General features: G+C 38.1%; 52 protein-coding genes. 21 read left to right on the top strand and 31 right to left on the bottom strand.

The window, feature by feature from the left end; genetic code table 11:
* Positions 1-247 precede the first annotated feature (247 nt).
* The gene (locus tag D7V20_RS04330) at positions 248-2,245 is read left to right on the top strand and encodes a PKD domain-containing protein (RefSeq protein ID WP_235831595.1); all 1,998 of its coding nucleotides are present in this window, start codon (positions 248-250) and stop codon (positions 2,243-2,245) included.
* A gap of 350 nt (positions 2,246-2,595) precedes the next feature.
* On the opposite strand, the gene D7V20_RS04325 is transcribed toward D7V20_RS04330, so the two are convergent.
* Both D7V20_RS04325 and serA read right to left on the bottom strand, forming a co-directional pair.
* Complete coding sequence (locus D7V20_RS04325) at positions 2,596-3,465, bottom strand: EamA family transporter (protein ID WP_120383104.1); 870 nt, start codon at positions 3,463-3,465, stop codon at positions 2,596-2,598.
* A gap of 282 nt (positions 3,466-3,747) precedes the next feature.
* Positions 3,748-4,980 (bottom strand): phosphoglycerate dehydrogenase, encoded by a 1,233-nt coding sequence (gene serA, locus D7V20_RS04320; RefSeq protein ID WP_010113404.1) that lies wholly within the window; start codon positions 4,978-4,980, stop codon positions 3,748-3,750.
* A 371-nt stretch (positions 4,981-5,351) separates the two neighbouring features.
* On the opposite strand from serA, the gene D7V20_RS04315 reads away from it, so the two are divergent.
* From D7V20_RS04315 to craA, 6 genes are all read left to right on the top strand, one after another.
* Complete coding sequence (locus tag D7V20_RS04315; protein ID WP_120383103.1) at positions 5,352-6,761, top strand: FAD-binding oxidoreductase; 1,410 nt, start codon at positions 5,352-5,354, stop codon at positions 6,759-6,761.
* A gap of 100 nt (positions 6,762-6,861) precedes the next feature.
* Entirely contained in the window at positions 6,862-7,236 is a 375-nt protein-coding gene (locus D7V20_RS04310; RefSeq protein WP_120383102.1) for a hypothetical protein, read from the top strand.
* Positions 7,237-7,362: 126 nt separating this feature from the next.
* On the top strand, positions 7,363-8,181 hold the full coding sequence (locus tag D7V20_RS19990; protein ID WP_213072503.1) for a hypothetical protein: 819 nt from the start codon (positions 7,363-7,365) through the stop codon (positions 8,179-8,181).
* Between the two features lie 57 nt (positions 8,182-8,238).
* On the top strand, positions 8,239-9,003 hold the full coding sequence (locus D7V20_RS04300) for a nucleotidyltransferase domain-containing protein (protein WP_120383101.1): 765 nt from the start codon (positions 8,239-8,241) through the stop codon (positions 9,001-9,003).
* 30 nt (positions 9,004-9,033) lie between these two features.
* A complete protein-coding gene (locus tag D7V20_RS04295) occupies positions 9,034-9,909 on the top strand; it encodes a pirin family protein (protein WP_120383100.1) in 876 nt (291 codons plus the stop codon).
* A gap of 388 nt (positions 9,910-10,297) precedes the next feature.
* Positions 10,298-11,527 carry a chloramphenicol efflux MFS transporter CraA gene (gene craA, locus D7V20_RS04290; RefSeq protein ID WP_171407758.1) on the top strand — a complete coding sequence of 410 codons (1,230 nt, stop codon included), beginning with the start codon at positions 10,298-10,300 and terminating at the stop codon, positions 11,525-11,527.
* Between the two features lie 123 nt (positions 11,528-11,650).
* Here the strand turns inward: craA and D7V20_RS04285 are convergent, their stop codons facing one another.
* The 5 genes from D7V20_RS04285 to D7V20_RS04265 form a co-directional block, all read right to left on the bottom strand.
* Positions 11,651-11,938: a DUF3817 domain-containing protein gene (locus D7V20_RS04285; RefSeq protein ID WP_120383098.1), complete on the bottom strand. Its 288-nt coding sequence runs from the start codon at positions 11,936-11,938 to the stop codon at positions 11,651-11,653.
* A gap of 121 nt (positions 11,939-12,059) precedes the next feature.
* Positions 12,060-14,210: a YccS family putative transporter gene (gene yccS, locus D7V20_RS04280; RefSeq protein ID WP_120383097.1), complete on the bottom strand. Its 2,151-nt coding sequence runs from the start codon at positions 14,208-14,210 to the stop codon at positions 12,060-12,062.
* 154 nt (positions 14,211-14,364) lie between these two features.
* Positions 14,365-14,919 (bottom strand): superoxide dismutase family protein, encoded by a 555-nt coding sequence (sodC, locus tag D7V20_RS04275; RefSeq protein ID WP_120383096.1) that lies wholly within the window; start codon positions 14,917-14,919, stop codon positions 14,365-14,367.
* A 220-nt stretch (positions 14,920-15,139) separates the two neighbouring features.
* Positions 15,140-16,252 (bottom strand): AI-2E family transporter, encoded by a 1,113-nt coding sequence (locus D7V20_RS04270; RefSeq protein WP_120383095.1) that lies wholly within the window; start codon positions 16,250-16,252, stop codon positions 15,140-15,142.
* Positions 16,253-16,355: 103 nt separating this feature from the next.
* Complete coding sequence (locus D7V20_RS04265; protein WP_120383094.1) at positions 16,356-17,000, bottom strand: ParA family protein; 645 nt, start codon at positions 16,998-17,000, stop codon at positions 16,356-16,358.
* Between the two features lie 128 nt (positions 17,001-17,128).
* Here D7V20_RS04265 and D7V20_RS04260 point away from each other — a divergent pair, with 128 nt between their 5' ends.
* On the top strand, positions 17,129-17,596 hold the full coding sequence (locus D7V20_RS04260; RefSeq protein ID WP_120383093.1) for a Holliday junction resolvase-like protein: 468 nt from the start codon (positions 17,129-17,131) through the stop codon (positions 17,594-17,596).
* Between the two features lie 371 nt (positions 17,597-17,967).
* On the opposite strand, the gene D7V20_RS04255 is transcribed toward D7V20_RS04260, so the two are convergent.
* Positions 17,968-18,603 (bottom strand): class I SAM-dependent methyltransferase, encoded by a 636-nt coding sequence (locus tag D7V20_RS04255; RefSeq protein ID WP_120383092.1) that lies wholly within the window; start codon positions 18,601-18,603, stop codon positions 17,968-17,970.
* Between the two features lie 222 nt (positions 18,604-18,825).
* Here D7V20_RS04255 and D7V20_RS04250 point away from each other — a divergent pair, with 222 nt between their 5' ends.
* Both D7V20_RS04250 and D7V20_RS04245 read left to right on the top strand, forming a co-directional pair.
* On the top strand, positions 18,826-19,395 hold the full coding sequence (locus D7V20_RS04250) for a hypothetical protein (RefSeq protein WP_120383091.1): 570 nt from the start codon (positions 18,826-18,828) through the stop codon (positions 19,393-19,395).
* Positions 19,396-19,482: 87 nt separating this feature from the next.
* Entirely contained in the window at positions 19,483-19,887 is a 405-nt protein-coding gene (locus D7V20_RS04245) for a protease inhibitor I42 family protein (RefSeq protein ID WP_120383090.1), read from the top strand.
* 86 nt (positions 19,888-19,973) lie between these two features.
* Here D7V20_RS04245 and D7V20_RS04240 read toward each other — a convergent pair whose 3' ends face one another.
* Positions 19,974-20,534 (bottom strand): hypothetical protein, encoded by a 561-nt coding sequence (locus D7V20_RS04240; protein ID WP_120383089.1) that lies wholly within the window; start codon positions 20,532-20,534, stop codon positions 19,974-19,976.
* Between the two features lie 31 nt (positions 20,535-20,565).
* Positions 20,566-21,345, bottom strand: a complete 780-nt coding sequence (locus D7V20_RS04235; RefSeq protein ID WP_120383088.1) for a class I SAM-dependent methyltransferase — start codon at positions 21,343-21,345, stop codon at positions 20,566-20,568.
* Positions 21,346-21,465: 120 nt separating this feature from the next.
* Between D7V20_RS04235 and D7V20_RS04230 the strand changes: the two genes are divergently transcribed.
* Positions 21,466-22,728: a hypothetical protein gene (locus D7V20_RS04230; protein ID WP_120383087.1), complete on the top strand. Its 1,263-nt coding sequence runs from the start codon at positions 21,466-21,468 to the stop codon at positions 22,726-22,728.
* Between the two features lie 41 nt (positions 22,729-22,769).
* Here D7V20_RS04230 and D7V20_RS04225 read toward each other — a convergent pair whose 3' ends face one another.
* The gene (locus tag D7V20_RS04225; protein ID WP_235831594.1) at positions 22,770-23,186 is read right to left on the bottom strand and encodes a hypothetical protein; all 417 of its coding nucleotides are present in this window, start codon (positions 23,184-23,186) and stop codon (positions 22,770-22,772) included.
* A gap of 190 nt (positions 23,187-23,376) precedes the next feature.
* Here D7V20_RS04225 and D7V20_RS04220 point away from each other — a divergent pair, with 190 nt between their 5' ends.
* Together D7V20_RS04220 and D7V20_RS04215 are read left to right on the top strand one after the other, a co-directional pair.
* Positions 23,377-24,042, top strand: a complete 666-nt coding sequence (locus D7V20_RS04220) for a TetR/AcrR family transcriptional regulator (protein WP_120383086.1) — start codon at positions 23,377-23,379, stop codon at positions 24,040-24,042.
* Positions 24,043-24,117: 75 nt separating this feature from the next.
* Positions 24,118-25,074: a 2-hydroxyacid dehydrogenase gene (locus D7V20_RS04215; protein WP_120383085.1), complete on the top strand. Its 957-nt coding sequence runs from the start codon at positions 24,118-24,120 to the stop codon at positions 25,072-25,074.
* 97 nt (positions 25,075-25,171) lie between these two features.
* On the opposite strand, the gene D7V20_RS04210 is transcribed toward D7V20_RS04215, so the two are convergent.
* The 8 genes from D7V20_RS04210 to D7V20_RS04175 all read right to left on the bottom strand — a co-directional run bounded on the left by D7V20_RS04210 (position 25,172) and on the right by D7V20_RS04175 (position 33,092).
* A complete protein-coding gene (locus D7V20_RS04210) occupies positions 25,172-25,876 on the bottom strand; it encodes a hypothetical protein (RefSeq protein ID WP_120383084.1) in 705 nt (234 codons plus the stop codon).
* 211 nt (positions 25,877-26,087) lie between these two features.
* On the bottom strand, positions 26,088-27,020 hold the full coding sequence (locus tag D7V20_RS04205; protein WP_120383083.1) for a hypothetical protein: 933 nt from the start codon (positions 27,018-27,020) through the stop codon (positions 26,088-26,090).
* A 382-nt stretch (positions 27,021-27,402) separates the two neighbouring features.
* Positions 27,403-27,786 (bottom strand): hypothetical protein, encoded by a 384-nt coding sequence (locus D7V20_RS04200; protein WP_120383082.1) that lies wholly within the window; start codon positions 27,784-27,786, stop codon positions 27,403-27,405.
* A 114-nt stretch (positions 27,787-27,900) separates the two neighbouring features.
* A complete protein-coding gene (locus D7V20_RS04195; RefSeq protein ID WP_120383081.1) occupies positions 27,901-28,287 on the bottom strand; it encodes a hypothetical protein in 387 nt (128 codons plus the stop codon).
* A gap of 137 nt (positions 28,288-28,424) precedes the next feature.
* Positions 28,425-29,384, bottom strand: a complete 960-nt coding sequence (locus D7V20_RS04190) for a hypothetical protein (RefSeq protein ID WP_120383080.1) — start codon at positions 29,382-29,384, stop codon at positions 28,425-28,427.
* A gap of 66 nt (positions 29,385-29,450) precedes the next feature.
* Positions 29,451-31,520 (bottom strand): glycine--tRNA ligase subunit beta, encoded by a 2,070-nt coding sequence (glyS, locus tag D7V20_RS04185; protein ID WP_120383079.1) that lies wholly within the window; start codon positions 31,518-31,520, stop codon positions 29,451-29,453.
* A complete protein-coding gene (glyQ, locus tag D7V20_RS04180; protein WP_120383078.1) occupies positions 31,520-32,509 on the bottom strand; it encodes a glycine--tRNA ligase subunit alpha in 990 nt (329 codons plus the stop codon). The genes glyS and glyQ overlap by 1 nt, the downstream gene beginning before the upstream one ends.
* Before the next feature lie 160 nt (positions 32,510-32,669).
* Complete coding sequence (locus D7V20_RS04175; RefSeq protein ID WP_120383077.1) at positions 32,670-33,092, bottom strand: hypothetical protein; 423 nt, start codon at positions 33,090-33,092, stop codon at positions 32,670-32,672.
* A gap of 383 nt (positions 33,093-33,475) precedes the next feature.
* Between D7V20_RS04175 and D7V20_RS04165 the strand changes: the two genes are divergently transcribed.
* On the top strand, positions 33,476-34,582 hold the full coding sequence (locus D7V20_RS04165) for an HPP family protein (RefSeq protein WP_407923921.1): 1,107 nt from the start codon (positions 33,476-33,478) through the stop codon (positions 34,580-34,582).
* A gap of 84 nt (positions 34,583-34,666) precedes the next feature.
* Here the strand turns inward: D7V20_RS04165 and D7V20_RS04160 are convergent, their stop codons facing one another.
* The gene (locus D7V20_RS04160) at positions 34,667-34,927 is read right to left on the bottom strand and encodes a PspC domain-containing protein (RefSeq protein WP_120383074.1); all 261 of its coding nucleotides are present in this window, start codon (positions 34,925-34,927) and stop codon (positions 34,667-34,669) included.
* Between the two features lie 358 nt (positions 34,928-35,285).
* Here D7V20_RS04160 and D7V20_RS04155 point away from each other — a divergent pair, with 358 nt between their 5' ends.
* Both D7V20_RS04155 and D7V20_RS04150 read left to right on the top strand, forming a co-directional pair.
* A complete protein-coding gene (locus D7V20_RS04155; protein ID WP_235831593.1) occupies positions 35,286-35,903 on the top strand; it encodes a hypothetical protein in 618 nt (205 codons plus the stop codon).
* 366 nt (positions 35,904-36,269) lie between these two features.
* Positions 36,270-38,150, top strand: a complete 1,881-nt coding sequence (locus tag D7V20_RS04150) for a potassium transporter Kup (RefSeq protein WP_120383072.1) — start codon at positions 36,270-36,272, stop codon at positions 38,148-38,150.
* A 140-nt stretch (positions 38,151-38,290) separates the two neighbouring features.
* Here the strand turns inward: D7V20_RS04150 and D7V20_RS04145 are convergent, their stop codons facing one another.
* Genes D7V20_RS04145 through moaC form a run of 3 tightly spaced genes read right to left on the bottom strand, consistent with a single transcriptional unit; the run spans position 38,291 to position 41,323 of the window.
* Entirely contained in the window at positions 38,291-38,944 is a 654-nt protein-coding gene (locus D7V20_RS04145; protein WP_120383071.1) for a response regulator, read from the bottom strand.
* Positions 38,931-40,826 carry a histidine kinase gene (locus D7V20_RS04140; RefSeq protein WP_171407757.1) on the bottom strand — a complete coding sequence of 632 codons (1,896 nt, stop codon included), beginning with the start codon at positions 40,824-40,826 and terminating at the stop codon, positions 38,931-38,933. The genes D7V20_RS04145 and D7V20_RS04140 overlap by 14 nt, the downstream gene beginning before the upstream one ends.
* 2 nt (positions 40,827-40,828) lie before the next feature.
* Positions 40,829-41,323 (bottom strand): cyclic pyranopterin monophosphate synthase MoaC, encoded by a 495-nt coding sequence (gene moaC, locus D7V20_RS04135; protein WP_120383069.1) that lies wholly within the window; start codon positions 41,321-41,323, stop codon positions 40,829-40,831.
* A 133-nt stretch (positions 41,324-41,456) separates the two neighbouring features.
* Here moaC and D7V20_RS04130 point away from each other — a divergent pair, with 133 nt between their 5' ends.
* From D7V20_RS04130 to mog, 5 genes are read left to right on the top strand one after another with little or no spacing between them, the layout of a single operon-like run.
* Entirely contained in the window at positions 41,457-41,708 is a 252-nt protein-coding gene (locus tag D7V20_RS04130; protein WP_120383068.1) for a MoaD/ThiS family protein, read from the top strand.
* Positions 41,709-41,711: 3 nt separating this feature from the next.
* Positions 41,712-42,179 (top strand): molybdenum cofactor biosynthesis protein MoaE, encoded by a 468-nt coding sequence (locus D7V20_RS04125; RefSeq protein ID WP_120383067.1) that lies wholly within the window; start codon positions 41,712-41,714, stop codon positions 42,177-42,179.
* Positions 42,176-42,757, top strand: a complete 582-nt coding sequence (gene mobA, locus D7V20_RS04120) for a molybdenum cofactor guanylyltransferase (protein ID WP_171407756.1) — start codon at positions 42,176-42,178, stop codon at positions 42,755-42,757. Before D7V20_RS04125 ends, mobA begins: the two co-directional genes overlap by 4 nt.
* An 11-nt stretch (positions 42,758-42,768) precedes the next feature.
* Positions 42,769-43,974 (top strand): molybdopterin molybdotransferase MoeA, encoded by a 1,206-nt coding sequence (locus D7V20_RS04115; protein ID WP_120383065.1) that lies wholly within the window; start codon positions 42,769-42,771, stop codon positions 43,972-43,974.
* Positions 43,975-43,983: 9 nt separating this feature from the next.
* The gene (gene mog, locus D7V20_RS04110) at positions 43,984-44,553 is read left to right on the top strand and encodes a molybdopterin adenylyltransferase (RefSeq protein WP_120383064.1); all 570 of its coding nucleotides are present in this window, start codon (positions 43,984-43,986) and stop codon (positions 44,551-44,553) included.
* 171 nt (positions 44,554-44,724) lie between these two features.
* Here mog and moaA read toward each other — a convergent pair whose 3' ends face one another.
* The 8 genes from moaA to D7V20_RS04070 form a co-directional block, all read right to left on the bottom strand.
* Positions 44,725-45,699, bottom strand: coding sequence for a GTP 3',8-cyclase MoaA (gene moaA / locus D7V20_RS04105; protein ID WP_120383063.1), 975 nt, complete (start codon positions 45,697-45,699; stop codon positions 44,725-44,727).
* A gap of 114 nt (positions 45,700-45,813) precedes the next feature.
* Positions 45,814-46,575: a HesA/MoeB/ThiF family protein gene (locus D7V20_RS04100; protein WP_120383062.1), complete on the bottom strand. Its 762-nt coding sequence runs from the start codon at positions 46,573-46,575 to the stop codon at positions 45,814-45,816.
* A gap of 114 nt (positions 46,576-46,689) precedes the next feature.
* Positions 46,690-47,379: a respiratory nitrate reductase subunit gamma gene (gene narI, locus D7V20_RS04095; RefSeq protein WP_120383061.1), complete on the bottom strand. Its 690-nt coding sequence runs from the start codon at positions 47,377-47,379 to the stop codon at positions 46,690-46,692.
* Complete coding sequence (narJ, locus tag D7V20_RS04090) at positions 47,379-48,041, bottom strand: nitrate reductase molybdenum cofactor assembly chaperone (protein ID WP_120383060.1); 663 nt, start codon at positions 48,039-48,041, stop codon at positions 47,379-47,381. The genes narI and narJ overlap by 1 nt, the downstream gene beginning before the upstream one ends.
* Positions 48,041-49,582 (bottom strand): nitrate reductase subunit beta, encoded by a 1,542-nt coding sequence (gene narH / locus D7V20_RS04085; protein WP_120383059.1) that lies wholly within the window; start codon positions 49,580-49,582, stop codon positions 48,041-48,043. The genes narJ and narH overlap by 1 nt, the downstream gene beginning before the upstream one ends.
* A gap of 20 nt (positions 49,583-49,602) precedes the next feature.
* Positions 49,603-53,304, bottom strand: coding sequence for a nitrate reductase subunit alpha (locus tag D7V20_RS04080; RefSeq protein WP_120383058.1), 3,702 nt, complete (start codon positions 53,302-53,304; stop codon positions 49,603-49,605).
* A 229-nt stretch (positions 53,305-53,533) separates the two neighbouring features.
* Positions 53,534-54,916: a NarK family nitrate/nitrite MFS transporter gene (locus D7V20_RS04075; RefSeq protein ID WP_171407755.1), complete on the bottom strand. Its 1,383-nt coding sequence runs from the start codon at positions 54,914-54,916 to the stop codon at positions 53,534-53,536.
* A gap of 10 nt (positions 54,917-54,926) precedes the next feature.
* Positions 54,927-56,168 carry an MFS transporter gene (locus D7V20_RS04070; protein ID WP_120383056.1) on the bottom strand — a complete coding sequence of 414 codons (1,242 nt, stop codon included), beginning with the start codon at positions 56,166-56,168 and terminating at the stop codon, positions 54,927-54,929.
* Between the last annotated feature and the right edge of the window lie 34 nt (positions 56,169-56,202).

Here is a 56,202-nt window from a genome sequence, read left to right as displayed (position 1 = left end):
TTTATGTTACCTCGTCTTTCTATATCGTAATTTAGTTAAAATCAAAAAATATTGTGTCTTGTGTGATCTAAGTTCAAAATAGGGCTACTGCGTAATACCCATTATTGCAATATACAAAAAAAATAATTCTTTCATCAATTTAAAAGTAAAACAAAATAAATAGCTATTGTTAAGCATATATACACAGTAGAATTAAATTGTGATGCAAGTCACATATAAAATTGTATTGATAATAAGGATATAAATGATGAAAACAGCAAACTATATAAAGTGGTTTCTTTTCGCATTTTTAAGCTTATTTTTAGTTGCTTGTAAGCCTACGGCGAAATTTGAATATAGTCCGACAGCACCTAGTTCGGGTGAAGTGATTAAGTTTGATGCAACTAAAACTACTGTTTATAAAGCAAAAGAAGGTAACGCAATCAGCGTTTATGCATGGGATTTTGGAGATGGTTCTAAAGGAACTGGAAAAACGATTGAGCATATATACACAACAGCGGGTAAATATACGGTTACGTTAAGCGTAACAGATTTGGCAGGTCAATCGAGTTCAACAACTCAGAAAATTACAATAAAACAAGGGACTGTGCAAACTCAAGATGTTGCTGTTTCAGTGCAAAGTATCGATGGTGCAACGATTCCAAATGCAAGCGTAACAATTTTGGGACAAGTAGCCACTACTGATTCAAATGGATTAGCTGCATTAAAAGTGGCGATTCCACAAGGTACACAGCAAATTGTAGCTAAGTTTGAAAAATCAGGTTTCATTACCCAATCTATCGTTTATGAAGTAAAAAATTTAAAAGCAGTTTCAGCAAATCTTTTAGCGATTAAACAAGTTATACCCATTGAAGATATTTCTGTAGCACAAATGATTGAGTCAAGACACCTAGGAGCAACTATTACCATTCCAGCAAATGCATTTGTAAAATCAGATGGTCGTGTTGCAACAGGTGCGGTTACTGTGGAGTTGACACCATGGGATATCACCAATAGTGACTTAAATGCAATGCCTGCAAATGGTGTAGCAAGAGATGCGCAAGGGAATATTGTTCAGTTAATCAGTGCAGGAATGATTACGGCAACATTTAAAGATGCTGATGGACAAAAATTACAACTTGCAGTGGGTAAGACAGCGGATATTCAAATGAATTTACCGTTGAAGCGCATTAACAATCAGGAAATGACGGTTGGTACGCAAATCCCGATGTGGCATTTTGATGAAGTTCAAGGCTTATGGATTGAAGAAGGGATAGGACAAGTTGTTGCCTCAAGTGAGTCTCCTACTGGTCTGGCAGTTCATGCGACAGTGCATCACTTTTCGACATGGAATTGGGATTTTAAATTTGAAAATGCAGGTTCGGTTTTTGTTCAATGTCGACAAAATGGAATAGGTGTTCCTTGTTATGTGACAGCGAAAATTACACTCGATGATGGTTCAGCTTTTACAAAAGTAAATTACTTTCCTGTAGAAGGTTTAACGGTCATTAACATGCCATCCAATGGTTCAATTGAATGGTCTGCAAATGATGAAACTGGCACTATGATCGGTTCCCAAACCTCGGGTACCTCAGGAACAGTGATTATTGAGTTAAGTCCACCAACGACGGATAATTTTGTGAAGTGTATACTTCCAGATGGAGCTGAAATTGCGTGTCATGGCAAAATGAATGGGCAGATTAACTTCACATTGTCAAAGGAAGGAGGTCGAGTAATTTCAGGTATTCAGGATCAAGATAATCAATTGGACTGGGAGGCACAGACTGGATTGATCTACGAAAATAATCAATGGGTTCGTTATAAAGGAACGATTATATCTGGATTGACAGGTAATGTGGCTATTCGTCTAACAGAAAGGGAAGTCATTCAGTCAAATGATATTGTAAGTTTTCCAGTCGTTTGTACAAGTTTTAGCAATGGTTCACCCGTTGTGGATCCTAACGGGAATTGGGAGGTAGACTCTAAATTAATCGGAAAGCCATGCACAGTTACATTGGAAACGATGGATCGTAATAATCAGTATGTTTCTTTATCGTTTGAAGCTATTTATGGCAAACCAATGACCATAGCAGTACCTTCTGACTTTTTGAAAGGGCCTGATCATGGTGATTTTAGTAGAACGCTAACTGGCGTAGTCCAAGTTGATAATGTCACTTATCTGGGACGTGAATGGCTTGATACCACATCTACACCTAACCCAAATGAAATTATCCCAATTTTTCTTTTTGATAATAGTCTGCAATAAATGATCAAAAATACCTTTCATAAACTGAACTTGGAATTTTAGGCAGTTTAATTGGGTATAAGATTGAGTCCTGAATTGAACAGGGCTCAATCTTTTTAATTTCAATTCTTTTATGACTATAGTCATAAATATAATCATGAGTTTAATCAAGTCGTCGCCGAAATTTAGCATATTTGTCATACCATCTAACTTGGCTTTAAGGTTGAGCAGTAATTCTTGACGACTTAGCAGTATTTAAAAACATAAGTAACGCAAATGCAGTATTCATGTCATGGATTAACTTTACTTGTTATCTTTTTTATTTCTTTAAGTGATTTATTTTTAAATATTTATTCAATAAAGGTGATTTGCTACTTATTTTTCATTTTCTGTGTTGTCATGGTACAGCCAATAGAAGCACTAATAATTGTCGCTAAAGCCAACCATTGTGTCCAAAGCAGTTGTTCATTTAAGAAAATAAAACCTGAAAATGCCGCTACAGCAGGCTCTAAACTCATTAGCGTACCGAAGCTCAAAGCCGTTAAATTTCTTAACGCAATCATTTCCAAAGAAAAAGGTAATGCGCTGGCTAATACAGCTAAAGCGATAAAATAGATAAAGTTGGCAGGTTGAAAAACACTTGCGGGCATGCCTGTGAATAGAGCAATCGGCATTAAACACAGCATACCGACAAACATACCTAAACAAACCGTATGGTTACCTGAAATACCTGAAGGCTTTTGTCCTGCAACAATATATAGCGCCCAACATGCACCAGCACCTAATGCTAAAGCAATACCGATGGGGTCTAATCGCTGTACAGTCTGATCGAAAGGAAACAGTAAAACCAATCCTAAAATTGCCAATCCCACCCAAACAAAATCAAACTTTTGCCGCGCATGATACAGTGCAACACTTAATGGACCGATAAACTCAAACGAAACGGCAATACCCAAAGGTAATCGTTCAATCGATAAGTAAAATAGGGCATTCATTCCAGCTAAAGCGATGCCGTAACTGATGATTGCTGTCCATCTCACTTGTTTAAAATTGGCTTGCCAAATTTTGAAAATAACAGCCAAAATTAATGAACCCAGTAAAAGACGCATAGCGGAAATGGTCAATACAGGAAAATGCTCAAAGAGCACTTTAGCAAGCGCACCACTACTTTGAATACTGATCATCGCAATGAAAAGTAAAACTAAAGCTTGAAGATGAGGTGCAACTTTTAAATTTGGCATTCTTTCAGGAGTTTAGCGTAATAGCTTGTAGAAAAATATTGGCAATAGACTTCATTTTATAAAACAATTTTAGTGAAAAGTCATGTGATTTTGACGCTGTTGAGCTTAAGACACTTGCAGTGTTTTGTACAGAAGCCTAAGAGAAGATATTTAAATGGATTATTGATCAATAAAACCGAATTGCACTGAAAAATAATAGCTCTGAATGGCGTTAGCCTTATTGATCACAACCCAATAAAAAAACCACAGGTATATACCTGTGGTTTTTTAAAGCAGAGATGCTTAGAACAATACACGAACGCGGATTGTGCCTTCAACATCGCTCAGCGTATCAAGTGCTTCTTTAGATGCAGTTGCATCAACATCCATCACTAAATAGCCAACATCGCCTTTCGTCATTAAAGACTGACCAGAAATGTTGATACCATGTTCAGCGAATAAGTTGTTGATCTTAGAAAGAACACCTGGCACGTTTTTATGAATGTGCAGTAAACGATGTTTACCTTCAGTCAATGGAAGTGCGATTTCAGGGAAGTTAACAGCAGATAACGTCATGCCTTTATCTGAATAAGCAACAAATTTCTCAGCCACTTCTAAACCAATATTCGCTTGCGCTTCCATGGTAGAACCACCTACGTGAGGCGTTAAGATCACGTTGTCTAAACCACGAAGTGGAGAAACGAATTCTTCACCGTTGGCTTTAGGCTCTTTCGGGAATACGTCTACCGCAGCACCTGCAATGTGACCAGATTTGATCGCATCAGCAAGATCTTCAATGATCACACATGTACCACGTGCAGCATTGATGAAGATCGAACCTTCTTTCATTTTCGCAAACTGTTCTTTAGTAAAGAAATTACGAGTAGAAGGAACATCTGGAACGTGTAAGCTTACAACATCAGCATTGGCAAGAAGTTCATCTAGAGAACCGACTTGACGTGCATTACCCATTGGTAATTTAGTCACTGCATCATAATAAATCACGTGCATACCCAAGCTTTCAGCTAAAACTGAAAGTTGAGAACCGATTGAGCCATAACCTACGATACCGAGTGTTTTACCACGTGTTTCAAACGAACCTACAGCAGATTTGTTCCAGCCACCACGGTGAGTAGAAGCAGATTTAGCTGGTACGCCACGAAGTAAAAGAATCGCTTCAGCAAGTACAAGTTCAGCAACTGAACGTGTATTTGAGTAAGGTGCGTTAAATACAGGAATACCACGAATCATCGCTGCATTTAAATTCACTTGGTTTGTCCCGATACAGAAACAACCCACTGCGATCAATTTATTCGCAGCTTCAAAGATTTCTTCAGTTAATTGTGTACGGGAACGAATACCAATGAAGTGTGCATCTTTAACCGCTTCTTTCAACGCTTCACCCTCAAGCGCAGTTTTACGGGAATCGATATTGGTATATCCAGCAGCATTTAGAGTGTCAATCGCGTTTTGATGAACGCCTTCTAACAACAAGAAACGAATTTTATCTTTAGGTAGTGAAAGATGTTGGCTCATTACGGCTCCGCTACAAAGGCCAAATTTAGTCGCAGTATGATACCATAGACACTGTTCCATAGATATTTCGTTTGTCATAGTAAAGCGGATATTTTATCTACGATTTCTGATAAGCATTATATAAAAATCAAATAGATTGCTAATTTATTGATTTTTATAGTGCTTGAATAATGCTTTGGATATGACGTATGGGTCATGCAATGCAAATCTATGCTTTATCCATCGCTGTCAACTCGGTAAAATACTGCTGAAATCAGCATTATTGATCTTTTTGGTATTGAAAAAATGCTGAAAAATTTTCACTGACTGATTTAAAATTTTGCATGTTGTAGTACCGCAACCTTATTTTCTACTTGCTAGGCCCGCAAAAGATGAATGCTCCAGTAACGATCGCACCTGAATTAATGACCCAATTGACGGAAATTGTCGGTGAAAACCGCATCAAAACCGATGCTGATAGCTTAGAAAATTGGGGTAAAGACCATACTAAGCATTTCGATCCAAATCCGTCAGTGATTGTTTTTCCATCGTCTACTGAACAAGTACAAGCGATAGTTAAACTCGCTAACCAGTTTAATGTTGCGATTACACCATCAGGTGGTCGTACAGGTTTATCTGCGGGTGCTGTGGCTGCCGATGGTGAAATTGTCATTAGTTTTGACAAAATGAATCAAATTTTAGAGTTCTATCCTGCTGACCGTATGGTACGTATTCAAGCAGGCGTGGTGACTGAGCAACTACAAAATTATGCCGAAGAACAAGGCATGTATTATCCAGTTGATTTTGCTTCTTCTGGTTCATCACAAATGGGCGGCAACATTGGTACCAATGCAGGCGGTATTAAAGTTATTAAGTATGGCATGACACGTAACTGGGTGTTGGGTCTGACTGTTGTGACAGGTAAAGGTGATGTTTTGCGTTTAAACAAAGGCATGATTAAAAATGCGACTGGTTATGCGTTGCAACATTTATTTATCGGTGGTGAAGGGACATTAGGTCTAGTGACTGAAGCTGAAATTAAGCTTGAGCGCCAACCGCATGATTTACAAGTCTTGGTATTGGGCGTTCCTGATTTTGATGCGATTATGCCTGTGCTACATGCTTTTCAAAGTAAAATTGATTTGACTGCATTTGAGTTCTTTGGTGAATTGGCGATGCAGAAAGTCTTGGCTCGTGGACATGTCCCACGTCCATTTGAAACAGAATGTCCATTCTATGTATTGCTTGAATTTGAAGCGCCGTATGAACCAATCATTGATGCTGCGATGGAAATCTTTGAGCATTGTATGGAGCAAGGTTGGGTACTTGATGGTGTGATGAGTCAAAGTCTTGAGCAAGTACAGAGTTTATGGCGTTTACGTGAAGATATTTCTGAAACGATTGCACCGTTCACACCGTATAAAAATGATATTTCAGTATTAATCACGCATGTTCCAGCTTTTATTAAAGAAATTGATAGTATTGTTGCTGAAAACTATCCTGATTTTGAAATTTGCTGGTTCGGTCATATTGGTGACGGTAATTTACATTTAAATATTTTAAAACCTGAAAATTTATCTAAAGATGAATTCTTTGCAAAATGTCAGATCGTGAATAAGTATGTATTTGAAACTGTGCAGAAATATGATGGTTCGATTTCAGCGGAGCATGGTGTAGGCATGACGAAAAAGCCTTATCTTGAGTACACACGTACTGCCGAAGAAATTGAATATATGAAAGCGTTGAAAAAAGTGTTCGATCCAAACGGGATTATGAACCCTGGTAAATTGTTTGATTTGTAAAATTTAATCTGTCATAGAAACATAGTTTCAATAGTGTAAAGTGAAAAGGTATTGCATGATATGTGTAATACCTTTTTCTTGTTATAGGGGAATAATAACAATGAATCGTTTGATTTTAACTTCTGCTTTATGTGTAGCAGTATTGTCAGGTTGTGCAACGACACAGAATTTAGTGAATAAAGTGGGCGGTGGTTCTGGAACGCCTTTGGCTCAGGTGTTGGATGAGCGTAGTGACTTGCGTAAAGATTTGTCGACTTTAGAAATTCGTCAGTATTTTAATAGTGTTGAATCGCCAACTGTGGCAGAAGTGAAGTTGACAGAAACAGGTTTGATGGACGATTCTGTGAAGTCGATTCGCACCGTATATCGTTTTAAAAAGGTTGATGGTGATTGGAAGCGTGTCGACACAGAAAAAGAATATCAATGTTTACGTGGTAAAAATACCAAGGCTTTTCAGAAGGCAATGTGTTCTTGATTGATGGAAATAAGATACTGATTGTTTTAACTATTCCAAAAGAGCGGATCTGAGTAATATCAGATTGCTCTTTATTAAAATATAAATTATTGTTTTACATAAAATAATATATAAAGAGCTTTATTTATGTCAATTGATATAGGGGAGTATAGTTTACCTCTAAAGGTTAAGCCTTTAATAAAAAGAGATGGAGATATAATTTTTTGTATAGATGCTAAGCTAGTAAATAATGATGATGAAATAGCATTAGGGTTACAATATATATGTAATAGATATCTCTATGGACAAGGTTACTCAAGATTAATGGGGAAGTTTTTTGAAAATATGGGGCAAAATAGTGGAACTTTAATTCGCCCTTTTACGATTTCCTCAAAATTAATACCTTCAATGATAACTCCTGGTGACATTGATTTATTAATCATTCCTTATGAAAATGATCAACTTTTGGTTTCTAAAACTTTAGCCATAGAACTAAAAGTTATTAGAGCAAAGTTTGTTAAACAACAAAAATCTCCAAATGAGTATGGGTTCTCGCAAGCCAAGGGTTTATTGGAAGCTGGTTTTCCATATGTCGCTGTAATGCATTTAATCATATCTGATGAGAGCCCAACTGATTCTTGGCGTGATGTACTGATAGCTCAGATTGTTAATGCTGAAAGTGGAGAAATAAAAATTTTAGAAACAATAAAAAAAGATATGATGCCAACAAGTTTGATGGAAAGAGCATTTGGTCGTTTAATTAGTAATTGCCCAGATGGGAGAATTGGTTTGCTCTCTACATATTTTGAAAAAAGAAAGTATGACAATTGGCTTCCAAAAGGAAAAGTTGCAAAATTCAACGAAAAATGTTCTAAAGAAATTTTGGATTTGATAGCTGAGTTCTATTATCAAAATTATACAAGTTTTCTAGACACTAGAAAATATCCATATAATGAGGAAGGTTAGGAATTTTTATTAATTTACTGATTTTTAAAGTTAATCAATTTCTAAAAAGTGAACAAAATGAACATTCAACAAGAAATTCAAAACTTATTTAAAGATCGAGATGACTATCCACTGTTTTATATCGAAAGTGGTAGTCGTTTATGGGGTATGGCAAGTCCAGACAGTGACTATGATGTACGTGGTTTTCACCTACCTTCTAAAGCACAATATTATGACTATCGAAAACATCGTGATTTAATTGAAATCATGGATGGTGATTTCGACTTTGTTTCATTTGACCTGAATAAAATGTTTGGGCTTTTGGCGAAAAGTAACCCGACAGTTTTGGAATGGGTGCGTGCGCATATTATTTATTTCAATCAATTTCCTGAATGGGAAAAGTTTAGAGATGGTTTACTGGAACGAATAGACTATAAGGCATTGTATTATCATTATTTATCTCTTGCTAAAAGTGGTATGGATGTGATGCAAACCGCTGATAATTTTACTTATAAAAAAGTGTTTTATTCGATTCGTGGTTTGATGTCAGCAGAATTGGCAACACAGCAAATCATGCCTGAATTGCAGATCACGCAATTATTTGAACAAATCAATGCCAATGATCCATTACGCCATTGGGCAGAAGATTATTTGGAAATTAAAAAACAGCAGAAAGAAAAAGCACAATTGCCTGAAATTGAACAAGCTCAGATTTTAAAATTATTGAATGATAAAATTGAAGCTTTAAATTTACGAGCCATCCAACCGACTAACGATATTGAAAAGTTACAGCGTTATTTAACAGAATATAGTTTTAGCCTTAAACAACATTTTTATGGTTAATACTTTTCTGAGTGAGAGAATAAAAACAGTATGAAAACCCTCGCCTTTATCCACCGAAATGACAGCTTATTTTCTGTTGGGGATTTTCATCCAGTAAAAACCATTTTTTCACACCATGAGTTAGGAAATACGGTCTCACCTTTTTTATTGCTCGATCATTTAGGCCCAGGACTTTTAAAACCGAGCAACTTACGCAAAGGTGTGACAGAGCATCCGCATCGAGGTTTTGAAACTGTCACCATCATGTTTCAAGGTGAGTTGGAACACCGTGATTCTACTGGTGGAGGTGGCATCATTGCGGAAGGTGATGTGCAATGGATGACGGCTGCATCAGGTGTGATACATAAAGAATTGTTTAGTGAGGAATTTTCTAAACAAGGGGGTGCTTTTGAGATTGTACAACTGTGGGTCAATTTGCCTGCAAAAGATAAACTCAAGCCTGCCCGTTATCAAAGCTTAAAAAAAGCGACTATTCCAACAGTACAGTTAGAACATGATGCAGGTTTTGTTCGAGTCATTGCAGGTGAATATCTAGGATTTACAGGGCCAGCCAAAACCCATAGCCCAATTTTGCTGTTAGATATTCATTTAAAAGCAGGGCAAAGCACCGTATTTCCTGCCAAAGTCGGTGACAGTACCTTGATTTTCTTACGTACTGGATGTTTAGAATTTAGTCCTGAAGATGAACTACTCGATGACCAAGCACTTGCAGTGATATCGAGTCATGGTGAACAAGTTGAAATCACAGCACATCGAGAGAGTAAGTTTTTATTCATGAGCGCTGCACCGCTGAATGAACCGATTAATGCCAAAGGCTTTTTTGTAATGAATACTTATGCTGAAATTCTACAAGCCTATGAGGATTTAAAGGCTGGAAAATTTATTCAGCCTGTCGAATCTGATTAAATAAAACCATTCTTCTGGTTCATTTTTGCTTATATGATAATCTTTGTAAATCCTGACTCGTTTTTGTAATTGAACTTTGTTAGAATCTCGCCTTCAGCAAGGTGGGTGTATTTTGCTGAACTTAAAATCTCACAAATATTGTTTTATTATCGCTTTTTATTCATTAACTTAGACATCATTGATTTAGACATCTCGTGAATACGATGTTAATCAGCTTTATTTCAAAGTAAATTCCACAACTTTTTATTTAAAATCTCAGTGCTTGTCATTGGGCTGTCGCTTATCTCCCAAAACAGGGTGTATTGGCATTCTATAAATGAATGTCAATACACCCCAAGTTACAGCCAAACAAGCCAAAAATTATATGTAGAAAACAATGCAAAATTTAATGCAAAAAGAACAGACGACGACCCTCAGTCGTGCCACGCTGATGTTTCCATTGGCATTGGTATTGTTCGAATTTTCAGTCTATATCGGCAATGACTTGGTGCAACCCGCCATGCTTGCGATTACCAAAGACTTTGGTGTAAGCAGTGTTTGGGCGCCATCTTCTATGTCCTTCTATTTATTGGGAGGTGCATGTGTTGCATGGCTCATGGGGCCATTGTCTGATCGACTCGGTCGCAAAAAAGTATTGTTGGCCGGTGTGGCATTCTTTGCAGTCACCTGTTTATTGATTCTATTTACCCATACGATTGAAAGCTTCTTGGCTTTAAGGTTTTTACAAGGCTTTGGTTTATCAGTAATTTCAGCCGTGGGTTATGCCGCGATTCAAGAAACCTTTGAAGAACGTGATGCCATTAAAGTCATGGCATTGATGGCCAATATTTCCTTACTTGCACCGTTATTAGGGCCTGTACTCGGTGCATTTCTCATCGACCATGTGTCATGGCATTGGGGCTTTATTGGGATCGCATTTCTCGCTTTTCTAAGCTGGTTTGGCTTGAAAGCCAAAATGCCAAATCCTAAAGTCAGTATTCCCAAACAACCTTTAAGTTATATCTGGGATGACTATAAACAGGTTTATAAGAATAAGACCTTTATCGGACTGACTCTAGGTTTACCAATGCTCGCCATGCCTTTAATGTTATGGATTGCTTTGTCGCCAGTGATGTTGGTCGAAGAATTAGGATTGAGCAGTGTGCAGTATGGATTGGCGCAATTCCCAGTTTTAGGTGGATTGATTGTTGGTAATATTGTGCTCATCAAAGTGATTGATCGTTATGCCTTGGGTAAAACAGTGCTGATCGGTCTACCACTGATGCTATTGGGTACACTTATTGTGTTTTTAGGCGTGATTTGGCGAGAATACTTTCTATATTGTGTCATTCTTGGGATGACTTTAGTCAGTTTTGGTGAAGGGATTAGCTTCTCCGTACTGTACCGTTTTGCACTGATGTCTTCTGAAATATCGAAAGGTACAGTTGCCGCAGCTGTTTCAGTACTGATGATGTTTACTTTTTTCTTTGTGATTGAGTTGGTGCGTGTGTTGTATGAGCATTTTCATCTATGGGCTTATGCATTGTCATGCTTAACATTGATTGTTCTATGGTTTACCTTCCCACAAGCAACCTTGAAAAAAATTATGCTGGGTAGAAAGGAACGTGGTGAGTTCTAAGTTTTTAGATGCTTGCTTCATTCATATCGCATATTTGCGCTTAAAACAAAGGGAGATGTTTATCTCCCTTTGTTTTATTATCTTATTCTAAAAATAAGACCTTATAAATCATAATATTGCATTTTAATTTTGTGCAAATTTCTTCAATTGATGATCGAAAACAAATGGCCCAAACGGCAAAATGGATGCAATGAGGCCGAGGATAAACATCTTAATTGACCATTTCTGTTTTTCACACACTACAAATAAAACCGCAAGAAATGCAATAAACAGTACGCCGTGTCCCATGCCAACATATTTGACTAAAATCGGATTGCCCCAAATATATTTCATGGGCATAGCAACAAATAGGAGAAGAAGGAAGGAAATACCTTCGAGAAAACCAACAATACGTAAAGATTTAATATTCATGGTTACTATTTAACAATGAGAATGAGTTGCGAGTGTAACGTAATTCGATGAAAAGTTGGACGAAATGATAAAATTGCTGAAGTTGCATAATCTATAAACCCAAATATAAACCAATTTGCAGTTATTTAATTTCAAGTTCAAGCAATGTTGTTTTCAACTTTAACAGCTCTGGCAAGGTTTCCAATAACAAACTGATTTGTTTTAACGCCAGTAATAAATCATCAGATAAATTTTCTTGCTCACTTAACTGTTTAATATCCAATAATTTATGTTGAATCGACACTTCATCTAAAACTACATGGTGCAGTAAAACATCGTTGAGTGTTTGTTTACACCACAGCATTAAATCTAAAATCTGCTGATCATGTACTTGCTGACGATGACTGCCCAAAGCAGACACATAGCTGAGTTGACTGTGGCTATAGACCAAATAGCGAAAAGCATGATGGATTAAATCTTGTTGAGGGTTGGGTTCAGTACTTAAACTTGAAATCATGCTCGACAATTCAATTTGCGCATTATGTGCGAAACGACGAGCTTTGCGATAATCCACACTGTTGTTTTTACCATGTTGATATTGTTCAACAATTGCATCGAAATAGTCCAAAGTGGCTTGTGTACTTTTACGAATATTGTTGGAAATATTGCGAAAGTTCCAATCAGGCCAAATAAAACTCACTGCAAATAGGGCAATTAAACAGCCTAAGATTGTGTCAATAATTCGAGGTAAAATAATGGCATAGCCTGCACCTTTTAAATTAAAGATCAATAAAACCACTAAGGTTGCCATCAGCGTCGCCATGGCATATTTTTTAGAACGTAAATAGAAAAAGCATACCCCAAAAATAATGGTCAATACCAACTGACCTTCTACATTGGGGACAAAATAGAGAATAGGAATACCTAAAACTACCCCTAAAATTGTTCCTAAAGTACGTAATTTTAAGCGGCTTTTGGTTGCAAAATAACTGATTTGGCAGACAAATAAACTGGTGAGTAAAATCCAATAACCATGTTTAGCAAAGGGCAAGAGTGAGATGCTATAGCCCACCGCAAATACAAAGGCAATACGTACCGCATGGCGAAACAATGCAGATTTAGGCGTTAAATGTTGCTTGATTTTAAGCCATAAATCTTGCACACCATGAATATCGTCATCCAACAAATTCAAATTATCATGATGTTGACTATAACTTTGTTGATAGCTGTCTTGTTCGATACTGAGATTAATAAATTGTTGTTGTACATTTTTTAGATTATTTAAAACCAATAATAAATTCTTTACTTCTAAATTATAGGGATTTTGTTGAATCCACGCTTGCATCGATTGTTCTAAGTTTTCTAGGACCGTTGAATTGTCTGGATTGGTTTGAAAACTATGCTGTTTTAAAATGCTTTCAGCGAGTTTTTGACAATTGATGGCTTGTAAACGAACATTTTTTTGAATGCGATAAATTAAATCGGTACGACTAAAATTTTTATGAATATTTTCATAATGTAAGTAATTTGAAGTGACTTGTTCGTGAATGTCTTGTGCTAAGAAATATAAATTCAACCAGTAAATGGTGTTTTTATTGGCACGAGATGCTTTCAAACGTGTCAGTAAAGACGCTTTGGTGATATTTAAAATTTGTACGACAGCACTGTTTTGTAAAGATAAATCATATAAAAGTTGTTCGACATTATCGGTATTGTCAGGGTCAAACAGACGCGCTTTGCTCATTAATAATTGTGCTAATGAATCAAAGCTTTGCGATAAATTATCTTGAACAGCCTGTGTTGGTTTAAGTATATAGAATAGAATTGAAGTCAGACCGTACCACAATGTGCCCATAACGAAATATGTGGGTTGTTGGTACCATTCACTGTATTCACCCAAACCAAACATGGTGTAAATAGACAACAATATTGTACCGAATGAAATCGTTGCATAACGTTGCCCAAGGGCACCCATTAAAATAAAGGCGGCGCTTGAAAGTGATAAATAGATTAAAAATAATAACTTATAAGGATAGAGAAACTCGAGAATGCTACTTACGCTGAAAAATAACACACAAACCAAGACAAGATTACGCAAACGGATGGTCAGTCGATCATCAAAATCTGTCAGTGCTGTTGCAATTGCACCTAAGGTGATTGGGACAATTAAGTATTCAGCATCAAGAACATAAAGCCCCAGTGTTGTTCCAGTCAGAACAATAAAAATTTGTAAGCAATAGATCAGTGTCGAATTGGATTTGAAACTCAGAAACAGATCTTTGAAACTATTCACAGAGATTCTCTAGATTGAAAAACCGATTCATTATAGCTTGACCAATACATAAATGAATGAGCAAATAGGCAGTTTTGAAAATAAAAATGTGGATAAGTCTTTGCTTATCCACATCAAATTAATTGCTGAGTTCTGTTCAATCCACAATCACTGATTAAATAACGCCGCAGGCAATACGGTCACCGCCACCACCCAATGGTTTTGGATGATCTGAATAATTATCTCCCCCTGCATGGATCATAATTGCAAGCCCTTGAACATCTGAAAGTTTAAGGCGAGGGGCAATCACAGTGGTATTGGCATTGCCATTCGAGTCAACATTCAGCACAGGTAAATCACCCATGTGTCCTTCATTTGGTGTGCCATGTCCCGTATGGTTTGGATTGAAATGGCTTCCTGCTGCCAATGCTGCACCCATTTTTCCATCTTTTTCAGCAGGTTCACATGAGCCTTTTTCATGGATATGGAAACCGTGAAAACCTGAAGGTAAGGCTGATAATTTTGAAGTGATGCTTAAACCTTTTGCAGTATCTTGAAAACTAATTGTCCCAATTTTATTGCCAACACCTTGTGCTGATACACTATGAATGTCCACAACCTGTTGTGGTGATTTAGACGATTTGGTGTTGTTTGGATTCGAAGTACAACCCACTGAAATTAAAGCGAACAAAGAACAAAAGATAGACGTTTTAACGAGCTTAGATGACATCTCAGGTATTCTCATCATTTTGAAATTATTGCATCTATTGCAACAAAACTTAGACTACGAAACAATGTGCTTTAAATATCTGATTGTATAAGTTTATTAAATAAGTTTTATTTTATTAAAATAAATTTTTATTAAAACTTACCAATTCATGTGAATTGATAAGTTTTAAAATGAAATAAGCTGCAAACGAGTTGATATTTAAAACATGAAACTTAATGTTTTAAAACGGTTTTGATTCATCATCAATATCATATGCCATGGTTGTTTTAGGCATAGGTTCAGGATCAAGTGTTTCATGTAACCATTCACGCCAGATAGCAAGAAGAATTGCCAAGATCACTGGACCGATAAATAAACCGACCAATCCAAAACTAGCTAATCCCCCTAAAACACCAAACATGATTAATAAGAATGGAATCTTGGTCGCACCTGAAATGACCAATGGACGGATCACATTATCTGCAGTACTGACGATACAAACACCCCATGCCATAACCCCGATCGCTTCCACAGTTTGACCTTGTGAAAATAGCCACAGCGAGATAGCAGTATAGGCAACAGGAGGGCCGAAGGGGATTAATGCCATCAGGAATGTGATGATGGTTAGCACCATTGGATTAGGCACACCTGCCACAAAATAACTCAACCCTGCAAGAAACGCTTGAGCGACAGCTGTTAATCCGACACCATAAACAACAGCACGAGTCGTTTCTGAAATCGTGTCTAAATAATGATGAATACGTGGACCGATCAACATTTCTAAAGCTTTACTGACTTGTCCTAAAATGGTTTGCCCATCACGATAGAAAAAGAACAATGACATGACTGCAAAACACAACTTAATGACATTTCTAGTAATTTCATTGAGAACCAGTTTGCCGTAATTTAAATGCCCCTGAATCCAGGTACCAATGTTTTGGGAAAGACTGGTTGGGTCGGTATTTATTTCACGTACAGTACGGCTAATTTCTTTACCAATAATCGGTAATTCACGAATAAAATCTGGAACAGTTAAGTGACCAGAAGACAATTGTCGTTGTAAATCAAAATAAAGATTTCTGCCTTCATGTTGTAAAATAAAAATCGCAAATGTTAATGGAACGCCAACCACTAACACGACGAGCATAATCATAATAGATGCACTCAGCGTAGGGCGATGTGTTCCGAATATTCTTAAGATGCGTTTATACATTGGCCAAGTCATATAGGCGATAATACAGGCCCATAAAACAGGAACAATAAAGTATTTCAGAATATCATAGCCCAAAAAAATTAGGATAAATAATAAACTAAACAATAAGATACGCTGTATGTTCGAAGAAAATTCTTGCACTAATTACTCTGAATAAAATGCTGAGTTATTCACCCAATATTAACTGAAAAATGTAATGTGGCAAATTCTAAGCGACATTCACATGATCTTTTATAAAAATATTTCAAAACCAATCGCTTGGATCATCGATTAAGGCATCTAAAAGTGGCTGCCATTGCTGTTGAATGGTGATGAAATTTTTTTGAGTTTTATCAAAAATGGTTAAACCGTGCATTGCCAATTGACCGTAGGCACTACGTTCAGAAATCCATGCGACAGGCTTCTGTTCAATTTTATCAAAAAACTGCTGAATATCCTTAGCACTGGCACTGTTTGGTTTCATACGATTTGCAACTAAATGCACAGCAACTTTACCTTTGCGGATCTTCTTAATTTCTTGAATATGTTTGAGAAAACGTTTGGTACTGTCGATATCGAAAAATGAAGGTTGTAATGGGGTAACAACCGCATGACATTCACTAATCAATTGTTCTGCATGCTCACCCGTCAATGCACCTGGTGCATCAATCACTAAATAATCTAAATTTTTAGGTGCATCACCGATCGATTTCTCATGCCGCCAATCTAAACTTTGAATCGGAGCGGCATCTTCAGGACGATGTTTTAACCATTGCATTGCTGATTTTTGTGTGTCGGCATCGGCTAGAGCGACTTTATAGCCTTTTTGGGCAAGTGCAGAAGCCAATGTTATTGCTGTAATTGTTTTACCGCAGCCACCTTTCAAATTTGCAATGAGGATCGTTTTCATGATTAGACAATGATTGGGCAAGTGATTGTTTGCCCTAGCTTAGCATTAATTTGTCATGTGTAGGTTACACATGACAAAAGTCTAGTAGTTGTTTACATTGTGCAGTGTGTTGTTTTTGGAAGAAAAGCATGTCCATTTGGATGGCAATGTTAATTGGTGCATGTATAGGCATCGTTTTAACCACAATTGTGTTGTCGAGTACACGTAACGGCAAAATTAAAGCTGAGTATGAACAATATATTACTGAATTAGAGCTAGAGCATCAGCAGGCATTGGCCAGTGCGCAAAAGCGCAGTGTAAATACCAGTCGTGCCGTGTTAAAAGGCAAGATGGCAGAGCAAATGGCGCCGATCATGCCTGAATTTCGCTATTTACCTAGTGATGCTAAGTTTTTAGGTGATCCTATTGATTATGTTGTCTTTGACGGTTATACCGATTTTCGTGATGGTGATGGGTTGGCTGAAGATATTGAAGTGGTGTTAATTGATATTAAAAGTGGCGGCGCACGGTTGACCAAAGGTCAGCAAGCAATTGCTCAGGCGATTCATGAAGGGCGAGTGCGTTTTGAAACTATTCGAATAGATTTAGATGGGTAGGGTTTTGGTAGGGATGTATTGATTTGAGAAATTCGTTGTCTAAAAAAGTTCACCAGTTTCAGTGCTAGACCGTATTTTATAAGAAAAGTCACTTATTTAACGGTAATGCTGCTCAGTTAAGTCATTTAAATCCTCCGCCTTGCCCCTTCTGGAGTTAAGTTCCTCTCCTTTGATAAAGGAGGGATGAGCAGCACTGCTGCGTAAGGAATCTAAAATTAGTTTAAATTCTCGATAGTCTCTCTCTTTTTCCTTGTGCCATAAATGGTTCAGGCTTAGGGATAGGGACGACTCTTAGATGAATAACGACTAAATTGTGCTTAACTGACGAGCATTATTTATCTAAAAGGGTTTAAATTAATTCAATGTGATGTTCAGACCGTCATTTCAACCTTTTGCGCCCTTGCCATAAACATTCGTCGGCCTACTTTAGGTAGGTCTTCGGCATCAAAATAGTATTTTTCAGAAAATTTGAAATTTGCATTCAATAGCTCAAGCTCAATATTTCGATTGAGATGACAACCATCTGCAATCACTTTTTGTACAGGGGTAAGTACATCCTGTAACTTTTTCAATAACTTATTGTCTTGATATTGTACATGCTCAATCAAATGCAAGATGCCATTCGGTTTTAACACACGATGGATTTCTTGAAGGGCTTTGTCTAATTCAGCAATACTGCACAGCGTCCATGTACTGACAATGCTATCTACTGAATTGTCCGCAAAAGGCAGTTTTTCAGCGCTGGCTTGAATATGTTGTACATGAAAAGGGGCTTCTAAAACACGTTTCTTAGCCAAATCATAAACATCACGATTGGGTTCAAGTGCATAAATTTGTTCAACTTCTTGATAAAAAGGTAGATTGAGCCCTGTCCCAAAACCAATTTCAAGCACATCACCACGAACTTTACTCAGCAATTCTGCACGCCCTTGCATCAAACTCGGTGTTTGCATGACTTGATTGAGTAGATGAGGGAAAACCCGTTGTTGATAAAATTTATAGAGCATATTTTTAGGCTGTTGTTTTGCTATTGTTTTGATTTTAACCAAAGCAGGAATGGAAGATAAGACAAAAATATGACGAAATTTCTGTATTTTGTTACTGAAACTCGATTTTTATTTCATCCAGTCTTGTGAATAATAAACATAAATATTGAACCTATTTTGTGTGATTTGTTCAAGGTTTACATTTAAAGTAACAACTAAAGTAGCAACAGAGAAGGGCATGTGATGACCAAAAAATTTATTTATGCAGCAGCGTTGCTTCTGAGTGCATTTCAGGTCAATGCTTCTCAATCGATTACCTCTCCAAAATATAATATTGCCAATGGTCTAGCTCCTGTAGATCAGTCCCAAAAAATTTCTGTTTTAGAACCATTTCATGGTGAGTTCCGCATTTTAGGTTCCAAAGAATATAGTACGGATGAACAAGCAAAGTTTTCTCCGATTGATTATGCTGTCACACGTGGCTTGTTCACGGCACCTGATATTGCACGTCAAATCTCGATTAATCAGTATGATCGTTATTTAAATTGGCAAATGGCAAAACCACCGATTCCAGCGCAGTATGCGACACAGTTAGTCAGTAATATGCATATTATTCCAGCCAATCCAACGATTGCTAAAGCCATTAAAAAAGTGAAACGTGGCGATTTGGTGCGCTTAAAAGGCGATTTGGTTCAGGTTAACGATAAAAATCTAGTTTGGAAATCTGCCTTGGATTGGAATGGTGTGGGTGATGGTGCATGCAAACTTATTCGGGTTGACTCGATTCAATGGATCGAAAAGCAGAACATCTAAATTTAAATTCTGATTTGAGCCTGATTCAAGAAGATGATAAGGTATGTGCTGAAAAGATAAGCAAATACTGTCAAAAAGAGTGGATAAATGAAAGGTTTAGTGTGTTTTGGCCTCGTTATTTTGAGTATGGCAATGAGCGCTTGTCACGCGCCTTCTAACCCTGTTGTTAAAACACATGAATACACCATAGAGCAAAAGTGCCCCACTTTAAAGAATATGAAAGTCGGTGAGGTGTTGATATTCAATGTTTCTGAAAATCCAAGTACAGGTTATCAGTGGCAATTATTAGAACCTTTAAAAATTTTTAAAACAGAAGAAACTTATTTACAGAATAATAGTGATGAAAAAGCTGTTGGCGCATCGGGAACGAAAACATTCCGTTTTACTGCTGAAAAGCCCGGACAGGACTATATTCAATTGGTTCATGTACGTGCGTGGGAGTCATCTCAACAACCTGATCAAAAATGGTTATGTCGTATACGTGTATCTTAAGCAATAATCGGTTTGTGAATGTGAAAAGTGCCTTGTTGATCAGGCACTTTTTTATTTGTGATGCATAAAAGATGAATGCGCTAAAATTATTTTTTAGGCTGAGTCTCTTTCCAATGTTCAAGCTGATCATCCGCAGTCAGCATATCGCCCATGCCTTTTACCGCATCAGCAGGATTTTTAAGCTCGGCATCGCTAGACTGTTTTTTCGCATCATAGACTTTGGCTTGGTTTTCCCAGTATTGATAATACAAACCTTGAATATAGCGACCTTGTTCGGTCTTTAAATCCAATGCTTTTAACATGATTAATGCAGACTCAATACCATCTCGTTTAAGTTGATGATCAATTTTTGCTGTTAAATGACCATCAATGCTACGTTTCTTTAAATCTGCTTCAAGCGCATTGTTATTCTCAGCCAACTTTTGCTGATATTCTTCCAGTATGGCAATGTCATGTGCATCATTTGGAGTATTTGGAAATGCTTGAATAGGCTTGGTTTTCAGTTGATCCATCACTTCTTGTGACGTATTTTTTGTTTCTGAGTCATTATTTTGTTGTACATCGTTTTTCGGCGTACACGCTGTGGCTAACATAAGTGTAACCAACAATCCAGAGATGAGGATTGGGCGGAAAAATGGATTGGTCATATTATTCACAATATCGCTTTCAAGTGCTGGGTTAAGCTTCTAACTTTTTAAAGTTATATGCATAGGTGACATAAGGAAAGTCAATTTCATCTTGAGGTTGTTTGCCAGTATATTCAAAAATAATCTGTTCAAACTGTTGTTTTAATTTGAGCTGTTCATTTTCAGGCATTGCCGCAATAAAACTGGTAGACAATAGTCGTTTACTCACCACATTTTCTACTGTGCCTGCTTGTACGTGTGAGAAAACTTGAGTGCTTTCCAGTTGGAACAAAAACTGGTTTTCAAAGACCTGCTTCCATTGTCCACTGTGGTAGCGAGGTGTATCTTTTTCAATGGGCAAGAGCACATTGGTCAATGCTTTAACCCAATCGACCTGTTCATCTCGTTGATTCCAAATCAGTCCTAAATGCCCATTGGGCTTTAAGATTTGATGAATTTCATTTAAGGTTTCAATGTTGGAAAACCAATGGAAAGACTGAGCGCATAGAACTGCATCAATACTTGCTGAATTTAGTGGAATTTGGTCACTCTTGGCTTGTATTGTTTGTACTTCAGGATGTACTATTTTCAACTGTTCCAGCATTTCTGTGACAGGTTCGACAGCTGTAATATGTGGCGTAATTTGTTTTAAATAAGTGAGGAATTTTCCAGTACCCGCACCTAAGTCTACAACATTGGAATGGGCGTTAAGTTCTAAATCTTCTTTGAGCCAGTTAACCACCTCTTGTGGATAATCGGGACGCACTTGTTGATAAAGTTCAGCGGCAGAACTGAAACCTTTTTGAGCAGCAGGATGTAAGGAATGTGTCATATTTTGCGCTTTTTAATCTGCTTAGAATCTATAAAATATGACACTTGATGCAATGAATAGGCAAGTCGTCTGTTTATTTAATTTTAGCTAAAATCAGAGAGCTTAAGCTCGGTGTTGCCAATGGATAAGCAAATAATTTTTGAAGATGATCATATTAGAGCGATCTATTTACCTGGCAATTCAAATACTTTAGTTCTCTCATTTGGTGATTTGATCACACGTGCCAAAGGACTGTCGATCAATGCTGAAAAGTCATTGATGAAATATGATTATGCTGTGGTTGGTATTATGCCAAAGCAAAAATCATGGTTTCCTGCTGCGAGTATGGCAGGATTGCTAGAACAGCTACAACCGATCTTAAAGCAATTTAAAAATATTGTCGGCTATGGTGGTTCAATGGGCGGTTATGCGGCCATTAAATACGCTGAACCTTTGCAAATGAATCGTGTCGTGGCAATGGTACCTCAATACTCCATCGATCCTACTGAGGTTGACGATAAACGCTATACCGATTTTTATGATGCTGAACTGAATGCAGAGATGCGGATTCAGGCGCAGGATATCGTTGCAGATTGTGAATATATTATTGTTTATGATCCTTATTTTGAAAATGACAAAGAACACTATTTAAAAATAAAACCCCTAATTCCTCAATTACACACCTTGCATTTACCCTATACAGGGCATGATGCAATCGCTGTTTTAGCCAATTCTGCTTTATTGCATGATTTTATTGAACGTCCTTACGATCAGACTTATTTTTATAAGCAAATTCGTGAGGTGAAGAAAAACAGTAAATTCTACTATCGTAGTGTGATTGCGCATTTGCTTGGAACGCACAATGAGGCACTTGGGAAAATATTGAAAGGGATTGATATTCAACTGGATAGCACTTTTTTTGATGCCAGTTTAAAACAAACCATCACCCGCATATTATTGACCAATAAACGTGTAGATGAACAAGATTTACAAAAACTGGGTATTCAGGTCAATCTTGCTTTTGAAGATAAAAATCAACTCAAAGACTATTATGGAAATATTTTGGTTTTTAATGTGATTACGCAAAAGTTGGAAAGTTATGATCAACAAGTCATTGATGTAAATGGGAAATACATTATTCCATTGCATGTTGAAAATAGCGGCTTGGCACAAGTTGAAATTAAAAAACAAACCTATTTAATCTGTATGAATGACCGCCGTGTGATCAAGCTATTTAAGCAAGACGATGCTTTATCTTTAGATATGAACCCGATTGTCATTCGAAAATGTACGGATTTCTATGTACTTTCTTATAAAGACTTATACATGAGTTGTGATGTACAAGGACAAGTCACATTTGATGATGAAAGTTTAAATGAGTTTTGCCATTTTAAGATTTCTTAAAGTGTTTTTAAACCGATGTTTTTTATTAAAAATATTTGATATTAAACACATCGGTTTAAATAAATTGTTGGGAATAAGGCTTTATAATTTTTAAAGTCTTGTTGAACTTGAGGGTCATCTAACTTCAACACAAGACTTGTACTCAGATCGATATTGATGACATGTAATAATGAACCTTCTTCACCCTTTTTATAGTGATATTTAAATATCTTATGGGTTGCTTTATACAACTTTCCATAACTAAAAAAGTAATGATATAAATGATTTTGATTGGATAAATAGAAACGAGCATCTATACGACAGCCTCGATCTAATTGGATAAGTTTAAAATAATTACCATCATGCGATGAATATTCTTTAATATTTTCAACAGACTGTAATATATTTTCTTTTGCAAAGGTCTGCGTACTGAAATATGTTAGACCAATGGTCAATATCGCGAATGTTAGTTTTTCCATCATTATTTTGAAAGCGTGAAAGTGAAGAATATAGATTTAAAGTCTAAGATTTTGAATTAAAATTAACTATATTTTGAATTTATTTTAAATGAAAAGTTGAATAGTTATTTGCCCTGAATCAATATCAGTTATGATGATGAAGATAAGGACATCATTTTATAATACTTGTCAGCATTCGTAGGATTTTCAAATGCAAAAAAAAATGACTAAAAAAGTAAATGTACCAAAACAAGAACGTACTCAGAAGCGTATGGAAAAAGTGATTGCAACGACGCAAGAGTTACTTCTAGCAGTTGGAATTGAAAAAATTTCTATTCCTGAAATTGCCAATGCATCAGGTGTTCCGCGTACCAGTATTTACCAATTTTTTCCCAGTAAATACGATATTTTACGTCATATTGCATTAATGCATCTAAATGTATTGATTAAACAATTAGGGCAAGCTGCAGTGCGGGTATTAACAGATAGCCCAAAAGTATCAGTTGAGGAAAGTGGTAAATTACTGACAGCCAGTTTAATTCGAACCACGGCTAATTTTTTTAATGAATCTGACGTTGCCAGTTTGATTATTCTCAGTGGGCCATTTACACGACAGGCTTATCTCGAATATCAAGTTGAACTCACAAAGCTTAGTGATGGTGTGCGTAAGGCTTTGGAAATGCTCAAAGTTGAAAGTTATGTACCTCAAAAACCAGATGTATTAACTGTGATTATGGAGTTGATTTTTACCTATATGAAGCATGGTTATTATAATGATAGCTATATTTCTGAAGAGATTATTCAAGAAGCGTATCGAATGGTGGTCGCTTATTTATGGTCACTTAAAAATAATTTACATCCTATTTCCCAAGTTTAATATTTACGGTACTTTTACAATAATTAGAGATAAGTTCGTTAAGTTTTGCATAGATATAGAGAAGTGAGTGAGCAAATGAAGGCTGTATTTTTAGATTATGAATCTTTAGATAAAAATGACTTGGATTTTACCCAATTAAAGACAGCTTTTGATGAACTTATTCTTTATCCCTCAACCACTCCTGAGCAAGTGATTGAACGTGTTCAGGGAGCAGATGTGATAATCACCAATAAAGTGGTGATTGATGCAAAGACGATTGAGCAATCTCCGCAACTGAAGTTAATCCTTATTTCTGCAACAGGCACCAATAATGTCGATTTAGAACAAGCCAAATCCAACGGTGTCGTGGTGTGTAATTGTCAAGGTTATGGCACTTCGGCAGTTGCACAGCATACGATTTCGTTAATGTTGGCATTATCCACATCATTATTGAAATATGATCATGCGGTGAAGCAAGGGCAATGGAGCAAGTCGCCCATTTTCTGTTTACTGGATTTTCCTATTGTTGAATTGTCAGGCAAGACACTGGGTATTCTCGGTTATGGAGAGTTGGGTAAAGCGGTGGCTAAACTTGCAGAAGCTTTTGGTATGAAGATATTGGTAGGCGCATTACCTAAGCGTAGCAGTGATCAAAGTCGTGTAGCATTCGCAGAATTACTTCCTCAGGTCGATTTCCTGAGTTTGCATTGCCCATTAACAGACGAAACCAAAGATTTAATCAGTACTCCACAATTTGATCAAATGAAGGACTCCGCATTTTTAATCAATTGCGCGCGGGGCGGTATCGTCAATGAACAAGCCTTAGCCGATGCTTTAAAACAAGGTAAAATTGCAGGTGCTGCGACAGATGTGCTTTCGGTAGAACCGCCTAAAGAGGGTAATGTATTATTGGCTGAAGATGTACCAAATTTAATTATTACCCCGCACAGTGCATGGGGGAGTGTAGAAGCACGACAACGTATGGTAAATCAGTTGTATGAGAATGCTAAAGCATTTAAAAATGGGCAGGTTATACGCCAAGTAAATGGTTAAATATTTTTAGTCTCTCTGGCTTAGGTTGTATGACGAGAGAGACTAAAATACATGAAATAAACCGTGATTGAGCCATGAAGTTTGTAAAAGATGCTGACTAACGTGGAACACCTGTTTCATCTTCGGATGGTTGATCTGTGTTTTGTTGATCGATCTGATTTGACTGGTGAGTCGTTGAGTTTTCTGTGCTTACATCGGTAGTGCTGGGATTATTTTCAATCGGTAAAGATTGTTTCTTAATCTCAGGTTCTTCAGAAATATTATTTTGATCTTGTGCTACCGTTGGTTGAGCAGGTTGAGCAGGTTGAGCAGGTTGAGCAGGTTGAGCAGGTTGAGCAATAGCAGAAGCTTGCGTAGCGATTGGCGCTGTAGTCGGGACGGCATTATTTATATTGCTGTTCGGCGATGTTGAAGATTGACTTAAACGCCCTTGTTCAATCGGTATATTTGAACTGGTTTTACCCATAATTTTATCTTTGGTTTGTTCTACTTTTTTAACCGCAGTATCAATCCCTTGACGGGTATTATCCCGTGCAATCGTTGCCTGTTCGGTGGTGTAGGTTTTGGTATTTTCAATGGTTTCATCAAGATGCGGTTTTATTTTCTGAATCCCTTTTTCAGTGGCATTGCCCACTTTTTCAGCGGTATTTTGAACCGCTGTGCCTGTTTTATGAGCCAGTACTCTGAAAATATTCGGATTGTCACCATAAGGCTGAGTTTTATTGGTATCCTCTGTCTGCGCATAGAGTGATGGCGCTGTTAAAATGGCTGTGACTATACATATACCTTTGATTTTATTCATTAACACACTCATCTCGCTATGCTGATTTCTGTTTAGTCATCAACTAAAATAATATTGTGACTATCCTACTGTTTTATTGATTGAATAGATTGATTATTAGAAAAATGAGTACAGAAAAACACATATCTCTACATTGGAAATGTTTAAACATTTAATTTGTAAAAAGCCCACCGAAGTGAGCTTTTTATACATAATTTACATGAAAAGACGCTTATTTTGTTGCTACTTTGGCTTCAGTTGATACGCCAACCTTTGCACTACCAACAGGTGTTTTTACTTGAGTTTGCGTATTCACATTGACATTGCTTGGTTTTGGCTTCACAACATCTTTGGTTTTTTGCCAAGTTTTACTTGTTGCAGCTTTGGTTTTATCCTTAGCTTTGATTGCAGTTTCTTTGGTGTTTTTAGAGGCTTTAGAACTGAGTTCTTTGGTATTTTTAGAGGCTTTAGAACTGAGTTCTTTGGTATTTTTCCAAGCGCCTTGAGTTGCTGTTTTGCCTTTATCGACACCACGTTCGATACCATGACCTACTTTGTCAGCCGTCTTTTTTGTTCCATCCCATGCATCTTTAGAAACATCAACGGTTTTATCTGCACCTTTTTCAATGCCATGGCCTACTTTGCCTGCCACATTTTTGGTGCCATCCCACGCATCTTTAGACACATCACGGGTTTTATCGACACCTTTCTCGACGCCGTCACCTACTTTAGTTGCCACATTTTTGGTGCCATCCCACGCATCTTTAGACACATCGCGGGTTTTATCGACACCTTTTTCAACGCCATCACCTACTTTAGTTACCACGTTTTTGGTGCCATCCCATGCATCTTTAGACACATCACGGGTTTTATCGACAGTTTTGTCTACGCCTTTTTCAATGCCATTGCCGACTTTGCCTGCTACATTTTTAGTGCCATCCCAAGCGTCTTTAGACACATCACGGGTTTTATCAACCCCTTTTTCAATACCATTACCCACTTTGTCAGCTGTGTTTTGAATACCTTGACCAAGGTTGTGTAAAAGTCCACCTTGTGTATTGACTTCAGCAGAAGCGTTAACACTACCATTCACTGCTGTATTTGCAAAAAGAGGAGAACTCGCAATAAGTGCCGTTGCGATAACTGTTGTTTTAAGCATTTTCATAATAGCTTTTATCCTGTGCTTGAATCACATCTAGTTTGAGTCAGCGTCATATTAATTGGAAATACTATAAAAAACAGGTTTTGAGATAAAACATCAACAGCTTATCTACAGAGTTTTAACAAAAATGAAAGAATTGTGAATAAAGTTTACAGAGTGAGTGTTTTTTAAATCATTGATTTATAGGTTTTCAATGGTTCGTTTATCTTTTTAAGTTTTACAAATATACTGTGTGTTGTTAAGAAATTCTTGAATGAGCCGTTTGTGTAAAAATGAGCATCTATTGTTCTTGGTCTTAAACTTTGCTTATATCCACAAACTTTTGATGAAAAGAAAAAGTATCACTTCGCCATTCATGAGAATACCGAAGTGATAATCGGTGTTTTTAGTTACAGACGTCTAAAGCTGATGTTTTAAAGTTCTTTTTAAGTGAATTAAAATTTTTGATCTTTTCAGGATTTTGCACATCAAAAACCGTTTGTTTATTTTCTATTTCAGCTTTGACATTGGAAAATGCCGAAATCAGCTGATCACCTTTAAAGATCCAGTATTCAGTGGCTTTGCCTGTTTCAAAATTACCTGTAAATTCAATAAGGCAGTTGTCTTTTTGTTTAATCAGACGTGCTAAGTTATGTTTTGTTGCTGGTTCAGCAGAGATATTTTTATGTTGTTCTAAAACCACAGGCGCATTGGGATTGGTTGGTGTGGTTGAGCAAGCGGTGAGTGCTGAGGTTATTACAGCTATCGATAATATGATTTTTGGGTTCATTGCTTTTTGATCGTTAAATGAATTTAATGTTTTAAGTTTATATGCACTTAGACAAAAATTTAGACTGATTTGGTTTTAGATTGGTAATTGATATGAAATATTCAAAAAATAATGTTATTGAAAATGATAATGGCGTGTTTGTAGTGTGAGTAGTTGAGACTTTAGGTGGTTTAAGTCTTCGTTTAAGCCAAGTTTTTTTGCGAGAGGGTCAACTAAATCCGAAGCTAGTAATGATTGATTTGATTGAGCTATATTTATGCTTTCTGCAAAAGTTTTTAATTGTTGACGGCGTGTTACTGAAGAACAGGAATATCTTCGAAATTTTTCGAGTAAAAAAAGTAAACGCTTTTTTTCCATGGTATTTAAGTTTTCAACAGCTGTTGGCAAATAATCACCATATAAGAATAGCTCAACGACAGGTTTTACTTCATCAAAAGTGGAAGTTTTGAGTGAATGGCTTAATAGGTGATGTAGTGCATTTTCAAAATCATTTTGATTCATTTTCCTTGCCTCTTAATTCTTAATTCTTAATTCTTAATTCTTAATTCTTAAAGTATTGAAATTATATAACGAATACTTGCATTCAATTGTTCAGAACATGATTTAGAGTGTAGATAATTTTGATTTTAAATTGTAATTTACTTAACTATGCCACTTGGAGTAAATCGATCTTTATTTAAAAAATATTTCCCTTTATATCCTAAGACTCGCAATAAATATTCTTTGATTAAATCATTTACAGCACAAAAATCTTGATAAGCTTGTTCAAAGTAATTTGGATCACCAACAGGTAAAAGCACACCTTCATGAATCATAGTATTTCTTTTATTTAAAGTGATTTTGATAGCTTCACTGTTTCGGTTAATCCCATTTGCTTCGAACATTCTTCTGGTCATTTCGGCTGAACCGCATTTGCCATAAAGTTTATGAATATATTTTCCTAGATATTCATCAAAACAATATTCTTCTTTATTTTTGCAATGATAATCTTGAGGAGGATATTGAGGATGACTATATTTTCCATCTTTAAGTTTAAATCCTTTATCTTGAGCAAAAGTATGTTTCAGATTTTCTATAAGTACGTAATGCAAAATGAGTGACGCTTCTAAAGCAAGAGAACCACGTTTAGCTTCGCATAGATAGCCAAAAACTACTGGTAGTTGTCTGGATGACTTTAATTCTTTGAAGGTTGGATATACTTGTTCTATAAAATCGCGAATTTTCTCTCCTCGACTTTCGATAATATTAGCTGGAGGATTAATAACGATTCCTGAACAATTCGTCCCGTGTTCTACCGAACCAATTTTATGACCACAGCGATGGACTAATGATTGCTGAGCAAAAGAAAGTAGGCAGCACAAATTATCAATAATTTCTAAAACTTGTGATACTTGTTCATTTACAATATCTCGAACAGTGATTGTTGTCGTAATTATTGTTTTGTTTAAAGATTCATTTTGCTTAAGATGGATATTATGCTGTTTAAATTCAAATATAAAACCTTCACATTGTATAATTGTAGTGTCACGAATTCCGTTAGCTGAACAGGACTCACCCCACATGAATAAATTGATAAGAAAAGCTTCTAATTTTTTCATGATAAATCTTCATTAAAAAACCCCACTTATTTAAGCAGGGTTCTCATTTTATTTCAAATAATTAGCTTAGTGTTGTAACACCGAAATATCCGCAACACTTGTAAACAAGTCTCGTAACTGAGCCAGTAAACGTAAACGGTTTGCTTTCAATTCAGCATCATCTGCCATGACCATCACACCTTCAAAGAAAGCATCAATCGGCGCACGAAGTGCAGCTAACTTAGAAAGTGCTTCGGTATAGTCTTTTGCAGCCAAAAGCGGTTGAACCACAGGCAGGATATTTTGAATCTCTGCATAAAGTGCTTTTTCAGCATCTTCAACCAATTTAGATTCAACAATCTCACCTGTAGGCGCAGCTTCTTTCGCCAAGATATTCGCAACACGCTTATTTGCAGCAGCCAAAGCAGCAGCTTCAGGCAAACTACGGAAATGATTCACCGCGGTTACACGCTTATCAAAATCAAGAGGTGATTTTGGAGAAAGTGCTTGAACTGCTTGAATCACATCAACAGCAACGCCTTGGTCTTCATACTTGGCACGATAACGACCTTCAAGGAACGCAACCGCATCCGCCAAAGTCTTGTCGTGATCTTTCAATACATCGCCATAAGCAGCTAAAGCAAGCTTGATGAGTTCTTCAATCGAAACATCAAGATTGTTTTCAGTCACTAAACGCAAAATACCAATCGCAGAACGACGTAAAGCAAACGGGTCTTTAGAACCTGTCGGTGCTTGACCAATACCGAAAATACCTGTCAGCGTATCTAAACGATCCGCAAGGGCAATCGTAGTCCCTGTTTTGGTTTTCGGTAAAACATCACCCGCGAACTTAGGTAAATATTGCTCACCTAAAGCTTCTGCAACTTCATCATTCTCGCCTTCAATACGTGCATAGTAAGTGCCCGCAATCCCTTGAAGTTCTGGGAATTCACCAACCAATTCAGAGGTTAAATCACATTTTGCAAGCAGTGCTGCTTTTTCAGCATCCGCAGGGTTTGCACCTGTGATTGCAGATAAAGCTACAGCCAATTTGGCAATACGCTCAGATTTATTCCAAAGCGTACCTAACTGTGCTTGGAAAACCATATTAGCCAATTTTTCTTTACGAGATGCAAGCGGTTGCTTTTGATCTTGTAAGAAGAAGAATTCCGCATCAGACAAACGAGGGCGTACAACTTTCTCATTGCCTTCAATAATTTGAGTCGGATCTTTAGACTCAATATTTGAAACGGTAATGAAGTACGGTTGAAGTTTATTATCAGCATTCACCAAACAGAAATACTTCTGATTATCTTGCATGGTGGTGATTAATGCTTCTTGAGGTACGGCAAGGAAACGCTCTTCAAAGCTTGCACGAAGTGCAACAGGCCATTCAACCAATGCGGTCACTTCATCACGTAAATCAGTAGGAACGATGGCAATTGCATTCACTTCATCAGCAAGGGCTTCGACTTGTTGGTCAATGATGGCTTGACGCTCTTCAAAATTCGCCACAACTTTTGCAGTACGCAGTGCATCTAAATATGCATCTGCATTGGCTAAAGTAATCGCTTCAGGCGCATGGAAACGGTGACCATAAGTCACATTACCTGCTTTATGATCCTGAATGGTTGCATCAACAACAGCGTTATCTTTTAACAATACAACCCATTTTACAGGACGTACAAATTCAGTACGGCTTGCCGCAGAACGCATACGTTTTGCAATTGGAAGGTTATCCAAAGCGGTTTGTAAAATTTGTGGTAGTAAAACGTCAAGGCTTTGACCTTGCACATCTTTTAAATAGCATACTTTTTCAACTTTACCTGCTTGGAACGTTGAAAGTTGATCCGCAGTAATGCCTTGACCACGCATAAAGCCTTCAAGTGCTTTGGTTGGCTTACCTTCTGCATCATAAGCAGCTTGTACCGCAGGGCCATCAAAACGTTTTTGAGTATCGGCTTGCGCACCATCGACATTAATAATTTTCAATGCTAAACGGCGAGGTGCTGCATAGGCTTCGATAGAGTCAAAAGCCAAACCTGCATCATTTAAACCTTTTACGGTTTCAGCTTGTAATGCATCACGTAAAGTTTTTAAGCTTTTTGGAGGAAGTTCTTCACAGCCAAGTTCAAATAAAACGGTATGTTTAGACATTATTTGTTCTCCGCTGATTTTTCTGCTTGAGCTGCTTCCGCTTCAACCTGAGCTTTCAATTGCGCTAAAACTTCATCACGCAAATGCGGTTCTGCCATTGGGAAACCAAGCTTGGCACGAGCAGCCACATAACTTTGCGCAATTGAACGTGCCAAAGTACGTACACGTAAAATATAGCGTTGACGCTCAGTCACAGAAATTGCACCACGTGCATCGAGCAAGTTAAAGCTATGTGATGCTTTAATCACTTGTTCATAGGCAGGAAGTGGAAGTTCAGCTTCCATTAAGCGCGTTGCTTCTGCTTCATAGAAATCGAATAATTCAAACATTTTTTCAACGTTGGCATATTCAAAGTTATAGGTCGATTGTTCCACTTCATTTTGATGGAATACATCGCCATACGTCACAGTACCGAATTGACCTTTGGTCCAAACAAGATCGTAAACTGAATCGACACCTTGTAGGTACATCGCCAAACGCTCAAGACCGTAAGTGATTTCACCTGTTACTGGGTAACATTCAACACCACCGACTTGTTGGAAGTAAGTAAACTGAGTCACTTCCATACCGTTGAGCCAAACTTCCCAACCTAAGCCCCAAGCACCGAGTGTTGGAGATTCCCAGTTGTCTTCAACAAAACGAATATCATGTGTAAGCGTGTCAATACCAATCGCTTCCAACGAGTCTAGGTACAGTTGTTGGATATTGTCTGGGTTGGGTTTCAGTACCACTTGGAACTGGTAGTAGTGTTGTAAACGGTTTGGGTTTTCGCCATAACGACCATCTTTAGGGCGACGTGATGGTTGCACGTATGCTGCGTTCCATGTTTCAGGACCAAGCGCACGTAAGAATGTTGCAGTGTGGAATGTTCCTGCACCCATTTCCATATCGTAAGGTTGTAACACGACGCAACCTTGTTCAGCCCAGTAGTTTTGTAAGGCAAGAATTAAGCCTTGGAATGTATCAATATGCGATATGGCGCGACTCATGCAGCATCCACTATAAGTATTAGAAAAAATTGGTTCTAAGTATAAGGATTTTGGGGAGGTGTGGCAAAGGTTATAGATCAAGTTATACTGTTTTTCATAGTGATCAGAATTAAATCAAATCAATCTTTGGTTATGGAATAACTTTAAAAAGTTGGCAATGTTATGCAACGCTGTCATTTCTAAAAAAATGTAGCATTCCCCAATAACAACAACTGACAAATACAACAATCACATGAAAATACCACGTTGAAACCCATTCCGATATTGAATTGGGAAGCGATCCTATAAAAACCAAATAACCGATGATCGTGACGATGAGCCACATCAGCACTGAACCTAACATAATCGTAAAAAAGTTGAGCCAATATTGGCGTGCAAGTAAGACAGAAATAGCATAAGCAATTGGAATTACAATCACGCAATAAAGCATATAAATGATCAGGTTAATCCCACACACAGTGAGGATAGATTGCATGCTAAATTCATGATTTAAAGTAATGAATAAAATGGTGAGTAAGACCTGAATAAAAATGGGTGCAGAAAACAAGGCTTTTAAAATAGATTTATTACTATATTGAGTCATGATTAAAAACAACAAAGGGACAAAATTTGAAGAAGGCATCTATGAAAAACAGATTATTACTTTGCTGGACCAAATCAAGCTACAAAGTCAAAAAGATCAGCAAACTGAACTTTATAAAGACATTATAAATTCACAACAGATTTTGAATCAGAGTGCAGAAATGCAGCTAATTATACAAGTTATCCGATGTATGCATTTTGTTAGATAAAAGAGTATGTTGCAAATGGAGAGCAAGCCACTGAATATTGTCAATAAAATCAATAGGCGAGAATATAGTTAAAATATTGATAAATTTAAGATGGATAATAAATACACCTTATCATCACAACATCGTATAATCACGCACCTCAAAAGTGCAATAACGAAGGATCGTCGTGTTTCATATGCAATTTGAATGGTTAAATACCTTAAAGCCAAATTTTAAAGTTTTACCGCTCAAAGACCGCTTAATGTGTGGTATCGGGGCTTTACTTGGTTTAGCAATATCATCACTAATCAGTTTATATGTTTTAGGTGATTTGAATGCATGGTATATCGCACCGATGGGCGCTTCATCGGTATTGTTATTTGCCGTGCCTGCCAGTCCTTTAGCACAACCGTGGAATATGGTGGTTGGAAATACAATTGCAGGTATTATTGGCGTCACTTGTGCCATGTACATTCCCAATTTAACCGAAGCTTTTAGTGTTGCAGTTGCATTGGCGATTTTTTTGATGATGACCACAGATTCATTGCATCCACCCAGCGGTGCAGTGGCAATCACAGCGGTGCTCGGCGGCGAATCTGTCCATCAACTGGGTTATCATTTTATTTTTTATCCAGTGCTTTTAAATTCAATATTACTTTTAGTTGTTGCGATTTTTTTTAATCGTTTATTGGGGAAGCAATATCCTCAAATTGCACAGTTGAATACTCGTTCTAAGGATCCAACACCGACGCAGAAAGTCACGATCCAGCCACAAGATATTCACGATGTTTTAGAACATCAGACAGAACTGCTAGATATCAGTGAATACGACCTACAAAAAATCATTTTAGAAGCGCAGGAAAAGGCCAATGCGAGAGCAGTGAGCCAATATCTTTGCCAAGACATTATGACGAAGGATGTGATTTGTTTACAAGAACAAGAAGAAATTCAGGATGCATTGATTAAATTTAAACATGTCAATTTAATGAGCCTTCCCGTGATCAATGTGGAGCATCAATTGGTGGGCACATTGGCACTTTATGAAGTCGTGGAATGGTTTAAGCGAGCTGCTGAACCGAGAGCTTCTTGGGAACATCTTGTAAAACAAATTATGGACCGCAAAGTTGTGACGGTACAGCCTATTCAACCAATACAGGATTTAGTGCCGTACTTCGTTGAGCGCTCATTTAATTATATTCCAGTGGTGGAAAATCAAAAACTGGTCGGTATTATTAGTCGAGCAGATATGATTGCAGTGATGCAACAACAGCTCAATCGAGTAACACATCCAATAAATGATTAAAATATTTTAAGCATAAAAAAAGCTACGTCAGTTTGGGGGAACTGGCGTAGCGGAAAAAGAAAATTTAACTGGTTACGCAATCAATTATCTTGTTCTTTCATCAACAATGGTACGAACCTGATGCTGATAACCTTGTGAACCACCTAATCTGAGTTCTTGTTTTGGAATGAGTAACCATAGGACTAAGTAAACAATAATCCCAGGGAAAGCGGCACTCAAACACGAAACTAAAATAAAGATGATACGTAATAATGTGACATTCCAACCAAAACGCTCAGCAATACCGCCCATTACACCGGCGATCATGTTATGTCGGCTAGAACGATATAAACCAGAATTGGCCATCAAAGTCTCCTTAAGTTTAAAAATAGCCTGCAATATCATTATTGATATTTATCGCATAATTATTAAATGGTGATCGTGTGAATTTATTAAAGGCAAATAGGCAATTTATTTGTAAGTATTGTGTAAACTTTTGTGAATTCATGCTTTTGATTAAAAGATTAGCCAACAACAGAGCGCGTACTTTTTTATACTTTTTGTAAAAAATCAATCGAGATGATTTCGTCAATCGGAACAACACAATAATATACCAATATTCTCAATCAAAATTTGATATGTCTTTTTCAGCACTTTAGCATAATATGGTTTTTGATTCATGTACTTAAATTTAAATAAAGTAGGATTTTGCAGAATACTAAGCATGAGTATTTGTTTGGTATTGGTTGCGTGTGATTCACAAAATCCTATTGATCAAGAACAATCTGAGGATGCACAAAATTCATTAAGTAAAGTTGAACAAGATCAGTCTGCACAACAGACAAATGCTGCAAAAAAATTAACCGAAGTTGCAGGTCAAGCGACTTTACCAGCACCTGCTGCTTCAGAACTTAAAGATTTGGATGTAGAGCCTATACCTGCAAAAGCAGAGTCATTTGTAGGACGTTATCATACTCAAATGAGTTGTACAGACCGTTTTGCCAATTGCAAAACAGGGAATGCGGAGTTTATTGTCAATTTACTTGCAGATGGTACTGCGCACCGCAACATTGTCTATATGGGCAAAATGACCTATGAGAACAATGAAATAAAGCAAAATCGTTCCTATCAGAAAAATACATGGGTTTATGATGAAGTTAACCATGAAATTATTATCAATCGTGTAGAAGGAATACAATTTTTCTATAAAGTTGATGCTGATCGTAATTTAGTCATGGATTTAGATAAAATTTTAAACAGTAGCGAAAGTAATAAACTTTATTTTAATCAGAATAATCCTGCACCTGCTAAAGCCTATGTTCTAAAAAAAATGAATAATTAGAGCATCTTAAAAAGAGAAAAGAGTTGAAATCTATGTTATGACTGTGGAAACAGTGACATGTGCAATCGGTTTAAAACACATTATTTTGTACTCCTATTTAATGGATGTTGCATTTCAAGGTTAAGTTTAGCGGTTAATGATCTTTAAAATTGATACTGAAATGGCTCGATTGTATCAATATTGAGTTATTTTTAGTCGCTATACCATGTTGGTTATTATTTATAACATCATAAGATTCAAATATTTGCTGTTATTAAACTAGAAAAACAATTAAAAATGAATAAATTATGGTTTTTTATAGCGATCAATAAATCATTCATTTCTGGTGCTAGTATCAATCCAATTTTACTCATGTGATTTTACTATATGCAAAATCAGAAGCCTGAAAAGGCAAGTACTGCAATATTGACTCTAGCCGCATTGGGGGTGGTTTTTGGCGATATTGGAACGAGTCCACTGTATGCACTCAAAGAAAGTTTTCATGCAACACATGGCATGCCTATTAATGAAATCAATATCTTGGGGATTTTGTCATTAATTTTTTGGACTATAACCCTTATTGTGTCTTTGAAGTATGTCATGGTGATCATGCGGGCAGACAATAATGGTGAAGGTGGAATCATGGCACTGTTGGCCTTGAATCTCCGCCAAAAGGGCTTATCGAATAGAACAAAAATAATCATTACAGCTTTGGGTTTTACCGGTGCCTCTTTATTTTTTGGTGATGGGATCATTACGCCAGCAATGTCCGTACTCTCTGCGGTTGAAGGTCTGTCTGTTGCAACGCCAACCTTGTCAAAATTTATTTTGCCGATCAGTATTGGGATTTTAACAGCTTTGTTTTTAGTACAAAGGCATGGCTCAGCCATCATGGGGAAGTTCTTTGGGCCAATTACATTGCTATGGTTTTTAGCCATAGGTAGCTTAGGAGTGATGAGTATTATTCAAAGTCCTTCAATTTTGGCTTTTTTAAGCCCACATTGGGGAATTTCGTTTATTCTTACCAATCCAATCATTTCTTTTTTTGTCATGGGTGCTGTTGTACTGACCGTTACAGGTGGTGAGGCGCTTTATGCCGATATGGGACATTTTGGTGTCTTACCGATTCGTCTAGGTTGGTTTTTTATTGTACTGCCTTGTTTAGTTTTAAATTATGCAGGACAAGGGGCTTTACTGCTTAGAGATCCTTCTGCGATTTCCAACCCATTTTATTTACTGGTTCCGTCATTGTTGCTTTATCCAATGATTGTACTTGCAACTGCTGCGGCGGTTATTGCATCACAAGCGCTCATCAGTGGTGTATTTTCAATGGCAAAACAAGCAATTCAATTGGGATATTTGCCGCGTTTAACCGTATTACATACTTCTGAGTCGGAAGTGGGGCAAATTTATATTCCATTGCTGAATTGGTTATTGTTCATATCAATTATCGTCGTTGTTTTGCTTTTTAAGACCAGTAGCCAGTTGGCTGGAGCATACGGATTAGCAGTGACTGTGACCATGTTCTGTGACACACTTTTGGTCGGATTCTTAGCTTACAGCTATTGGAAATGGAAGACTTGGAAACTGGTGTTATTTATTGTTCCATTCATTGTGATTGACTTGGTTTTGTTAAGCTCTAACTTGCTTAAATTCTTTATTGGTGGATGGATGCCAGTATTGGTTGCGACAGTGGTCTTTACTTTGATGATGATCTGGAAAAATGGTAAGGCTGCATTACAAGCTAAATTACAGAGTGATACATTGCAGCTAGAGACTTTTATTCAATATTTAGGTGATAGTTTAAATCAAGTACCTGGAACAGCTGTATTTCTGACAGGATCACCAAATGTTGTACCTCATGCACTCCTACATAATCTAAAACACAATAAAATTCTTCATGAGCGGAATATATTAATTACTGTTGATGTGCAAGATGTACCTTATATCTCTGAAGATAATAGATATACTGTTGAAATATTGGATAAAAACTTCTTTCGTATTCATTTGAACTATGGTTTTAAAGAACAGCCAAATATTCCAGCTACGCTTGAAACAATTTTTAATGCATATGATTTTGAATTTAATTTGATGGAAATAAGCTTCTTTGTTTCACGTGAAAGAATTATCTCGAAGCAACAAAAGCTCTTAGCAAAATGGAAAGAGCAAGTCTTTTCTACCATGCATAAAAATACCAGTCCGATTAGTGATTTTTATCAGATTCCTTCGAATCGTGTGGTTGAAATTGGTAGTCAAATAGAAATTTAAACAATAAGCAGTGAGCATAAAAATGCCAGAATTTTAGGGTTCTGGCATCTCATCCAAGTTGGAATATCTGTTATTTCGAATTTGATTGTAAAAGTTGAGCAGGTAGATTCGAAATCTTTATGAAGCAACGTTGAGTTTGCTTATAAATTTTTATCTAAGCCGTGTTCTACAGCAAATACAGCAGCTTGAACACGGCTATTAAGCTCCAGTTTACGTAATACATTTTGTACGTGAACTTTGACTGTAGATTCTGCAACATTCATAGACCGAGCAATAATTTTATTACTGGCACCTTTTGCGAGCCAGTGTAAGGTTTCTTTTTCACGTTGTGTTAAAAAAGCCAATGCAGTTTCTTCTTTGACAATGATTGGATTGCACAGTTGAGAAATCAATTTTGTCGTCATTTCTGGTGAAAGTACATTGTCACCATCGATTGCTTTATAAATTCCATCAATTAAAAATCGGGTTTCAATATTTTTAAGTAAATAACCACGCGCACCTAAACGCATACATTCAGTTAAATCGACTGCATCTTCTGAAACAGTGAGAATTAAAATAACCAAATCTGGATAGCTATTGAGTAATTGAGGTAGAGCCTCCAATCCATTCATGATTGGCATGTCTAAATCTAATAAAACAATATCAGGATGTAATTGTTCAGCGAGTTTAATACCACTTAATCCATCAGTCGCTTCACCAATGACATTAAAATTTTCTTCTTGTTCTAGTAAAAAACGTAAACCTGTTCGGAATAAAGTATGATCATCGATCAATAAGATATTAATAATGGGCATGATTTTCCTCTAACTGATTATTATGATTTATTGTGGCTTCAATGCATGTGCCTTGGTTTAAAATAGAATTTATTTTTAACTGTCCACCAATCTGATGAATTCGTTCTTGCATTATGGATAAACCAATATGATGTCCTTGGTACTCTTTACTCAATGTAGTGTCAAATCCAATTCCATTGTCCTGAATTTTTAAAAATATTTCTTGGTCATTGTTAAAGTGAACTGTAACTAAACTCGCTGAAGCATGCTTACGGATATTTGAAAGTGCTTCTTGCAAAATAAAAATCAACTGTAATTGTTGTTGTGGTGTTAAATCAACGCCAGAAGATTGATAGGTAAAATTGACCTGTATTTGTGTTTGATTTTTAAAGCGCTCGATGACTGAGAAAAGAATATCTTGAAAAGACTCCTGAGCGAGTTTGAAACGGAAATTATTGAGTAATTCCCGAATATCTTCATAACATTGCTGTAATCCAGTCTGTAAAAAGTTTAAATGTTGTTCAACTTTATCATATTGTTGTTTTTTCCATGCTTGATTTAACATTTGATGTTGTATATTCATAAATGAGAGTGACTGCGCAATACTGTCATGTAAACCTTGGGCCATAATATTGCGTTCTTCTAGAACAGCATATTGTTTTTCTTTTAAAATAAGTCTGTTATTTTCAATAGCCGTAGCTAGCTGGTTACATAGCAATTGGATTAATGAGCTATTACTATCCGTTTGAGTCGAAGGCTTTTCAAAATATAGGGTCAATAATCCCAAAGTCTGTTCGCGTAATCGAATGTGATATACCATTAAATGATCCATTCCCAATTTTTTACATACATATTTTTGATGATCTTGTTGTAAAAGATTAATTTTAAGATCTGCTTGATTGAGTGCCTGACCACATAAGCAGGCTGTTGTTTCTGCACAAGCTGGGTTTTGTAGCAAAATATCAGGAATATTTATACTTTGTATGGTCCACATTTGTGAACCTTGTTGATTTAATAGCCGAATACTACTGGTCTTAGCATGGGCTAGAGTCGTAATTTTTTCTAGAAATAAGTTGAGTGTTTGTTCGTTATATGGATTTTTATGTAAAAAATCCGTCATTTCATACAAGGTCGTCAGTTTGTCATTGCTTGATTTTAGATCGATGGTTTTTTGCGTTACTTTATCTTCTAAGTGTTGATACAAGTCCTGCAGGCTCGTCACCATTTGATTAAAACCATTGGAAACTTGGTGAAATTCATCATTGGTTTGTATATTCAATCGCGTGTCCAGTTCCCCCTTTTTTATTTTTTCAAAGCCTATGCTGAGTAGGGATAAAGGTTGTATGACTAAACGATTAAGTAAAAATAAGGAAAGAAATGCCGATATGATCGCCATGAGCATTAATAAAATTTGGGCGATACGCATGATCTTTATATTTAAAGTATTTTGTTTCTCAATACTTTTCACTAAATTATCGATGTGTTGAATAAATAATATAGTATCTGCGACTAAATTGGGTTGGGTATTTAAATTAGATTCTGCCTGTAAGATTTTTATTTTATATTTTGAAAACTCATCTTTAACTTGATTTAACTGAAATAAATATTGGTCGTTTGAGTGAAACCAATAGGTTTGTGTTTCTAGCAATGATAAGTGTTTGAGTTTATTTTCAAAAAGTTGGATTTCTTGAGGAAGTTTTGTCGTCTGCTTCGCCTGAACCATAGCGACCATGTAATAGGCTTGTTTTCGCAAACTCCCCGCTTCATTGATCGCAATACCTCTGTCTTCTAACTTCCATATGATATTTAACGTTAATCCGACAAAGAATAAGGCACCAACTAACCAAATAATAATTGCAAATTTGAGTTTGTTGGAAATGCTGTTGAAGTATTTTTTTAACATGCTCATTTTCTTATTGAATGATTGTATAGATGACCAGAGCGACCGCCTTGTTTTTCTAGCAATTGGACATCGGTAATTTTCATATTTTTATCAACTGCTTTAAGCATATCATATATGCAAAGTAAGCCAACATTGACTGCACATAACGCTTCCATTTCCACACCTGTTTGCCCACATGTTTCAGTTTTGACAGTCATATGAATGGCAGATCTGTTTTCATCGACATCGATATCCACAGCGACATGGGTTAAAGCAAGAGGGTGACATAAGGGGATGAGTAAAGCTGTTTGCTTACTTGCTAAAATTGCTGAAACTCGCGCAATTCCAAGCACATCTCCTTTTTTATTATTGCCTTGTAAAACGCAAGCTAAAGCTTGTTCCGAAATAAAAATTGTACCTGTAGCAACAGCAATACGCTTATTGATAGCTTTGTCACTGATATCAACCATGTGGGCTTGACCAGCTTGATCAAAATGTGTGAGTTGATTTTGAGACATGATAATTCTCCCAGCTTTAATTGATGTTACTACACGAAAGTTGAGGGTGAATATCGGTCAAAGTGATTATTGTTGATTAGAAAACCGCAGTCTAAGCTAGAAAGGAGAGCAACACGATTGGAAGGTTACAGACATGATTTATATTCAATATTTTGGACCTTTGGCGACAGAACTAGGAACCCGAACTGAATCATTACCTTGGGATAATGGCGGGACTACAGACTCGCTGCTTCAATTACTTCGGTCACGTAATTCACGTTGGGAAGCTGCTTTGGCTGAAGATAAAATATTTAAATTTGTTGTTCAAAAGCAGATTTGTCATCAAGTTACAAATATCCCTGATGAGGCTGAAGTGGCTATTTTACCTCCTGTGACTGGAGGGTAGTTGATGAGTATCATTGTCCAGATTGAACCTGAAGTACTCAATATCAATGAATATGCAGACCTTGCAATGCACTTTAATCATGATCAAGGTGCACAAGTGACTTTTACTGGATTTGCCCGTCAGCATGATTATGTCGAACCGATTACTCATTTATATATCGAGCATTATTCGCAAATCACTGAAAATGAAATTAAAAGTATCGTTGAAAAAGCACGACAACGATGGGTGTTGAATGCAATCGTTGTTGCACATCGTGTTGGTAAAGTTGTCGTTGGTGAGCCGATTGTTTGGGTCATGACGCAATCTAAACATCGTATAGATGCTTATCAAGCAAATGAATTTATTATGGATTATTTAAAGACATCTGCACCTTTTTGGAAGCAAGAGCATTTTGAAAATGGAGAATCTCACTGGGTTGTTGCTAAAAAAAGTGATCAAAATAAAATCAAAAAATGGAGTATGTCATTATGAGTTTAGGCGGTTTAGTTTTGGCAGGTGGTTTAGGCAGCCGCATGGGGTATAAAAATAAAGGCTTAATGCCTTTTGGCGGACAATATTTAATTGATCCTGCTATTCAAGTTCTAAAAAAACAATGTGAATATGTCGCAATCAGTGCCAATCAAGATATACAACACTATCAGCAAAAAGGATTGGATGTCTGGTCGGATTATGCGCCGTGGTTAGGGCTAGGGCCTTTGGGTGGCGTGTACAGTAGTGTCAGTCAGTTTCCATTGAGCATAGATACGATACAAGTGCTTCCTTGTGACTCTCCATTTATCAGTGAACAGGTCATTGCAAAACTTTCTCAACAATTGAATCTTCAATATACGAAAGCGGTTTATGCAAAGTCAGAAAATCAAATTTATCCTGTAATTTTTCAATTTAAACGACAGGATTTAGGTGAACTCAAACAATATTTGCTCACTCAGTCAAAACATAGTATTCGACAATGGTTACATCATATGCAGGCTGTTGCTATTGATTTTGAAGATGATGCGCAATTTATAAATATAAATGATTTTCAAACATTGCAGCGTTACTTAGCCTAGGAACGATCAATATGAGTTTAATTTCTTATGATCAAGCACTTGCAGACTTAATTCATCAACTCTTGGTCACCAAACAAGTTGAAGCGGTGCCTTTGCTGCAGGCTCAAGGGCGAGTATTGGCAAGTAATGTTGTTGCAACACAAGACTCTCCTGCATTTGATCATAGTGCCATGGATGGATATGCGATTTGTGGGTTAAGTGAACCTAGATGGCAATTGGTTGCATATATTGCAACGGGAGATTCCACTCAAAATTTGGTTTTACGTCCCGGCCAAGCTGTTAGGATTTTTACGGGGGCAGCTGTTCCGAAAGGTACTGAAGCAGTCCTTCCCCAAGAAGAGGTGAGTGTAATTGATGACTTTGTCAGTTGCATTAACCCCATTAAGATGCAACAACATATTCGGTTACGAGCAGAAGAATATCAGCAAGGTACGGTCTTGATTGCTGCTCAGCAAGTATTAAATGCAACACACATCGCTATTGCTGCAAGTCAAGGGTATACCGAATTTGCATGCTATCAAAAATTGAAAGTTTGTGTATTTTCGAGCGGTAATGAATTACAAGCATTGGGTCAAAAATTACAAGAAAATCAAATTTATGATTCTAACCGACCGTTGCTGATGGCTTTACTCAACCAAAATCAATTTATTGAAGTGAGTGATGGTGGCTTGTTACCCGATCAACAAGACATTATTCAACAATCTTTAGCGCAAGGTGCAAATCAAAATGATGTGGTCTTGATTTCAGGCGGAGCATCTGTTGGAGATAAAGACTACAGTATTGCTGCTTTGCAATGTTTAGGTTCCATCCAACAGTGGAAATTAGCCATTAAACCCGGTAAACCTTTTGGCTGTGGGCGGATTCAACAAACTCAAGTATTTGTATTGCCTGGAAATCCTGTAGCATGTTGGGTAACCTATTTGATTCTTGTATTACCAGCTTTAAAAATATTGGCGGGTTTCACTAAACAACAAGCATTGCCTATGCGGTTACAGGCGACTGCACAATTTAATATAGAGCGACCTCAAAGTCGGCAACAATTTTTATGTGGTCAGTTAACGACCGAATTTGGTCAACTTCATGCAAAAATTCATTCATCACAAAGTAGCGCTATGCTGACTCATTGTGGTTCGAGTAATGCACTTGTTATTGTGCCTGCACAGCAAACTGTTCGTGAGGGGCAATCTGTTCAGGTCATTTATTTAAAAGAAGCTTAGGAGGGAATAATGGAAACTGTAAAAATAGGTTTAGTCTCAGTGAGTGATCGTGCTTTTAATGGTATTTATGAAGATTTAGGCATTCCAGCGCTCAAAGACTGGTTAACATCCGCCTTGAAAAATCCTTTTTTGTGTGTTGAACGATTAATTCCAGATGAACAAGCGTTGATCGAAAAGGTTTTAATCGATTTGGTTGATAATCAAAAATGTGATCTTATTTTGACTACTGGTGGAACAGGTCCTTTTCCTCGAGATGTTACACCCGATGCGACTCTGAATATTGCAGATCGTGTCATTCCTGGATTTGGTGAACAAATGCGCCAAGTAAGTTTATACTTTGTACCAACAGCAATTTTGTCTCGGCAAGAAGGGGTTATTCGTAAAAATAGTTTAATTTTAAATTTACCTGGTCGCCCAAAGGCTATAGCTGAAACGCTTTCAGGGGTTAAGGATGCAGATGGGAAAACAATTGTGCATGGAATTTTTTCAGCTGTACCATTATGTATAGATGCAATTGGAGGACCATATATAGAAACCCATCATAATATTTCTGAAACTTTCCGACCTAAAAATTTTTAATTGATTGTTATCATAAAAAGTATGCTGGACACAGCATTATTCTAAGTTTGAGTTTGATCTATAACACAATCAAAGCAAGGTATTCGGTTTTTTGAATCGGAATACGCTATTTTAAGTTTAGTGAATTATCCTCTTGATTGTATTGTATCAAACTCAGTTTAATTTTTAAAATCAACCACCTGTTATCGACATAATTCGAATCATTTTTTTTGGTTTTTCATTAAACTCATGCTTTAACGGCTTTAAATCAATGGCATGTTGAATTGCTGCCTGTAGTTCCGCATCACTGGCATGGGCCTTGAGTAATGGTGCAAGTGCATATTGATGATCCTGACCAAGACACATATACAAGGTGCCGTCTACTGCAAGACGTACACGATTGCAACTTGAACAAAAGTGTTGGGAGCGTGGGGTGATATAACCCATCAAAAATGAACTGTCCTGACTTTCCCAATAGCGTGCAGGGCCACCGCCATAGTTGCCTTCAGCAGGTTTTAAATTAAACTTTTGGTGAATGCGTTCGATGATGGGTTGTAGATTAACATAATCATATTGCTGGGCAGTTGCGCCCATCGGCATTAATTCAATCAATCTCAAAATAAAACCATTATTCAGACAGAATTCGACCATATCATCAATTTCATGTTCATTAATGCCTGCAAGAGGGACCATATTGATTTTGATCTGTTTGAAGTTTGCAGCTTTGGCAGCTTCCAAACCAGCCATGATTTTTTCTTGCGCATCAAAACCTACGATTTTTTGTACTGTATATTGTGTTAACGAGTCCAGACTAATATTCAGTCGATCCAAACCTGCCTGACGTAAATCATGTGCATAATGCTGTAATTGGGTGGCATTGGTGCTCAGCGATAAGTCATCTACACCGTCAACTTGCTTTAATCTGCGGGCAAGTTCAACGATATTTTTTCGTAGTAAAGGCTCACCACCTGTGAGTCTAAAGCGTCGTGTACCCATCGTTGCAAATTGGCGAACAATACGTTCAATCTCATCAAAACTTAGCCAATGACTTGGTTTTTCAAATTCGGTAAAACCTTTCGGCATACAATATGTACAGCGTAAATCACAGCGGTCTGTAATCGAAATTCTTAAATAGTCTATTGTACGTCCATAAGCATCTACTAACATGGCCAACTCATGAAGAAATAAAGTCAAAAGTTATTATAACTTAATGAATTTATTATAGTCTTCCATCAAAAGTAGGGCAGAAGTCTAGTTATAAAGGGGGAGATAAATTTTGCACTAAACATCAACTTTAGCATGAAATGCCCTACACACCGAACAATTTGGATTTTGGCTCACATTCAACCGATACGTCTCAAAATTTAACCCCTCAAATTGAATCATTTTTCCGACGGAAGAATGCCCAAAACCCACCAAGAGTTTCAATACTTCAGCGGCTTGCGCTGCTGCAATAAGATGTACCAAAGGTGAAAAAACACCATTGTGAATACATCGCCGATCATCCGTTTGTAACGGGAACAAACATGCATAACAAGGGGAAATGGTCTGTCTACTATCAAAGACATTCAGTTGACCACTAAACTGGATGACTGACGCACTCACCAGCGGCACGTGAAATCGTACAGCATATTGATTAATTAAATGACGAGTTGCTGAATTATCCGTACAGTCAACGATAACATCACAGATGGGTAAATATTCCTGTAATAAAGCACTCGATATTTTATTGTGAAGCGCTTTGATGGAGATTTGCTGGTTACGTTGTGTCAGGTAGTGTGTAAGTACTTTGACTTTAGCTTGTCCAATATCGGCTAACTCAAAGGCAAACTGACGTTGTAAATTACTCAGTTCAATCGTATCGTGATCGCAAAGAATGAGTTGCCCAACACCTGCACCCGCAAGTATCGTGGCACATGCGCTACCTAATCCACCACAACCAATCACCAATACGGTGGCTTGATTGATCTTTTCCTGACCATTGATATCAATCGCATTAAGCAAGATATGGCGACTATAATGCATTAATTGAGTTTCATTCATACTGTCACTCGTTGAATAAAAAATATCAATTTACCGCACTATAGTGCCCATCACATTGAACCAGCTCTGGGGCAATGGATGGACATTTATCGTGCGGTAAAATCAGTTGTATCCTTAACGGCGACGACGACGTACCAATTGAGGGCTTCTAAAGAGATAGGTCACAGAACCAAAACCACTCCACACATGCACAAGACGAGTAAATGGGAAAATAATAAACAAGCTCATTCCCATAAACATATGCAGTTTAAACAACCAACTCGCATCGACAATATACGATGCTGCATCGCCATTAAAAGTCACGATATGCTGTGCCCAAGTCATGAGTAACACCATTTCATGACCATCGGTATGTTGTGCTGAGACAAAGATAGTGGATAAGCCCAGTAACAAGGTGACAAAGATCCAGATCAAAACCAGCTTATCACGCCAAGTTGTATTGGCACTCAGACGATCTGAGCTAAAACGGCGAATCATAAGAATCACCAGTCCTATAAGACAAATGGTTCCCATGATACCGCCTGCTGCCATAGCAAAAATTTGCTTGGAGCCATGCGCAATGCCCAAAGAATCCCATACGGCAACAGGGGTTAATAAACCAAATAAATGTCCGAAGAACAGTCCAATAATTCCGACATGGAAGAGAATGCTGCCAAGTCGTAATTGACCTTGATACAGAAGCTGGCTTGATTCACTTTTCCAACTGTATTGCTCACGCTCAAAGCGCATTAAACTCCCGAGCAAGAAGATACTCAGCGCAATATATGGGTAAATCCCAAAAATAAATTGATGCAAAGTATTCATTATTTTACTCCCATATTATCAGCTACTGAGCGTCGTGGAGAAATCTTAACAATCTGAATATCATCAGGTTTTGGTGTCAATAATGGTTCTACACCATCGACTGTTGGACCAAACATCTCTAATGCTTCATCCATATCACGGACAGGAGAAACCGTAAGTGGTTGAGGCTCAACCGTCGCCAAACTCACGACCAAAGCCAGTACACTTGCATATTTAGATTCATGTTCATGCAATTTTTCAGCAACATAATGAATGACATGAATTGCTTCATTCAGTAAATAGGTGGCTTGTTCAGTCTCTTGCAGGGATAAAAATTCCAAAAATAACGGCAAATAATCCGGTAATTCATATCCCTGAGGTTCAAATCCTTGTTGTTGATATTCCTGAAGTAAATTCACCATCGCTTCACCACGATCACGATTTTCTCCATGTAAATGCTCAAAAAGATGCAGTGAATGGCTTGGATTGCGATCAAAGGTTGCAACATAATTTTCTTGCACTTCAATCAGATCCGTATCTGCCATATAACGCAACAACGGCATTAACATGGCACTCCAATCAGGATGCTGTGCTAATTGAGGCAGAATCTCTTGATCGATCGCCGCTTGCAATTCACTGGACGGATAGGCCAGTAAGGCAGAGCATAATTTATAGGCATTCATTATTTTTTCTCTCCCCGTGTACTAAAAAAGATCGTTGGAGAAGCTTTGTTTTGACCAAATAAACTTTGCGATGATGCGCCATCTGCACAACCATTACCGAAGCTAAAACCACAGGCACCTTTGTCACCAAATGCATCTTCAGCATATTCTTTGTGTGATGTTGGAATCACGAAACGATCTTCGTAGTTTGCAATCGCCATGATTTGATACATTTCTTCGATTTGTTCACCTGTAAGATGTGTGCCTTGCAGAATTTCATCAACACTGATATTCGGCTGGGGTACATTCTTTTGGCGCATATATCGACGCATGGTGAGCATGGTTTCTAGTGCATCCAGAACAGGCTCTTCTTTTCCAGCAGTCAATAAATTTGCCAAGTATTGCAATGGGATACGCAAATCTTTGACATCTGGAATTAAACCATGTTTACCAATCACACCACTTTCTACGGCAGATTGGATCGGTGACAATGGTGGGATATACCAAACCATTGGCAGGGTTCTATATTCTGGGTGCAGTGGGAAGGCGACTTTCCATTCCATTGCCATACGATACACAGGTGAGTTTTGTGCTGCATCAACCCACGATTGTGGAATACCTTGTTTTAAGGCTTCTGCTTGTATCGCAGGGTCATGTGGATTCAGGAAGACATCCAATTGTGCTTGATAAAGATCTTGTTCATCTTCTGTGGTTGCAGCTTGTTCAATTTTGTCTGCATCATAGAGAAGAACACCAAGATAACGAATACGACCGACGCAACTTTCGGAACAAATCGTTGGTTCACCTGATTCGATACGTGGATAACAGAACACACATTTTTCTGCTTTACCACTGGTCCAGTTGTAGTAGATTTTTTTGTATGGGCAGCCTGAAACACACATGCGCCAGCCACGACATTTATCTTGATCGATCAGGACGATCCCGTCTTCTTCACGTTTGTAGATCGAACCGGATGGGCAAGAGGCAACACAGGCTGGATTTAAACAATGCTCGCACAGGCGTGGCAAGTACATCATGAAGGTATTTTCAAAGGTCGAATACATTTCTTTTTGGATGCCTTCGAACAACTCATCTTTTGCACGTTGTTCGAATTCACCGCCTAGATCATCTTCCCAGTTTGGACCCCAATGGATCTTGTCCATTTTTTTACCCGTAATTACCGAAACAGGACGGGCAGACGGTGGCGTCGGCATTTCGGGAGCATTTTGTAAATGCTCATAATCATAGGTAAAAGGTTCGTAATATTGGTCAATACTTGGCAAGTTTGGATTGGCAAAGATATTTGCCAAGATTTTTAACTTACTTCCTTGCTTTAACTCAAGTTTGCCATTGGATTTGCGAATCCAGCCACCTTTATGAATGTTTTGATTTTCCCATTGTTTTGGGTAACCAATCCCAGGTTTGGTCTCAACGTTATTGAACCATGCGTATTCAACCCCATCACGGCTTGTCCACACATTTTTACAGGTGATGGAACACGTATGGCAGCCTATGCATTTATCAAGGTTTAGCACCATACCAATTTGTGCTCTGATTTTCATATCATTTTCCTTATCTTGATTTAGGCTTCTTGTTGGGGATGACCTGAGACAGGTGTATCCATCCAGTCGATCTTGGTCATTTTACGAATGATGACAAACTCATCACGATTGGTTCCCACCGTACCGTAGTAGTTGAATCCCCAAGCCTGCTGAGCATAACCACCAATCATGTGTGTTGGTTTAAGTACCGTTCTGGTGACTGAGTTATGGATACCACCACGTTTACCTGAGACTTGTGCGCCTGGGACGTTAATGATTTTTTCCTGAGCGTGGTACATCAAGATCATGGTTTCTGGTACACGTTGACTGACCACAACACGTGCTGCAATGGTGCCGTTGATGTTAAAGACTTCAACCCAGTCATTGTCGACAATGCCAGCTTTTTTGGCGTCAATTTCAGAAATCCAGACATGTGGACCACCACGAGATAAGGTCAACATCCGCAGGTTGTCTGAATAGGTACTGTGAATTCCCCATTTTTGGTGCGGTGTGATGAAGTTCAGGACAATCTCTTTTTCACCATTTGGATAATGTCCTAAGACTTTCGCTGTGGTTTTCAGATCGACCGCAGGTTTGTAAACACAGAAGCCTTCACCAAACGCACGCATCCACTGGTGATCTTGATAGAATTGTTGACGACCTGTGATGGTTCTCCATGGAATCAACTCATGTACATTGGTATAACCTGCGTTATAACTGACTTCTTCACTCTCTAAACCAGACCATGTTGGTGAGGAAATAATTTTACGCGGTTGAGCCTGTACATCACGGAATCGAATCGCATCGTGCTCACGCGGTAAGGCAAGGTGGGTATGGTCAATACCTGTGGCTTGTGATAATGCTGCCCATGCTTTAACGGCAACATGACCATTGGTTTCAGGGGCGAGAGTCAGAATCATCTCAGCAGCATCAATGGCGGTATTGAGTTTTGGTTGACCTTTGGCAATACCATGATGTTCGACCTGATTCAGTCCACGTAAGATATCGACTTCGTGTTTGGTTTCCCAACTGATCCCTTTACCGCCGTTACCGACTTTTTCTAATAATGGTCCAATCGACGTATATTTATCGTAGATTGCGCCATAGTCACGCTCAACAACGGTCATGGCTGGCATGGTTTTGCCTGGAATCGGTTCACATTCACCTTTTTTCCAGTCTTTGGCATCAAAAGGTTGTCCCAATTCTTGAGGCGTATCATGCATCAATGGTGTGAGCACGATGTCTTGTTGCACACCAAGATAGTCTTTTGAAATTTCAGAGAATTTTTTCGCTAGACCTTTATAGATTTCCCAGTCAGATTTACTTTCCCAAAGCGGTTGTACCGCTTCACTGAGGGGGTGAATAAATGGATGCATATCTGAGGTATTCAGATCATCTTTTTCATACCATGTTGCCGTTGGAAGTACCACATCGGCATATAGACAAGTCGTTGACATACGGAAGTCAAGAACCGTCAATAAATCCAGCTTACCTTCAGCAGCAGGGCGTACGGTGATTTCCTGTGGCTTAATACAGCCATCTTCATTACACATTAAGGCATTTTGTGTGCCGAGTAAGTACTTGAGGAAATACTCATGTCCTTTGCCTGATGAACCTAGAATATTTGAACGCCAGACGAAGAGATTACGAGGGAAGTTGGCTGGATTGTCAGGGTCATTACAGGACATATCAATCGTGCCATTTTTCAGACCATCAACCGTATACGCTACAGCGTCTTTACCTTGAGCTTTGGCATCTTTGGTAATGTTGATTGGGTTGACTGAAAGCTGTGGTGCAGAAGGCAACCAGCCTAGACGCTCAGATTTGGCATTGTAGTCAATCATCGACATATTGGTCAGTTCATGACCTTGTGTCGGTGCTAGGATTTCATCCATGCCCAATTTTTCATGACGCCATTGACTGGTGTGCGCATAGAAGAACGATGTTCCGTTCATTTGACGTGATGGACGTACCCAGTCTGATGCAAAGGCAAGTGGTGCCCAGCCGGTTTGTGGACGCAATTTTTCTTGTCCAACATAGTGACACCATCCACCACCAGATTGACCGACACAACCACACATCATCAGCATATTGATAATGCCACGATATGACATGTCCATGTGATACCAGTGGTTTAGACCTGCACCGACGATGACCATGGATTTACCATGACTGTCATGCGCATTTTGGGCAAACTCACGGGCAACACGGATGACCTTGTCAGCAGGCACACCAGTGTGTTTTTCCTGCCAAGCCGGTGTATATGGAATATCATCCGCATAACTGGCTGCAACATTCCCACCACCTAGACCACGGTCAATACCATAGTTGGCAACAGACAAGTCGAATACTGTTGCGACGTAGCAGGTTTCGCCATTTTCCAGTTGGATTTTTTTCACAGGGACTTTGCGAATCATCACATCATTGGCATCTTTACCACCAAAGTAATCAAAAGCCACATCAATGACTTCATCATGATGGTTTATCAGACTGAGTTGAGCTTTGATGTTTGTGCCATCGCTTCGCTCATCTTTCAGATTCCATTTGCCTTTTTCACCCCAACGGAAACCAACTGAACCTTTTGGTGCAGCGAGTTCACCTGTATTTTCATCAATAACAAGGGTTTTCCATTCCGGATTATTTGTTTCATTAAATTCATTATTTAACTGGCTGGCACGTAGGTAATATCCTGGCGTGTAGCTATCATTCTTTGCATTTAATGTCACTAAAACAGGCATGTCAGTCAGACGACGACAGTAGTCGGTAAAATAATCAGACGGGTTGGTTAAATGGAATTCTTTGAGAATCACATGACCCATTGCCATCGCAAGAGCCGCATCGGTTCCTTGTTTTGGTGCAAGCCAGATATCACTGAATTTGACCATTTCACCATAGTCAGCAGAGACAGCGACGGTTTTTGTCCCTTTATAACGGACTTCAGTATAGAAGTGCGCATCAGGAGTACGTGTCATTGGAATGTTAGATCCCCAAACCATCAGGAATGTTGAGTTGTACCAGTCTGCGGATTCGGCAACGTCAGTTTGCTCGCCCCAAATTTGTGGGCTTGATGGAGGCAAATCACAGTACCAGTCATAGAAAGACAGCGGTACACCACCAATCAGACTTAAATAACGACTCCCTGCGGCATAACTGACCATCGACATTGCTGGAATAGGGGAGAAACCAAATACACGGTCAGGACCATAGGTTTTAATCGTATAGGCATTCGCAGCAGCAATCAGCTCATAAGCTTCATCCCAAGTACTACGGACAAAACCACCTAAACCACGTTTTGATTTATAGGAATTGGCCAATTCAGGATTGCTGGTAATGTGCTCCCATGCTGAAATTGGATCACGGGTTTGACGAACACTGCGCCATAATTTGGCAAGATGTCCCCGCATCATTGGATATTTAACACGCTGTGCAGAATAAACATACCAGCTATACGATGCGCCACGAGGACAACCGCGTGGTTCATGGTTGGGTAAATCAGGACGAGTACGAGGATAATTGGTTTGTTGCAACTCCCAAGTAATTAGTCCATTTTTAACAAAAACTTTCCAACTACAAGAACCTGTACAATTTACACCATGTGTAGAGCGCACGACTTTGTCGTGACTCCAGCGATTACGGTATGCTTTTTCCCAAGCTCGGCTTTCATTGGTAACACTGCCATGACCTTCAGAAAAGGTCTCGGTGGTATGACTCAAAAAGTTTAAACGATCTAAAAAATGACTCATGAAACTCTCCGTCGGTCACGGGTCTAATGGTTATGAAGTCATTGTACAAATTGGCAAAATAATCAACTATTGGTCAGAGGTAGCGATGGGAGAGGGGAATCACTAAGTACTTTTGGGGAGGTGGGCTAGTTCTTTTGAAAAAAAAGCACTTTACAATATCATAAAGTGCTTGTTGGAAATATGAAACTTTAATTTCTCAATGGGTTATGAAAATATAGTCTCCGATTATTTAACACCGTACTTCGGCATTTTTGCGCGCATAAAACCACCAATTGATGAGAATACAGCACACATAAAAGATGATAAAACAAATCAGTGCAGCGTAGGCACTGCCCGTCATATCAATCGAGGTACCAAAACTTTTTGGAATAAAGAAACCACCATATGCACCAATCGCCCCCATAAAACCAACAACTGCGGCAGACTCTTTTGTTGCATTTCCATCCGCTTCAGCCTCGGATAAACCATACGCCTGAGCATGTTTACGGTGTAATGCAGCAAAAATACGTGGTGCTTGTGCAAATGTTGAAGCATTACCCACACCCGTTGCTGCAAACAACACCATAAAGCAGGCAAAGAATCCTGAGAATGAACCACCGACACCGTCTTGAGGCATAAAATGAATCACACCAATCACCGCAATAATCATCAGCAGAAAACTTGCCTGTGTGACCTTGGACGCAGAGAAGCGGTCAGATAACCATCCACCAACAACACGCATTAATGCACCAATCAGTGGACCAAAAAAAGCATATTTTGTCGGGTCAATTTCAGGAAACACTTGCTTGGTTAATAAAGCAAAACCCGCAGAAAAACCGATGAAAGAACCAAACGTACCAATATACAACCAGCACATTAACCAGTTATGTTTACGTTTAAAAATCACCGCTTGATCTTTAAAGGATGCTTTGGCTGAATCAATATCATTCATTCCAAACCAAGCACATAAGGTCGCTAAAATAATAAAAGGAACCCAGACAAACCCTGCATTTTGCAGCCAAATTTGTTGTGTTGAGCCATCAGGTAATGTCGCAGTTTGTGATGCACCACCCATCGCACCAAACAGTGCAAACGTAATGACAATCGGTACCACGAACTGAACAGTCGAAACCCCTAAATTTCCCAATCCAGCATTAATTCCCAACGCATTCCCTTTTTCAGATTTTGGAAAGAAAAAGCTAATATTGGACATGGAAGAACTAAAGTTTGCCCCACCAAATCCACACAAGAGTGCCAAAATGACCATCGTGGTATAACTTGTCTCAGGATTTTGTACTGCAAATCCTAACCCAATCGCAGGAATGAGAAGACTCGCTGTAGAAATCGCCGTCCAGCGCCGCCCGCCAAAGATAGGCACCACGAAGGAATAGAAAATCCTTAACGTTGCACCAGACAGTGCAGGTAATGCAGCTAACCAAAAGAGTTGATTCTTACTGTACTCAAAACCAATGGTGGGTAACTTTACAACGGATACACTCCAGACTTGCCAAATAGCAAAGGCGAGAAGGAGTGCAGGGACAGAAATCCAGAGATTACGCCGAGCAATTGCACGACCCGTTTGCTTCCAGAATTGTTCATTTTCAGGTTGCCAAACTGATAAATTTTTAGCCATGATGACACCTTTAACCTTGATTAAGAATTTGTTTTTTTTGTAATGGTTTGAATGAATAATGCATCCAGATCAAACTGACACAAACACAGCCGTAGAGCAGCATAAACGCACTTGAGCGGATTCCCGTAAAGTCAACCAGCATCCCAAATAGAATCGGGAGCAAGAATCCACCCAAACCACCAGCCAATCCAACAACACCTGATACCGCACCAATATCATTTGGAAAATCATCAGCAATAAATTTAAAGACCGATGCTTTCCCAATCGCCATAGCAATACCAACGATGAACAATAAGAACGTAAATAATGTCGCATTGATATGAATGCTGAACTGCATAGGACCACTGACCGTTTCAATGACCATCGCCGTCTGAGGATAGGACAAGATAAAGAACGTAACCCAGCAGACCCACATGACTGCCCAAGTCACTTTGTACGCACCATATTTATCAGATAACCAGCCACCTAAAGCACGCAAGACACCACCAGGTAGGGAGAAACAGGCTGCAAGAAACGCAGCATGCGTAAGATCAAAACCATACTCTTGAACGTAATAGTTCACCATCCAGAGCGCCAGTCCGACATAACCACCAAAGACCACTGAGTAATATTGGCTATAACGCAGTACGGCAGGATTTTTCATCAAACGAAGCTGATCGGATAGTTTGACATTGGAGGGAACAAGATGCGCAGGGTCTGTATACGTGGTAAACCAGAAAACAATCGCTGCACCTAATAAAATCAAGGTGTAAACGGTGGGAACCATCGTCCAGCCGAAGGTCAGAATCAATGCAGGTGCGATAAACTTATTTAATGCACTGCCTGCATTTCCTGCGCCGAAGATCCCCATGGCAAAGCCCTGATGTTGGCGATCAAACCAACGAGCAATATAAGGTGTCCCGACTGAAAATGAGCCACCAATCAGCCCCATCCATAACCCTAATGCAAGAAATTGCCAATAACTATGAGCATACTGCAATAGGAAAATCGCTGGGATACAAAACAACATTAAACAAAAAAATACGATGCGACCGCCATAACGATCCGTCCAAATCCCCAAGGGTACTCGAGACAATGAGCCTGATAACACCGGCATTGCAGCTAAAATACCAAACTCAGTCTGACTTAGACCTAGCTTTTCTTTGATGGGGATACCGAGAACGGCAAAGACCATCCACACCATAAAACATACGGTAAAAGACAAGGTACTTGAGATCAAAATACTGTTGGCTTTGGAACTCTCTGTTTTCATAAGCATTTCCCTAACTTTGTGTTAGTTTCTTAAA

Origin of the sequence: Acinetobacter rongchengensis (assembly GCF_003611475.1) — a bacterium.
Lineage (GTDB): Bacteria > Pseudomonadota > Gammaproteobacteria > Pseudomonadales > Moraxellaceae > Acinetobacter > Acinetobacter rongchengensis.
Note: the sequence above shows the minus strand (reverse complement) of the source record. Positions and strands in the feature narration are given on the sequence as shown.

Coding starts and splice junctions, on each gene's coding strand:
- D7V20_RS04330 (WP_235831595.1), top strand. CDS start 248: ATGAAAACAGCAAACTATATAAAGTGGTTTCTTTTCGCATTTTTAAGC.
- D7V20_RS04325 (WP_120383104.1), bottom strand. CDS start 3,465: ATGCCAAATTTAAAAGTTGCACCTCATCTTCAAGCTTTAGTTTTACTT.
- serA (WP_010113404.1), bottom strand. CDS start 4,980: ATGAGCCAACATCTTTCACTACCTAAAGATAAAATTCGTTTCTTGTTG.
- D7V20_RS04315 (WP_120383103.1), top strand. CDS start 5,352: ATGAATGCTCCAGTAACGATCGCACCTGAATTAATGACCCAATTGACG.
- D7V20_RS04310 (WP_120383102.1), top strand. CDS start 6,862: ATGAATCGTTTGATTTTAACTTCTGCTTTATGTGTAGCAGTATTGTCA.
- D7V20_RS19990 (WP_213072503.1), top strand. CDS start 7,363: ATGTCAATTGATATAGGGGAGTATAGTTTACCTCTAAAGGTTAAGCCT.
- D7V20_RS04300 (WP_120383101.1), top strand. CDS start 8,239: ATGAACATTCAACAAGAAATTCAAAACTTATTTAAAGATCGAGATGAC.
- D7V20_RS04295 (WP_120383100.1), top strand. CDS start 9,034: ATGAAAACCCTCGCCTTTATCCACCGAAATGACAGCTTATTTTCTGTT.
- craA (WP_171407758.1), top strand. CDS start 10,298: ATGCAAAAAGAACAGACGACGACCCTCAGTCGTGCCACGCTGATGTTT.
- D7V20_RS04285 (WP_120383098.1), bottom strand. CDS start 11,938: ATGAATATTAAATCTTTACGTATTGTTGGTTTTCTCGAAGGTATTTCC.
- sodC (WP_120383096.1), bottom strand. CDS start 14,919: ATGTCATCTAAGCTCGTTAAAACGTCTATCTTTTGTTCTTTGTTCGCT.
- D7V20_RS04265 (WP_120383094.1), bottom strand. CDS start 17,000: ATGAAAACGATCCTCATTGCAAATTTGAAAGGTGGCTGCGGTAAAACA.
- D7V20_RS04260 (WP_120383093.1), top strand. CDS start 17,129: ATGTCCATTTGGATGGCAATGTTAATTGGTGCATGTATAGGCATCGTT.
- D7V20_RS04255 (WP_120383092.1), bottom strand. CDS start 18,603: ATGCTCTATAAATTTTATCAACAACGGGTTTTCCCTCATCTACTCAAT.
- D7V20_RS04250 (WP_120383091.1), top strand. CDS start 18,826: ATGACCAAAAAATTTATTTATGCAGCAGCGTTGCTTCTGAGTGCATTT.
- D7V20_RS04245 (WP_120383090.1), top strand. CDS start 19,483: ATGAAAGGTTTAGTGTGTTTTGGCCTCGTTATTTTGAGTATGGCAATG.
- D7V20_RS04240 (WP_120383089.1), bottom strand. CDS start 20,534: ATGACCAATCCATTTTTCCGCCCAATCCTCATCTCTGGATTGTTGGTT.
- D7V20_RS04235 (WP_120383088.1), bottom strand. CDS start 21,345: ATGACACATTCCTTACATCCTGCTGCTCAAAAAGGTTTCAGTTCTGCC.
- D7V20_RS04230 (WP_120383087.1), top strand. CDS start 21,466: ATGGATAAGCAAATAATTTTTGAAGATGATCATATTAGAGCGATCTAT.
- D7V20_RS04225 (WP_235831594.1), bottom strand. CDS start 23,186: ATGGAAAAACTAACATTCGCGATATTGACCATTGGTCTAACATATTTC.
- D7V20_RS04220 (WP_120383086.1), top strand. CDS start 23,377: ATGCAAAAAAAAATGACTAAAAAAGTAAATGTACCAAAACAAGAACGT.
- D7V20_RS04215 (WP_120383085.1), top strand. CDS start 24,118: ATGAAGGCTGTATTTTTAGATTATGAATCTTTAGATAAAAATGACTTG.
- D7V20_RS04210 (WP_120383084.1), bottom strand. CDS start 25,876: ATGAATAAAATCAAAGGTATATGTATAGTCACAGCCATTTTAACAGCG.
- D7V20_RS04205 (WP_120383083.1), bottom strand. CDS start 27,020: ATGAAAATGCTTAAAACAACAGTTATCGCAACGGCACTTATTGCGAGT.
- D7V20_RS04200 (WP_120383082.1), bottom strand. CDS start 27,786: ATGAACCCAAAAATCATATTATCGATAGCTGTAATAACCTCAGCACTC.
- D7V20_RS04195 (WP_120383081.1), bottom strand. CDS start 28,287: ATGAATCAAAATGATTTTGAAAATGCACTACATCACCTATTAAGCCAT.
- D7V20_RS04190 (WP_120383080.1), bottom strand. CDS start 29,384: ATGAAAAAATTAGAAGCTTTTCTTATCAATTTATTCATGTGGGGTGAG.
- glyS (WP_120383079.1), bottom strand. CDS start 31,520: ATGTCTAAACATACCGTTTTATTTGAACTTGGCTGTGAAGAACTTCCT.
- glyQ (WP_120383078.1), bottom strand. CDS start 32,509: ATGAGTCGCGCCATATCGCATATTGATACATTCCAAGGCTTAATTCTT.
- D7V20_RS04175 (WP_120383077.1), bottom strand. CDS start 33,092: ATGACTCAATATAGTAATAAATCTATTTTAAAAGCCTTGTTTTCTGCA.
- D7V20_RS04165 (WP_407923921.1), top strand. CDS start 33,476: ATGCAATTTGAATGGTTAAATACCTTAAAGCCAAATTTTAAAGTTTTA.
- D7V20_RS04160 (WP_120383074.1), bottom strand. CDS start 34,927: ATGGCCAATTCTGGTTTATATCGTTCTAGCCGACATAACATGATCGCC.
- D7V20_RS04155 (WP_235831593.1), top strand. CDS start 35,286: ATGAGTATTTGTTTGGTATTGGTTGCGTGTGATTCACAAAATCCTATT.
- D7V20_RS04150 (WP_120383072.1), top strand. CDS start 36,270: ATGCAAAATCAGAAGCCTGAAAAGGCAAGTACTGCAATATTGACTCTA.
- D7V20_RS04145 (WP_120383071.1), bottom strand. CDS start 38,944: ATGCCCATTATTAATATCTTATTGATCGATGATCATACTTTATTCCGA.
- D7V20_RS04140 (WP_171407757.1), bottom strand. CDS start 40,826: ATGTTAAAAAAATACTTCAACAGCATTTCCAACAAACTCAAATTTGCA.
- moaC (WP_120383069.1), bottom strand. CDS start 41,323: ATGTCTCAAAATCAACTCACACATTTTGATCAAGCTGGTCAAGCCCAC.
- D7V20_RS04130 (WP_120383068.1), top strand. CDS start 41,457: ATGATTTATATTCAATATTTTGGACCTTTGGCGACAGAACTAGGAACC.
- D7V20_RS04125 (WP_120383067.1), top strand. CDS start 41,712: ATGAGTATCATTGTCCAGATTGAACCTGAAGTACTCAATATCAATGAA.
- mobA (WP_171407756.1), top strand. CDS start 42,176: ATGAGTTTAGGCGGTTTAGTTTTGGCAGGTGGTTTAGGCAGCCGCATG.
- D7V20_RS04115 (WP_120383065.1), top strand. CDS start 42,769: ATGAGTTTAATTTCTTATGATCAAGCACTTGCAGACTTAATTCATCAA.
- mog (WP_120383064.1), top strand. CDS start 43,984: ATGGAAACTGTAAAAATAGGTTTAGTCTCAGTGAGTGATCGTGCTTTT.
- moaA (WP_120383063.1), bottom strand. CDS start 45,699: ATGTTAGTAGATGCTTATGGACGTACAATAGACTATTTAAGAATTTCG.
- D7V20_RS04100 (WP_120383062.1), bottom strand. CDS start 46,575: ATGAATGAAACTCAATTAATGCATTATAGTCGCCATATCTTGCTTAAT.
- narI (WP_120383061.1), bottom strand. CDS start 47,379: ATGAATACTTTGCATCAATTTATTTTTGGGATTTACCCATATATTGCG.
- narJ (WP_120383060.1), bottom strand. CDS start 48,041: ATGAATGCCTATAAATTATGCTCTGCCTTACTGGCCTATCCGTCCAGT.
- narH (WP_120383059.1), bottom strand. CDS start 49,582: ATGAAAATCAGAGCACAAATTGGTATGGTGCTAAACCTTGATAAATGC.
- D7V20_RS04080 (WP_120383058.1), bottom strand. CDS start 53,304: ATGAGTCATTTTTTAGATCGTTTAAACTTTTTGAGTCATACCACCGAG.
- D7V20_RS04075 (WP_171407755.1), bottom strand. CDS start 54,916: ATGGCTAAAAATTTATCAGTTTGGCAACCTGAAAATGAACAATTCTGG.
- D7V20_RS04070 (WP_120383056.1), bottom strand. CDS start 56,168: ATGAAAACAGAGAGTTCCAAAGCCAACAGTATTTTGATCTCAAGTACC.